The sequence below is a fragment of the Burkholderia pyrrocinia genome (assembly GCF_001028665.1).
In the GTDB taxonomy this organism is placed as follows: Bacteria; Pseudomonadota; Gammaproteobacteria; order Burkholderiales; family Burkholderiaceae; genus Burkholderia; species Burkholderia pyrrocinia.
This window is the reverse complement of sequence record NZ_CP011503.1, coordinates 793,344-849,942: the sequence shown is the minus strand read 5'-3', so window position 1 is coordinate 849,942 and position 56,599 is coordinate 793,344. Positions and strand designations below refer to the sequence as shown.

The following is a 56,599-nucleotide window of genomic DNA, read 5'->3' as shown; positions in this document are numbered from 1 at the left end:
TAAACGCAGAAGGGAAAACGAGGGGGCGGGCGGCGTACCGCCAACGGTCGCGCGCGGCCGGGCGGCCGCGCGCGGGAAGGGTAGCGCAAGCGCGGCGGGCGTCAGCCGGCCGCGACCTTGCGGGCCGAACGCTTGAGCAGCGGCGCGAGGTACTTGCCGGTGAAGCTCGCCTTCGTCTTCGCGACCTGCTCGGGCGTGCCCTGCGCGATGATCTGGCCGCCGCCGGCGCCGCCTTCGGGGCCGAGGTCGATCACCCAGTCGGCCGTCTTGATCACGTCGAGGTTGTGCTCGATGATCACGACCGTGTTGCCCTGGTCGCGCAGCCGGTGGATCACCTCGAGCAGCAGCGCGATGTCGTGGAAGTGCAGGCCGGTGGTCGGCTCGTCGAGGATGTACAGCGTGCGGCCCGTGTCGCGCTTCGACAGCTCCAGCGACAGCTTCACGCGCTGCGCCTCGCCGCCCGACAGCGTCGTGGCCGACTGGCCGAGGCGGATGTAGCCGAGGCCGACGTCGAGCAGCGTCTTCAGCTTGCGCGCGATGACCGGCACCGCGCTGAAGAACTCGTACGCATGCTCGACCGTCATGTCGAGCACTTCGCTGATGTTCTTGCCCTTGTACTGCACTTCGAGCGTTTCGCGGTTGTAGCGCTTGCCGTGGCACACGTCGCACGGCACGTAGACGTCCGGCAGGAAGTGCATCTCCACCTTCAGCACCCCGTCGCCCTGGCACGATTCGCAGCGGCCGCCCTTCACGTTGAACGAGAAGCGGCCCGGATCGTAGCCGCGCTCCTTCGAGGTCGGCACACCCGAGAACAGCTCGCGGATCGGCGTGAACAGGCCCGTGTACGTGGCCGGGTTCGAGCGCGGCGTGCGGCCGATCGGCGACTGGTCGACGTTGATCACCTTGTCGAAGTGCTCGAGGCCCTCGATCGCCTCGTGCGGCGCCGGCTCGGCCGACGAGCCGTACAGGTGGCGCGCGACCGCGTGATACAGCGTGTCGTTGATCAGCGTCGACTTGCCGGAGCCCGACACGCCGGTGATGCAGGTCAGCAGGCCGACCGGCAGTTCGAGATCGACGTGCTTCAGGTTGTTGCCGTGCGCGTCGACGATGCGCAGCATCCGCTCGGCGTCGGGTGAAATCCGCTCGTCCGGATACTCGATCGTGCGCTTGCCGAGCAGGTACTGGCCCGTCAGCGACTGCGGGTTCGACTGCACCTGCTTCGGCGTGCCTTCGGCCACCACCACGCCGCCGTGCTCGCCCGCGCCGGGGCCCATGTCGACGACGTAGTCGGCCGTGCGGATCATGTCCTCGTCGTGCTCGACGACGATCACCGAGTTGCCGAGGTCGCGCAGGTGCTTGAGCGTCCCGATCAGGCGGTCGTTGTCGCGCTGGTGCAGGCCGATCGACGGCTCGTCGAGCACGTACATCACGCCCGTGAGGCCCGAGCCGATCTGCGACGCGAGCCGGATCCGCTGCGCCTCGCCGCCCGACAGCGTTTCGGCGCTGCGCTCGAGCGACAGGTAGTCGAGGCCGACGTTGTTCAGGAACGTCAGGCGCGCGACGATTTCCTTGATCACCTTGTCGGCGATCTCGCGCTTCGCGCCTTCGAGCGTCAGCCCGTCGAAATAGCCGAGCGCGTCGCGCAGCGGCCAGCCGCTGATTTCATAGATGCCGCGTGCGTAGTCGCCGGTGCCGATGCGCACGTGGCGCGCCTCGCGGCGCAGGCGCGTGCCTTCGCACGACGGGCACGGCTGGTTGTTCTGGTATTTCGACAGTTCTTCGCGCACCGCGACCGAATCGGTCTCGCGGTAGCGGCGTTCGAGGTTCGGGATGATCCCTTCGAACACGTGCTCGCGGATCGTCGTGCGGCCGCGCTCGTTGATGTACGAGAACGGGATCGTCTGCTTGCCCGAGCCGAACAGCAGCACCTTCCTGATCTTTTCCGGCAGATCCTCGAACGCGGCGTCGATGTCGAACTCGTAGAACGCCGCGAGGCTCTGCAGCATCTGGAAGTAGAACTGGTTGCGGCGGTCCCAGCCCTTCACGGCGCCCGCGGCGAGCGACAGCGACGGGTGTGCGACGACCCGCTTCGGGTCGAAGAACGTGATCTGGCCGAGGCCGTCGCATTCCGGGCACGCGCCCATCGGGTTGTTGAACGAGAACAGGCGCGGCTCGAGCTCCTGCAGCGAGTACGAGCAGATCGGGCACGCGAACTTCGAGCTGAACAGGTGCTCGTGGTCGGTATCCATCTCGAGCGCGATCGCGCGGCCGTCGGCGAGGCGCAGCGCCGTCTCGAACGATTCGGCGAGGCGCTGCTTCATGTCCGGGCGCACCTTCAGGCGATCGACGACGACGTCGATCGTGTGCTTGTCGTTCTTCTTGAGCTTCGGCAGCGACTCGACCTCGTAGATCTTCGCGACGCCTTCGTTCGCGGTGCCGCCGCCCGAGCGCACGCGAAAGCGCACGAAGCCCTGCGCCTGCATCTCCTCGAACAGCTCGGCGTGCTCGCCCTTGCGGTTCGCGACGACGGGCGCGAGGATCATCAGCTTGGTTTCCTCGGGCAGCGCGAGCGCCGCGTCGACCATCTGCGACACGCTCTGCGCCTCGAGCGGGATGTCGTGGTCGGGGCAGTACGGCGTGCCGACCCGTGCGTACAAAAGTCGCAGGTAGTCGTGGATTTCCGTGACCGTGCCGACGGTCGAACGCGGGTTGTGGGACGTCGCCTTCTGCTCGATCGAGATCGCGGGCGACAGGCCCTCGATCAGGTCGACGTCCGGTTTCTCCATCAACTGCAGGAACTGGCGGGCATACGCGGAAAGGCTTTCGACGTAGCGGCGCTGGCCCTCGGCATAAAGGGTATCGAACGCGAGCGACGACTTGCCCGACCCTGACAACCCGGTAATCACGATCAGCTTGTGGCGCGGCAGGTCGAGATTGACGTTTTTCAGGTTGTGGGTACGTGCCCCACGGATGCGGATCTGTTCCATGAACCTGGCGAAAATGGAGGGAACCAAACCTGCTACTATAACGGCTTTTCGAGACCGTCGTTTGGGGTCCCCAGCCTTTACAGCAGGTGGCAGCAAGACGGCGCCTGCGCCGGGGAAAGCGGTCGCGCCGCGCGGTTCCGGGTGGCCTGCAGGCTGCCGAATCCTGCCCCGACGCGTCGCCTGCCAGGCCTGCCGGGCCGCCGGTCCTGATCTTCCGCCGCCCGCTGCCGGGCGGACATTCCGATCATTCGAAATTCATTCCCGATGTCCAATCCGTCCGCCACGTCTTCCCGCATGACTGCGCCCGAGTTGCGCGCGACCACGTCGCTCGCGGCGATCTTCGCGCTGCGCATGCTCGGCCTGTTCATGATCATGCCGGTGTTCTCGGTCTACGCGAAAACCATCCCGGGCGGCGACAACGTGCTGCTCGTCGGCATTGCGCTCGGGGCCTACGGCGTCACGCAGTCGCTGTTCTACATTTTCTACGGCTGGGCGTCCGACAAGTTCGGCCGCAAGCCGGTGATCGCCGCGGGCCTCGTGATCTTCGCGCTCGGCAGCTTCGTCGCCGCGTTCGCGCACGACATCACGTGGATCATCGTCGGCCGCGTGATCCAGGGAATGGGCGCCGTGTCGTCCGCGGTGCTTGCGTTCATCGCCGACCTGACTTCCGAGCAGAACCGCACGAAGGCGATGGCGATGGTCGGCGGCTCGATCGGCGTGTCGTTCGCGGTCGCGATCGTCGGTGCGCCGATCGTGTTCCACTGGGTCGGGATGAGCGGGCTGTTCACGATCGTCGGCGTGCTGTCGATCCTCGCGATCGGCGTCGTGGTGTGGATCGTGCCCGACGCGGCGAAGCCCGTGCACGTGCCCGCGCCGTTCGCCGAGGTGCTGCACAACGTCGAACTGCTGCGCCTGAACTTCGGCGTGCTGGTGCTGCACGCGACGCAGACGGCGCTGTTCCTCGTCGTGCCGCGCCTGCTCGTCGACGGCGGGCTGCCGGTCGCCGCGCACTGGAAGGTCTACCTGCCGGTGATGGGGCTCGCGTTCGTGATGATGGTCCCGGCGATCATCGTCGCGGAAAAACGGGGCAAGATGAAGCCGGTGCTGCTCGGCGGCATCCTGGCTATCCTGATCGGCCAATTGCTGCTGGGCAGCGCGCCGCATACCATCCTGATTGTGGCGGCGATCCTGTTCATCTACTTCCTCGGGTTCAACATCCTGGAAGCGTCGCAGCCGTCGCTGGTGTCGAAGCTCGCGCCGGGTTCGCGCAAGGGCGCGGCCACGGGCGTCTACAACACCACGCAGTCGATCGGGCTCGCGCTCGGCGGCATCGCGGGCGGCTGGCTGCTGAAGCACGGGGGCGCGAACACCGTGTTCTACGCGTGTTCAGGGCTCGTTGCCGCGTGGCTTATAATCGCGGCCAGCATGAAAGCGCCGCCGCGCAAGGCCTGAACCTAATTTTCGGGCAGGCACCGGCGGCGTTCGCCGGCTTGCCCGGCGAGCCGCTCCGACGCATGCGCGGGCGGCCCGGCATCGAATTTACTGGAGAAACACATGGCATCCGTCAACAAGGTCATCCTCGTCGGCAATCTCGGCGCCGATCCTGAAGTCCGTTACCTGCCGAGCGGCGACGCGGTTGCGAACATCCGTCTCGCGACGACCGACCGCTACAAGGACAAGGCAAGCGGCGATTTCAAGGAAATGACCGAGTGGCATCGCGTCGCGTTCTTCGGCCGTCTGGCGGAAATCGTCAGCGAATACCTGAAGAAGGGTTCGTCGGTCTATATCGAAGGCCGCATCCGCACGCGCAAGTGGCAAGGCCAGGACGGCCAGGATCGTTACTCGACCGAAATCGTCGCCGACCAGATGCAGATGCTCGGCGGCCGCGGCGGTGCGGGCGGCGGCGGTGGCGGTGACGAGGGCGGTTACGGCGGCGGCTACGGTGGTGGTGGCGGTGGCGGCCGAGGCGAGCAGGCGGAACGCGGCGGTGGCGGCGGCGGTCGTGCCGGCGGCGCGGCGCGTGGCGGTGCTGGCGGCGGCGCGCAGAGCCGCCCGAGTGCACCGGCAGGCGGCGGCTTCGACGAGATGGACGACGATATTCCGTTCTGACGGCCAAGTCGGCATCCCGCATCGCGATGGGCCCGAATGTCCGAGTCAAGCCGGTTGCTTGGCTCGGGTCTTCGGGCCTTGCTTCGTTTACGTCCTTGTCCCTCGCACTGCTGACGAACCGTGGCTGACGAACTCCCCGACCTCATCGCTGCGCATCTCGACGTGCTGTTCTGCGGGATCAACCCCGGCATGACCGCCGCCGCGACGGGGCATCACTTCGCGGGGCGAGGCAACCGCTTCTGGCGCGTGATTCATCTCGCGGGTTTCACGCCAACGGAAATTCGTCCGCAGGACGATCGCGCCATACTCCGGTACGGCTGCGGCCTGACGGCGGTGGTGAAGCGGCCGACCGCGAGTGCCGATCAGCTTTCGCGCGCGGAATTCATCGCCGCGGCGGCGGAGTTCGAGCAGAAGGTAGCGCGTTATGGGCCGCGCTTCGTCGCCTTTCTCGGCAAGGCGGCGTATTCGGCGCTTGCGGGGCAACGCGAAGTCGCGTGGGGATTGCAGCCGGCGCGCATGCAGCGCGCGAGCGTCTGGGTGCTGCCCAATCCCAGCGGGAGAAATCTTGCGTTCGGCCTCGACGATCTGGTCGACGCGTACCGTCAGCTTTATCTGCAGGCGAAGACCGTTGCCGGTCGTCAACCGGAGGGGCAGCCGGGTGCGGCGCGGTAAGACGGCATCCCCATGGCCGGGCACCGTGTTGCCGCGGGCGTTCTTCGATCGCATCGCCACCGACGTCGCACCGCAACTGCTCAACAAGATCCTCGCGGCAGCCGACGGCCGCGCCGGCCGCATCGTCGAAGTGGAGGCCTATGCCGGCGCGATCGACCCGGCCGCGCATACCTATCGCGGCAAGACACCGCGTAACGCGACGATGTTCGGGCCGCCCGGGCACCTGTACGTCTATTTCACGTACGGCATGCACTGGTGCTGCAATTGCGTGTGCGGCCCGGACGGCACGGGAACGGGCGTGCTGATCCGTGCGCTGGAACCGCTGCACGGGCTCGAACGGATGCGTGCGGCACGGCCGCCGCTGACGCGCGATCGCGACCTGTGCCGGGGGCCGGCGCGGCTGACCCAGGCGATGGGGATCGGCGGCGCCCAGGATGGTGTCGATCTGGTCGGCGCGCGCGAAGGGTTCGCGGTCGTGGACGACGGCATGGCGCCGCCCGCGAATCTGGCGGGCGGGCCGCGCATCGGCATTCGCGTCGGCAAGGATCTCCCGTGGCGATGGAGCGTGCCCGGCAACCGGTATGTGTCGGGGGCGCTGCCGCGCACCTGATGCGTGCCGCGCACAATCGCGCGTAAATCGATCTGCGTCACGCAGCCGCCATTATTGACCGGCTAAGCTGGTCCTTTCGACGTTTCGATCGAGGAGGACACAATGCGGCGGGTCGTATTCAACCAGAAGGGCGGCGTGGGCAAATCGACGATCGTCTGCAACCTGGCGGCGATCAGCGCGAGCGAAGGGCTGCGCACGCTCGTCATCGACCTCGATGCGCAGGCGAACTCCACGCGCTACCTGCTCGGCGACGCCGCAGCCGACGCGCAACCGGGCGTCGCCGGTTTCTTCGAAACCGCGCTCACCTTCAACTTCCGTCCGGTCGACGTCGCGTCGTTCATCCATCCGACCCCGTTCGAAGGGCTCGACGTGATGCCCGCGCATCCGGACCTCGACACGCTGCACGGCAAGCTCGAATCGCGCTACAAGATCTACAAGCTGCGCGACGCGCTGAACGAGCTCGACACCTACGACGCCGTGTACATCGACACGCCGCCCGCGCTGAATTTCTATACACGCTCGGCGCTGATCGCGGTCGAGCGATGCCTGATCCCGTTCGACTGCGACGATTTCTCGCGCCGCGCGCTGTACACGCTGCTCGAGAACGTGAAGGAAATCCAGCAGGACCACAACGCGGCGCTCGAGGTCGAAGGGATCGTCATCAACCAGTTCCAGCCGCGCGCGAGCCTGCCGCAACGGCTGGTCGACGAGCTCGTCGACGAAGGGCTGCCGGTGCTCGCATCGAAGCTGTCGGCGTCGGTGAAGATCCGCGAGTCGCATCAGCAGTCCAAGCCCGTGATCCATCTCGAACCCGGGCACAAGCTCGCGCAGGAATTCCTCGCACTGCATCGCGAACTGGCCGGCTGATCGCCCGCACGCCGGAACCGACCGTGGCCGCTTCACGCGGCCGCACCAGCATTTTCATTGCGACCCGCAATTCATCCGATCATTGATTCCCACATTAATAATCCCGGAAACGATTTCATAATCAATCCAGAAAAAACGATTGCATAAGCGGTCGCTCCATTTTCAATCGGCGCCGGTTTTCTAATAAACGGAATAATGAATTGGTAAATGTTGCGCAACGTCACGGTGCGCTATGCTGTAAAAAGGTAAAAAGACATTGCGGGACAGAGTGCTGCGGTATCTTTCTCTGCGATGTCGACGCGGCGCAGGTTCCAGCGGCCGCGCGAAGATAAATAAGGGTTTACACCTATCATTAATGCCATTTAATTGACAATTAATCGATCTAGAATGGCCTCCTTCACCTTCCCGTGCTTAAATAAGTGACGGGTTGTCAATAAGGAGGCCGGCTGTCGATCTGGCTTCCATTTTTCTTTACGTCGTCTCTCGCATTGCCAACAGGAGCGTGCCCGATGTCCGTATTTGCCCCCGAAAAACTTACCGCCGATTATCAATCCGGAATCGCCGCGTGGTTTGCGATCGCCCGTCCGGCGATCCAAGGTTTCGAGGCTGTCGTCGAACTCAACCTGCAAGCGGCCCGGACGGCGCTCGAGGAATACGAAGACAAGCTGAAGAACGCCTTCAACAGCAGCAATCCGGCCGCGGGTTTCGCGCAGCAGGTCGCCGCACCGCAGGAAGCGGCCGGCAAGGTCGTGTCGTACGGCCGCCATCTGTTCGACATCGCGGTGTCGACGCAATCCGAATGGGCGAAGGTTGCGCAGGCGCAATACGAACAGAACGACAAGCGCCTGAAGGACGCGCTCGGCGAACTGTCGAAGCATGCGCCGGCCGGCTCGGCGCCGGTGGTGGCCGCGCTGAATTCGGCGCTGTCCGCGGCGACGGCTGCGGCCGACTCCGTGCGCGCAGCGACGGGTCAGGCGATCGAAGCGGCCCAGAGCGGTTTCGATGCGGTCAGCGAAACGGCCACGCGTGGCGCCAAGCAGACGGCTGCCGGCCGCAAGGACGCAGCGGCTGCGCGCGAATCGGCCGCGTAACGATGTGAGCGTGTCGCGCGCAGGCGCGACACGATTGATCGGCGCCGGATGGCGCCGTACATCGCGTGTGCCGCGCGGTGCACGGCGACCCCCGGTTTGCCGCAAGGCGCCGGTGCATGTGCGGGCCGTGCCGGTGTGCCGCCGGTGCGACCGGGCGCTGCTCGCGGCGCGTCGGCGTGCGACCGTTGTCGCGCCGGATGGCCCGACGTGCGCCATCGCCAGTGACAGCCGGCGCGTGCCGGCATCAGAACGACGAACTGATTTCGATGCAGGAACTGAACATGACGGATGTAGTGATCGTATCGGCCGCGCGGACCGCGGTCGGCAAATTCGGCGGCTCGCTTGCGAAGATTGCGGCGCCGGAGCTGGGCGCGACGGTGATCCGCGCGGTGCTGGAGCGCGCCGGCGTGAAGCCGGAGCAGGTGAGCGAAGTGATCATGGGCCAGGTGCTGACGGCCGGCTCGGGGCAGAACCCGGCGCGGCAGTCGCTGATCAAGGCCGGGCTGCCGGCGGCAGTGCCGGGAATGACGATCAACAAGGTGTGCGGCTCGGGCCTGAAGGCCGTGATGCTGGCGGCGAATGCGATCGTCGCGGGCGACGCGGAGATCGTGATCGCGGGCGGCCAGGAGAACATGAGCGCGTCGCCGCACGTGCTGCCGGGCTCGCGCGACGGGTTCCGGATGGGCGACGCGAAGCTGGTCGACACGATGATCGTCGACGGCCTGTGGGACGTGTACAACCAGTACCACATGGGCATCACGGCTGAGAACGTCGCGAAGGAATACGGGATCACGCGCGAAGAGCAGGACGCGTTCGCGGCGCTGTCGCAGAACAAGGCGGAAGCCGCGCAGAAGGCCGGGCGCTTCGACGACGAGATCGTGCCGGTGTCGATTCCGCAACGCAAGGGCGAGCCGCTGCAGTTCGCGACCGATGAATTCGTGCGTCACGGCGTGACGGCGGAATCGCTGGCGGGGCTGAAGCCGGCGTTCTCGAAGGACGGTTCGGTGACGGCGGCGAACGCGTCGGGCCTGAACGACGGCGCGGCGGCGGTGCTGGTGATGTCGGCGCAGAAGGCGGCGGCGCTCGGCCTGACGCCGCTCGCGCGGATCAAGGCGTACGCGAACGCGGGCGTGGATCCGAGCGTGATGGGGATGGGCCCGGTGCCGGCCTCGCGCCGGTGCCTGGAGCGCGCGGGCTGGACGCCGGGCGACCTGGACCTGATGGAAATCAACGAGGCATTCGCGGCGCAGGCGCTGGCGGTGCACAAGCAAATGGGCTGGGACACGTCGAAGGTGAACGTGAACGGCGGCGCGATCGCGATCGGTCACCCGATCGGTGCGTCGGGTTGCCGGATCCTGGTGACGCTGCTGCACGAGATGGCCAAGCGCGATGCGAAGCGCGGGCTGGCGTCGCTGTGTATCGGCGGCGGGATGGGCGTCGCGCTCGCGGTCGAGCGCGTCTGAGCAGGGGCTGAAGACATCGCGCGGATGCGGCGCCGGCTAGCGCAGCATCCGCGCGAAGTGGCTTTCGCGCACGACAAGCAGCCAACAACAAGCGCGAAGTTCCGGTGCGTGCCGCACCCGCGACGCGGGTTTTGCGCATCGAAGCGGTGGGGCGGCAGCATGTGCGATGCCGTCGCCCCGCATTCATCGATTACTTTTTTGTCGGTAATTTATAGGATGACTAAGCGAATTGCAGTTGTGACAGGTGGAATGGGCGGTCTCGGCGAAGCGGTCAGCATCAGGTTGAACGACGCCGGACACCGGGTAGTCGTCACGTATTCGCCGAACAACACCGGCGCCGACCGCTGGCTGTCCGAGATGCACGCGGCCGGCCGCGAGTTCCAGGCGTACCCGGTGGACGTGGCCGATCACGATTCGTGCCAGCAATGCATCGAGACGATCGTGCGGGACGTCGGCCCGGTCGACATTCTCGTGAACAACGCGGGCATCACGCGCGACATGACGCTGCGCAAGCTCGACAAGGTGAACTGGGATGCCGTGATCCGCACGAACCTCGATTCCGTGTTCAACATGACGAAGCCCGTCTGCGAAGGCATGGTCGAGCGCGGCTGGGGCCGCATCGTCAACATCTCGTCGGTGAACGGCTCGAAGGGTTCGGTCGGCCAGACCAACTACGCGGCCGCGAAGGCCGGCATGCACGGCTTCACGAAATCGCTCGCGCTGGAAGTCGCGCGCAAGGGCGTGACGGTGAACACGGTGTCGCCGGGTTACCTCGCGACGAAGATGGTGACGGCGATCCCGCAGGACATCCTCGACACGAAGATCCTCCCGCAGATTCCTGCGGGCCGGCTCGGCAAGCCCGAGGAAGTCGCGGCGCTGGTCGCTTACCTGTGCTCGGACGAGGCCGGCTTCGTGACGGGCTCCAACATCGCGATCAACGGCGGCCAGCACATGCACTGACGCACGGCGGCCCGGGCGGCGTGCGCGCACGTTCGGGCCGCGTTCCGCTATATCCAGTGCCGGAGCGGCGGCAGGCACGCCGCGTCGGCCTCGCATTCCGGAGAAGGCATGGGCGACACCTGGATGGGACTCGCGATCGGCGGCTCGGCACTGGCCGTCGCGCTGACGATGGCGATCTCGCTCTACTGGCTCGAGCGGCGCCGCGCGCGGCTGCTGCGGAACTTCGATCATCGCGATTGCTGGCTTGTCGCGTACGGCAAGTGCTTCGCGCGCCGGCCGGCGAGGCGGGCGAGGTCGGCACGCCGCATGCGCGGCGCGCGTTGACGCCGGCGACGTCGTGCTAACGCGACGCCACGACTGACGAACGGTCACGCATCGCGCGCATGCAGTCGGTGATGCGCGCGATGCGCATCGTCAATTGCTCTTTTCGCTCTTTCCACCCGACTCGCCCGAGTCGTTCTTGTGGAAGATCCGCTTCGTCGTGCGCTTGGTGGCATCCCAGCCTTCGCGCGACGCGTGTGCGACCCCGTGCCCGACCGTCTTTGCGGCGCTCGCGGTCGCGTGGCCGAAGCTGCGCGCAGCCTCGCCGGTCTTGTGCGCGGCTTCCTTCGAATCGCGCTTGATGTCCTGCTTCACTTCCGACATGTCCGCATGCGCGATCGGGCTGATCAGCGCCAGAACGAGTGCGGTACCAATGAACTGACGAACTTTCACGACCTGGTTTCCTTGAGTAAGCCTCTTCATCGAGGATTCGAATTGCCGGCGGGCGGCGGGGCAAACGTGCCGGCTGCCGATGCGTCGAGCATCACCGCGGCGCGGCCGGACAGCAGCACGCGATCGCCGCAGCGAAGCGCGAAGCCGTACAGCACCGAACGGCCGTCGCCGCTCACGCGTTCCGCGTCGATGGTGAGCGGCAGGTCGAACGTGTCGAGCCGATCGACGAACGCGTCGACATTGCGCACGCTCGCCAGATAGCCGACGCGCGGACGTTCTTCGTGCGCACCGAGCAGCGCGCCGTGCACGGCCATCGCCTGCGCCGCGTATTCGATGCCGCAAACCGACGCGAGCCGGCCGTGCGAGCGCAGCGGGTTGTGCGGATCGCGGTGGCTCGTCGCCGTGCAGCGGATGCGTTCGGCGTCCCATGCATCGACCGTATCGAGCACGCACATCGTGCCGCCGTGCGGAATGTGCGCGGCGATCCACGCGTGGTCGAGCGGCGGTGTCAACGGAGGTGTCGCGGTCATCACGCGCGCTCCGCGAAGGCATCCGGCATTGCGATGTCGACCTGCACGCGAGAATCGGCGAGGTAGTCGAGCACGACGCGCGTCGAACGCCGCGCGGCGAGCGCATCGAGCAGCGGCAGCACGCGTGCGGCCGGATTGCCGGTGCGCAGTGCGTCGAGTTCGGCATTCGCGAGTGTCGTGGCGGGCGCGTCGGTGAGCTGCACGCCGATGCGGGCGAGCGAACGCTCGCTTGCTTCCGGCGCGAGCACGAGCGCGACGCCGAATGCGTCGTCGATCGGCCGCACCGTGCGCAGCGGTTCCGGATAGTCGGTGTCGTACGCAATCAGCAGGGTCGGCACGCGATCGACCGCGACCTGGCACAGGCTCTCGAGGAGGCCCGCGGCAAAGCTGCCGTCGTAAGCGCACAGTACGTTGGACGTTGCCATCGCGCGCGTCGCGATGCTCCAGTAACCGGCCGGCGCGTTGTGCACGGAGTTGTGGAAACGTGTCGGCGACAGCTGGCGATCGTCGCCGGCAAGGGTTTCGCAGATCGCGTGGCAGTTCTGGCCGTCGCCGCCGGACGCGCTGAACACGGTCGCGAGCGTGGCCGCGTCGCGTCCGCTCGCGGCGACCGCTTCGTGGCCGACCGCGAGCGCGACGCGCACGACGGGGCCCGTGCGGCGTCGTTCGGCCGACGGCAGGCCGGCCGGCGGCGGCAGCACGGTGCTGGCGCTCGCATAGGCCGCGCGGCCCGCGAGCACGTCGGCCGCATGCGGCCAGTCGTTCAATCCCGGCCCGACGAGGCCGATGCTTTCGATGAAGGCGGTGAGCGTCATGTCGGGCCTCAACGGCGTACGTGGTCGGCGCGGCCGAGGATCAGGCTGCAATTCGTGCCGCCGAAGCCGAACGAATTGGAGAGGACGGCGCGCACGCGCGTAGCGCGGCTCGCGAGCACGTAGTCGGCGGCGAGCGCCGGGTCGGGTTGCGTCGTGTTGACGCCGGCCGGCACGAACTGCTCGCGCAGCGCGAGCGCGGCGACGATCGCTTCGAGCGCGCCGGCCGCGCCGAGCGTGTGGCCGGTCGCGCCCTTCGTCGAGCTGCACGGCGTGCTCGCGAACAGCGCGCCGACCGCGCGGCTTTCGGCCGCGTCGTTGCTCGGCGTCGCGGTGCCGTGCAGGTTCACGTAGTCGATGTCGTTCGCGCCGAGGCCGGCGGACGCGAGCGCCTGTTCGATCGCGACGCGCGCGCCGAGCCCGTCCGGATGCGGCGACGACATGTGGTGCGCGTCGCTCGATTCGCCGATGCCAAGCAGCAGGATCGCGTTGCCGTCGAGCGCGGCGGGCGGGTCGGGCACGCGTTCGACGAGCGCGAACGCGGCCGCCTCGCCGATCGAGATGCCGTCGCGCGCAACGTCGAACGGCCGGCACGGCCGGCGCGACAGCAGTTCGAGCGAATTGAAGCCGTACAGCGTCGTCAGGCACAGCGAATCGACGCCGCCGACGACGGCCGCGTCGATCAACCCGGCTTCGATCATGCGTCGCGCGGAGCCGAACACTTTCGCGCCGGATGAACACGCGGACGAGATCGCCATCGCCGGCCCGCGCAGCGCGAAATACGCGCGCACGAACGCGGCCGGCGAATACGGGTTGTGTGTGTGTGCGTAGTGGAAGTCGGCGGGCAGCGCGCCGCTCGCCGGGTCGCGGCGCTGGTACGCGCGTTCGGTCTCGAGGATGCCGGCCGTGCTCGTGCCGACGAACACGCCGACGCGCGCCGCGCCGTAGCGCGCCACCGCCGCCGCGACGCGTGCGTCGAAGCCGTCCTGCGTGAGGGCGAGCTGTGCGAGGCGGTTGTTGCGGCATTCGAAGTCGGCGAGATCGGTGCGCACGGGTTGCGCATCGACGTCGTCCACCGCGCCGATCCACGTGTCGAGTTCCGCGCGCTCGAAGTCGCACGGCGCGAGCCCGCCGCGGGCATCGCGCAGCGCGTCGAGGGTCGCATCGAGGCCGCGGCCGATGCAGCTGGTGGCGGTGAAGTGCGAGAGCAGGAGAGGTTTCACGAGGGTCGCATCCGGTGGCCGGAACGGGCGCCGCAGCAGGGCTGTCAGGCGCGCCGTTCGAAGTCAGATTTTATCAAACGGGGGCGCCGGAACGCCCGGCTGGCCGGGTGGTTCAGGCGCGAGCGCCGCGCGCAACGTGGTCCAGTGCAGCTGCGCATCGGCGGCCGCGCGCAGCACCGCTTGCAGTACGTCGAGCACGACCGGTTCGCCGCGCGCGTCACGTGCCGCGTGACCGTCGTGCACGAGCAGGATGTCGCGCGCTTCGAGTCCGTGCAGCAGGCGGCGCGTGACGGTCGCGGCATCGTGCGTGCGCGTGTCGAAGCCGCGCCGCGTCCAGCTCGCAAGCTGCAGGCCGAGTTCGCACAACACCGGCTCGAGAAACGGATTGCGCAGGCCGGCCGGCGCGCGGAAGAACTGCGGGCGCGTGCCGGCGATCTCGGTCAGCGTCTGCTGCGCGGCCGCGATCTCGCGCCGCAGCGCGGCGGGCCCCGACAGCGAGAACGTATGCCGGTGCCGCTGGCTGTGGTTCTCGACCGCGTGACCGCGCGCGACGATCGCCTCGATCCACCGCGGATGACGGCGCGCGAGATCGCCGATGCAGAAGAACGTCGCGCGCGCGTCGTAACGGTCGAGCAGGTCGAGTACGCGCGGCGTGACATCCGGGTCCGGGCCGTCGTCGATCGTCAGCGCGATCCGGCGGCCGGCGCCGGCCGGCAGGCGTATCCAGTTCGGGCCGAGCAGCGTGCTGCGCGGCCACAGGCCGGCGGCCGTCAGCGCGAGATGCGATGCGACCACGCCGCCGACGGCCCACGGCCACGCGGCCGGCTGCGCGACGACGGCGGCGGCAGCGCCCGCGTGAAGCACGGCCGTGCCCGCGATCAGCGGCGTCGGCTTCCAGCGGCGCACGCCGGATTGGCCGGCCTGGCGCGGCGGAACGGACGACGGCGCGTTCATGACGGGCTCCGTTGACGACGATCGCCGGCCGCCGCGGCGCGCGGCGCGAGTATCGCTGCGAACGCGAGCGCGAGCATCGCGCCGGGGCCGACGGTCAGCCCGAAGGTTTCGAGCAGCGGCACGCGCGACAGCGCCAGCAGCCCGAAGCCGGCGACCGTCGCGAGGTTCGCGACCAGCAGCGACACGAGCGTGTACGGCGTGACGGGCTGCGCATCGTCGCGCTTGCAGAAGAACAGTGCGTAGTTCGAGCCGACCGCGACGATCAGCAGCATGCCGACGAGGTGCAGGATCGTCAGTTGCACGCCAGCGAGCGCGAAGCCGGCCGTCACGACCAGCACGGCTGCGACGAGCGGCGCGAGCGCGCGCACGGCACGGCGCGGCGAACGCAGCGCGATCAGCAGCAGCACGGCAATCGCCGCGAAACCCGCGAGCGACAGCCGGATGTCCTCGTGCACGTAGCTCACGTACAGGCGATCGGCTTCGGCCTTCATGTCGACGAACAGCGCATCGGGCACGCCCGCTTGCGCGACGGCCGCGCGTATCGGCGTTGCGTCGAGCCCTTGCGCCGATTGCGCCGCGCGTGCGGCGTCCGGCGCGCGCAGCGACAGCATCGCGCTCCAGCGGCCGTCGCGTTCGGTCAGCAGCGCGTTGACCGCGAGCGCCATCGACGTGTCGCGCAAGTCCGCGCGCGTCAGCAGCGGCGCGTGGCGTGCGGCTTCGACATTGGCGATGAATGGTGCGAACAGGTCGGGCTTCACCGCGATCGGCTGGTTCGCGACGGCGTCGCGCATCCGTGCGGCGAGCACATCCGCATCCGGCAGGCTCGCCTGGCGCGCGCGCTGCGTGGCGTCGCTCGGCAGGTAGCGCGCGGGGCTTTCGAAACCTGCGAGCGCGCCGCGGTCGACGAGCGGCTGCAACTGCGCGGCGACCTTTTCGGCGCCTTCGAGCGCGGCCTGCTCGGTCGGCGCGGAAATCACGACGAGGTAGCGCACGTCGGGCGCGCCGACATCGGCGCGCAGCCGCGCGTCGAGCGCCTGCGCGTGCGCCGGCACCGGGCTGAGCGCGGCGAGCTCGCGGCTCCACAGGCCGTCGCGATGCAGCGCGAGCGTCGCGCACGCGGCGACCACGAGCACCGCGAGCGGCCAGCGCAGCCGCGGCGCGGCGTCGGCCGCACGTGCGAGCACGGCGCCGACGCGCGACACGTCGCGGATCGCGACATGCTCGCCGCGCAGGTGCGGCAGCACGAAGCGCGTGACGAGCGCGGCGGCCGTCAGCCCGACGATCGAATACAGCCCGAGCTGCACGAGGCCCGGGAATCCGGAGAACAGCATCGACGCGAACCCGCACACGGACGTCAGCACGCCGAGCCGGATCGTCGGCCAGTACGCGGCGAGCCATGCGCGCGTCGCGTCGGCCGGGCGCGACGCGCCGCGCGTGCCGGCCTGCGCCGATTGCACGAACAGGTAGATCGAATAGTCGACGGCTTCGCCGATCAGCGTCGTGCCGAAGCCGAGCGTCAGCCCGTGGACCGTTCCGGAAACGACGCTGACCGCCGCGATCCCGGCCGCAACGCCGGTCAGCACCGGCAGCAACCCGAGCGCGAGCGTGCGCGGCGAGCGGTATAGCGTCAGCAGCAGCGCGACGATCAGCACGACGCTTGCCGTCGACAGCCGCTCGACGTCATGGCGAATCGTGTCGCGCATGTCGACCGAGAACACGCCGGGGCCCGTCATCGCGAGCGTGCTCGCGGCCGCGTTCGGCACGGCCTGCGTCGCGGCGGCGAATGCGCGGCGCACCGTGTCGATCGCGCGTGCCTGCGCGTCGGTATCGGAGCCGGCGGCGGCGGTCTGCACGACGAGCACCGCGCGCGTGCCGTCGCGCGACGCCCACACGCCGTCGCGGCTCGCCGGTTGCGCCGCGCTGTCGAGCTGGTCGACGAGCGCGGCGACTTCGCCGGTCGGGTCGCGCGGCAGCATCGCCTTGGCCATGAGGCCGGCCGACGAGCTCAGCAGGTCGAGGCTGTCGCCGAGCGCCTGGTGCAGGCCGTCGGCGCTGAAGCGCTGCGGCGTGACGGCCGGGCTCAGCAGGTAGCGGTGATCGAAGATGAACTGCCGGTCGCGCGCGTCGTTCGCCGCTTCGCCGTTGTGAACCGCCGCGAACTGCGGATCGGTGCGCAGCGTGCCGGCGATACGCCGCGACAGCGCGGCGCGCGTGCCTGCATCGCCGCCGTCGATCGCGACGAGGATCAGCCGCGACACGATGCCGTCGCGCAACTGGTCGACGAGCACGCGCTGCCCGGCGCTCGGCGAGCTTGGCAGGAACGCGGACAGGTCGGCCGTGAAGTGCGCGCGGCCGATCGCGATGCCGCACGCGACGAGCGCGAGCAGCCACACGAGCACCGCGCGCTGCCGCAACGCGTGCAGGCGGTGGCTGACGGGCGAGGGCCGGATGCGTTCGTCCATCAGTTCGGGGTCGCCGGAACGGGTTGCAGGCGCATCACCGAATGGTCGCCGTCGGCCTGCCGGATCGCGACGCTGCGCAACACGTCGCGCGTGCCGTCGAGCGTGATCGTGCTGACGACCTTCAGCATCCGCGAATCGAGCGGCGTGAGGGTCAGCGTCCAGTCGTCGCCGCGCCCGGCGAGTGCGACCTTGTAGATCTGCTCGAGCACGAAGCGGTTGCCGGCGAGCGTCGCGCGGATGCTGTCGATGAACGCGCCGAGTTCCGGATAGCGCGCGAGCGCGAGCGTGTACTTGCGGTTGTTGCGCTCGACGGTGAGCATGTCGCCGTCGACGACGAGGTGCTCGGGTTTCGGGCTCAGCGTGTGCTTTTCCAGGTGATCGGGCGCGACGAACACGAGTTCGCCGGACGATTCGACCGGCTGCGTGGCGATCGACAGGTACTTCGTCTCGGTGAACGTCGCACGCCCCGACTTGTGCTGCGCGAGCGTCGACATCAGCCGGTCGAGGTTCCAGGCGGAACCCGTGTCGGCCGCTTGCGCGGGCGCGGCCAGCGCGATCGCGGCGGCGGTTGCGGTTGCGGCGGCAGCGAGCGTACGGACGGTACGACCAAGCGCGGGCGCAAACGGGAGCAGGAAGCGGCGAACGGCGGTCATGCGTCGGAATCCCTCGTGGCGGGCAGGTCGGCAGCGGCATGTGCAGCGTCGCGGCGCGCGGTGGCCGCGGCGTCGCCGACTTGCCAGAAATCGAAATAGTTGAACCAGTTGTACGGCGCCGCGCGGCAGTACTTGTCGAGCAACGCGACGTAGCGCGCGAGTGCCGCGTCGACAGCCGCCGCGCGTGCGTCGCGCCGCACGTCGGAGAAATCGGCGAGCGTCTCGAAGTGCACGTCGTAGCGGTTGCCGTCGCGATAGAGGCCCGTCATGAAGATCACCGGGCGTCGCAGCATCGCGGCCATGTAGAGCGGTCCGAGCGGGAACGCGGCCGGTGCGCCGAGCAGCGGCAGCCGCCGCAGCGACGTAGCCGCATCGTCGAGCAGCGTGCGGTCGGCGAGCATGCCGATCATGCAGTTCGCGTCGAGGCGCTCGCGCACCTTCAGCATCGAGTCGACCTGCCCGAGCGGGATCACTTCCGGCTTCGCGGCCGGATTCACCGCGGCGAGCGTCGCGTTGATCTTGCGCGCGTTCTTTTCGTACATCGTGACGACGACGCGCAGGTCCGGGTGCGTGCGGCCGATCGCGCGCACGACCTCGAAGCTGCCGAGGTGCGCGCCCATCAGGAACGCGCCGCGTCCGCCCGCGAGCGCATCGTCGACGAGCGTTTCGCCGTGCAGCCGGATGTCGAACAGGTCGAAGCGCCCGTTCATCAGGTAGACGCGGTCGTGGATCGTCGCCGCGAACGTGAACACGTGCCGGTACACGTCGCGCCAGCGCGCGGGGCGGCCGAGCACGCGGTGCAGGTAGTCACGCGACGCCGCGCAGGCGGCCGGCGAGAACAGCACGAAATACGTCGCGATCAGGTGCAGCACGATGCGCGCACGCTGCCGGCCGAAGCGCAGCGAGATCCACGTCATCGTGCGCAGCAATCCCGCGTTGCTGCGCTCCTGGCGTTCGGCCCACGCGGTGCGCTTCATGGTTGTGCACCGTCCGGCGCGGCCGGCGGCGCGGACAGCACGCCGGTCGCGACATCGCGCGACCCGGCGCGCAGCGTGAAGCGGATCGCGCCGCTGGCTGCAGCGTCGAACGCGAGATCGAGCGGTTCGCCCGGTGCGACCGGGCTGAGGAATTTCGCGGAACCGAGCCGCCACGCGTGCAGCGGGCGGTTCAGCGCCGCGCCGATCGCATGGATCGCGTGATCGAGCAGCACGACGCCCGGCACGACCGGATGGCCGGGAAAGTGGCCGGGCAGCGCCGGATGGTCGGCGGGAATCGTGAACGCGAGCGCGGGTGTGCCGGCCGCGTCGCGGGTGGGCATCGGTGCAGTCGCGGCACGTGCGTGTCGTGCAACGAGCGCGGCCAGCACGTCGCGCGGCAGCTTGCCCGTTTCGTTGCGCGGCAGCGCATCGACGAACACGAGCGGGCGGGGCATGAATGCAGGATCGATCCGCTCGCGCAGCGCGCGCTGCAGGTCGGCGGCCGCGAGCGTCGGCGCGACGACGAGCGCGACGAGGCGCGTGACCGGTTCGAGGCTCGCGTCGCCGTGCGCCGGCGCGGTTTCGTCGGGCATGAAGAACACGCCGTCGACCACCTCCGGAATCGCGTTGAGCTGATGGTTCAGGTACGCGAGCGACGTGCGCTTGCCGGCGATGTTGACGAGGTCCGCCTTGCGGCCGTGCAGCAGGAAGCGGCCGTCGCCGAGCAGTTCGAGCGCATCGCCCATCGGCACGGGCGCCTCGACGTGCCCGCCCGATACCCACACGGTCGGCCCGCCGTCGTCGCCCGCGCCGTCGCTTGCCGGTTCGTCGCGCGCGTCGAGCCGGATGCCCGGGAACAGCGCCCACGCCGCGCCCTGCGACGTGCGGCGGGTCGCGATCTGGCCGGTCTCGGTGCTGCCGTAGATCTCGACGAGCGGTGCGTCGAGCGCGCCCTCGGCTTCGCATGCGAGCTTCTCCGACAGCGGCGCGGTGGCCGACAGCACGAGCGCCGCGCGCGGCAGCGCGTGGCCGGCCGACAGCAGCGCGCGCAGGTGGATCGGCGACGTGACGAGCACGCGCGGCTGCGGGATCGAATCGAGTTCGTCGCGAATGTCGACCGGGTAGAACGGCTGGCGGTTGCTGAACGCGAGGCCGCCGATCAGCGCGAGCAGCACCGTCGACTCGAAGCCGTACATGTGCTGCGCGGGCACCGTGCCGATCAGCGTGGCCGCGCGGCCGTCGAGCAGCCCGAGGCGGTCGGCCGCCGCGCGCACGCAGCCGACCAGGAAGCCCCAGGTCTTGCGGTGCGGCACCGGCGCGCCGGTCGAGCCGGACGTGAACACATACGCCATGATCCGCGCCGCATCGATCTGCGGCACCGCGAACGGCGCATCGTTCGCGAGGTCGCCGGGGGCGGCGTCGGGATACGCGAAGCGCGGCAGGTCGATCGCGCAGTCGGGCGCGTCGTGCAGGCAGAACGCGTCGGGCGCGAACGACGCGAGCTGGCGAACCATTTCCGGCGTGTGCGTCGACGGCAGCAGGCTGACCTTGCCGGCGACGAGCGCCGCGCACAGGCTGACCGCGAAGCGGTAGCGGTCGCGGCACACGTTGAACACGTGGCCGCCGGCGGGCAGTGCCGCCGCGACGCGCGCGACGTCGGCGACGAACGCGCGCACGGTGACGGGCGCACCGTCGCGCCAGGCGATCGTCTGGTCCGGCGAGGAATGGAATACCAGCGGGTAAGTCGGCATAAATCGGTAAAAACGGGAGCGAAGGCCGGCGCGGTCGCGCACCGGCCGTGATTTCATCGTGACGCCTGCGACGCGTGGGTTGTCGCACGATACGCGCGCACCGCGTCGACCATCCGCGACCGCGGCTCGTGCGGCAGCGCGAAGCGCCGGCACGCATGCTCGGCGGCGAACATCACGGCGACGAGCGGCAGCGACAGGTAGTTCGCGAACGTCGACCACGCGACGATCGGCGCGGTCGCGAACAGCAGCGTCGACACGGCGGCGATCGCGACGAAGAACAGTGTCCACGCGAGCGTGATCTGCCGCGTATAGCGTGCGACGGCCGGCGTGACGGTGCCGCGGATCATCGCCGCGAAGCGCGTGCACAGCGGCACCTCGCCGGCCGCGAGCGTGCGGCCGAACAGCAGCGCCATCGCGACGTTGAAGCTCGCGTGTTCCAGATACAGGCCCCATTCGAAGTGCTGCGCGAGCGGCGCGCGCGCGGCCCACAGCGCGGCGGCGGCCAGCAGCCATGCCGGCACGAACCATGCGCGATGCGGCGAGCGCAGGGCCACGCCGAGCGCGAGCAGCAGCGGCGGCACGAGCGCCATCGCGAGGCCGAAGCCGTGCGCGCCGGGCGTCGCGACCGCGTAGTGCGCGCCGGCCTGGTAGGCCGCCACGGCGCCGACCGCAGCGACGCCGCGCACGACGGGCAGCAGCCGGCTCATCGGCGGCCTCCGGGCGCACGGCGCGCGCATCCGCGTCCGGCCGCAGCTGCGGTGCAGCGACTGACGGGCGGACGAACCGGAACGGAGCGGAAGGACGGATGCGGCATGACTGGAGACATCGGGCGGAGCGTAGCCGGACGCGGTGGTCGGGCGGTCAAACATCATATGAATGGCGGCCGGGACGCGGGTCCGGGCCGGTGGTCGGGCACGCTCATTTTAGGGCCGCGGTACGGCGTGTTCGGGGCGGGCGCGTGCGGGTTTTGTAACCGATTGTATGGCACCGGACGAACGGTTTCGCGGGGTCGGCCCATTTCCATCCAAAGCGGCTCAAGCGTCTCGTGCGTTCGCGTCCCGAAACGGGCCGCGGCGCCGGCTCGCCAGTCTGTAACCATTCCCGGTATACGACCCGATACCCATCGTCTAGAATCCGCGTAACTTTTGCAAACGATCCCCAAATAACGCAGGCGGGGAAGCCGGCAGACGCCGGAGGGACGGAGATTTGCACGCACCGGGCGTGCACGACGGTTGCCGTTTCCGGGCGCCTCCCGCTGCCATGGGCCGCCTGCCCGCACGCATGATGAACGCACTGGAACAAGAGCTCGCCACGCTGATCATCGGCGAACTGAATCTCGAAGACGTCCCGCTCGAAACAGTGACGGACGAGACCCCGCTGTATGGCGAAGGTTTCGGGCTCGACTCCATCGACATCCTGGAAATCGCGCTGCTGATCTCGAAGAAATACGGCTTCGAACTGCGCTCGGACAATCCGGATAACCAGAAGATCTTTGCGACGCTCGGCGCGCTGGCCGCGTACGTCGCCGCGCATCGCACGAAGTGACGGCGTCGCGCACGGGCGCGGCGCGCAGGTGAAGACGGCACGCGGCGGCGATCGGCAGACGATGCGCCGCCGCGTCGATCAAGGTGGAACGCGATGAACGGAGCAATTCGATGCGGGCGCTCGTGACGGGCGGCAGCGGCGCACTCGGGCAGGCGATCTGCACGGCGCTCGCGCAGGCCGGCCATGAAGTGTGGGTCCATGCGAACCGCCATCTCGCGCAGGCGGAGGCCGTCGCGCAGCAGATCGTCGCGGCCGGCGGCACCGCGCGCGCGATCGCGTTCGACGTGACCGACGCCGATGCGACGCTCGCCGCGCTGGCGCCGCTCGCCGACGAGTCGCCGGTGCAGATTCTCGTCAACAACGCGGGCATCCACGACGACGCGCCGATGGCCGGCATGTCGCGCCAGCAGTGGCACAGCGTGATCGACGTGACGCTCAACGGTTTTTTCAACGTCACGCAGCCGCTGCTGCTGCCGATGATCCGCACGCGGCGCGGGCGGATCGTCAACATCGCGTCGGTGGCCGGCGTGACCGGCAATCGCGGACAGGTCAATTACGCGGCCGCGAAGGCGGGGCTGATCGGCGCGACGAAATCGTTGTCGCTGGAGCTCGCGTCGCGCGGCATCACCGTGAACGCGGTCGCGCCCGGCATCATCGAATCGCCGATGGCCGAACAGGCGTTTCCCGCCGAACGGATCAAGCAGCTCGTGCCCGCGCAGCGCGCGGGCCGGCCCGACGAAGTCGCGGCGATGGTCGCGTATCTGGTGTCCGACGCCGCGGCCTATGTGACGGGGCAGGTGATGTCCGTCAACGGCGGGCTCGCATGACGAAACGCGCGGCGTCGGCCTGACGTCGCGCAACGCAATGCTGGCCGCGATGTCGCGCGGCCTGCGCCGCATAGTGAGGAAATCGAAGTGTCCGTGCATCCAGTCGACGCCGAACGGCGTCCGTGTTCCCTGTCGTCAGCTCCCGCGCCCGTCGCGCGCGGGCAGGCGGCGGCCGGATCGGACGCATTGCGATCGGGCGCGCCGCTCGCGCACGGCGGCGACCGCGCTCTGCGGCTCGTCCAGATGAGTCATGCGCGGCTCGCCGCGTCGCTGCACGATGCGCGCATGCGTGGCGCAGGATTCGACCGTGCGTTTCCGGGCGCGTTGGGCGCGGTGTGTATCGGCGCGGCCGGGTTGCAGCGCGAATCGTATGCAGAATCGCAGGCTGAGTCGCACGCCGATGCGGCAGCGCGGATGCTGACCGATGCCGCGCCCGATCTGCCGGTTGCGCCGGTGCAGATGGCGCTGCTCGGTGCCGGCGTCGCAGCGGACGAGGCCGTCTGCGAAATCTGGCAATGCAATGCTCGCGACCTGCGCAGCGAACGGCGGGGCGGGCTGCACTATCGCTACAGCGAAGCGGCGGGGCTCGTGTTCGGCAGCATCGTCGTGCAGGAAAAGCCCGGCGCGCAGCGCGACGGCGGCACGCCGCTCGAGCGCGCGACGCACGATGCATACCGCGCGCTGTTCGACGTGCTCGATACGCTCGGCATGCCGCATCCGCTGCGCATCTGGAACACCGTGCCGGCGATCAATGCCGTGCAGTTCGGGATCGAACGCTATCGTCAGTTCAATATCGGCCGCCAGCACGCCTTCGACGCGTGCCGCCGCGCACTGACGGGCGGCGTGCCGGCCGCGTGCGCGCTCGGTTCGGTCGTGCCGGTCGCGGGCGACGCGTCGCCGGACGCGCCGCTCGCGATCCATTTCCTCGCGAGCCGCACGCCGGCCGATCCGGTCGAGAACCCGCGCCAGGTCAGCGCGTATCACTACCCGGCGCAGTACGGCCCGCGTGCGCCGACGTTCGCGCGCGCAGCCGCCTGGGCGGATCGCGACGCCGCGCCGGTGCTGTTCGTATCGGGCACCGCGAGCATCGTCGGGCACCGCACCGTGCATCACGGCGACGTCGTCGCGCAAACGCGCGAGACGGTCGCGAACCTCGCGGCCGTGCTCGAGCAGGCCGCGCGGCAGGGGCATGGCCCGTTCTCGCTCGCCGACCTGAGCTATCGCGTCTACGTGCGCGATGCCGGCGATGCCGCGGCGCTTGCCGGGATCGATCGTGTGCTGCGCGATGCGGCCGGCCCCGGCGTGCGGCCGCTGTTCGTCCATGCGGACGTATGCCGCGACGACCTGCTGGTCGAGATCGAAGCCAGCGCGGGGCACGCAGTGGAGTGGCTGTCATGAAGCGGGAGAACCTCACGATCCGGCAACCTGCGGGTGTCGACGAAGCCTGCCGCCAGTCGTCGGCAAGTCATAAACTTTTGTCAGGATCCCCGTCTTCGCATTCGGCCGTTCCCATGTCCAAGCTGCACGCCTCGTCCACCCATCTTGTGCTGATTCCGAGCTACAACCCGGGCGCCAAGGTCGACACGACCGTGCGCAATGCCCGCGCGCAGTGGAATCCGGTATGGGTCGTCGTCGACGGCAGCACCGACGGCAGCGCCGAGCGGCTGCAGGCGATGGCCGAGGACGATCCCGGGTTGCGCGTGATCGTGCTGCCGGAGAACCGCGGCAAGGGCGCCGCGGTGCTCGCGGGGCTCGACGCGGCTGCCGCGAGCGGCTTCACTCACGTGTTGACGATGGATTCCGACGGCCAGCATCCGGCCGACCTGATTCCTGCTTTCATGGCCGCGTCGCAGGCCGCGCCCGATGCGATGGTGCTCGGCGTGCCGAAGTTCGACGCGAGTGCGCCGCAGTTGCGCGTGCAGGGGCGCCGGCTGTCGAACGCATGGGCCGACCTCGAGACGTTGTGGGCCGGGATCGGCGATTCGCTGTACGGCTTTCGCGTGTATCCGGTCGCGCCGCTCGCCGCGATCATGCGGCGCCAGCCGTGGATGCGCGGCTTCGACTTCGATCCGGAAGCGGCCGTGCGGCTGTGCTGGGCCGGCGTGCGTCCGATCCGCATCGACGCGCCGGTGCGCTATTTCGGCCGGCACGAGGGCGGCGTGTCGCATTTCCACTACGGCCGCGACAACGCGCTGCTTGCATGGATGCACCTGCGGCTTTTCATCGGTTTCGCGGTGCGGCTGCCGATGCTGGTCGCGCGGCGGCTGACGCGCCGCCGCGACCAGACGGCCTGAGCGGCGCGCCCGTTTTCCATCCCGATCGTCGCCCGCTCGCGGGCGATTGCTCCTGTTTTGATCGTCAATTCCGCCGAAAATCGCCGCTTCGCACCAATCCTATGAGTAATTAAGGTGTCATAGGATGTAAACATCTGGTAATTTTCTGCCGGATTATGCAAAATCGCCGCTCCCAAATACAACTATCGAGGGATCCGGGATGCAACTCAAGAAAGCGGTGGCAGCGTGTGGCGTGGCGTTTCTGTTGAGCGCGTGCGGCGGGGTACAGAGCCTCGACGCGAACAGCCTGACGTCGGCGGGGACGAACCTGTTCAAGGCAGCGACGCTGTCGGATGCAGACATCGCCGCGCTGTCGAACGACTCGTGCAAGTCCAGCGACGCCGAATCGAAGATCGCGCCGGCGAACAGCGCGTATTCGAAGCGCCTGACGAAGGTGATGAAGGGCTTCGGCGACATGACGCTGAACGGCCAGAAGATCAACTACAAGGTCTACATGACCAAGGACGTCAACGCGTGGGCGATGGGCAACGGCTGCGTGCGCGTGTACAGCGGCCTGATGGACATGATGAACGACGACGAGCTGCGCGGCGTGATCGGCCATGAAATGGGCCACGTCGCACTGGGTCACTCGAAGAAGGCGATGCAGACGGCGTACGCGGTGAGCGCGGCGCGCAGCGCGGCCGGCGCGGCATCGCCGGGCGTGGCGGCGCTGTCGAGCTCGCAGCTCGGCGACATCACCGAGAAGTTCATCAACGCGCAGTTCTCGCAGACGCAGGAAAGCGCGGCGGACGACTACTCGTTCGACCTGATGAAGCAGAAGGGCATGACCCAGAAGGGCCTCGTCACCGGATTCCAGAAGCTCGCGAAGCTCGATGGCGGCCAGAGCTCGATGATGAGCTCGCACCCGTCGTCGGCGAGCCGTGCGCAGCACATCGAGGATCGCATCGCGAAGGGCAACTGATCGCGCAGCCGATCGCCGGCCAGCGCCGGCGATCGGCAGGCGAAAAGAAAAACCCCACGCTCTTCCGGGCGTGGGGTTTTGTTTTTTTGGGTGCGTGCCGCTTACGGCACCATCCCCGGCAGCACGTACGCCTGCACGAGCGTGATCAACCCGACGATCACCGCGAACAGCAGGCTGTGCCGCACCGTGAAGCGGAACAGCTCTGACTCCTTGCCGACGAGGCCTGTCGCCGCGCACGCGACCGCGATCGACTGCGGCGAGATCATCTTCGCGGTCACGCCGCCCGTCGTGTTCGCGGCGACCGCGAGCGTCTCGGGCACGCCGAGCTGATGGGCCGTGGCCTGCTGCAGCGAGCAGAACAGGGCGTTCGACGACGTGTCCGAGCCGGTCAGGAACACGCCGAGCCAGCCGAGGAACGGCGAGAAGAACGGGAACGCGGCGCCGGTCGCGGCCAGCATCAGCGCGAGCGTCGACGACATCCCCGAGTAGTTCGCGACGAACGCGAATGCAAGCACGAGGCCGATCGACAGGATCGGGCGCGTCAGCTCCTTCAGCGTCTCGCCGAACGTGACGAGCGCGTCGCGCGGCTTCATCCGCAACAGCGCCATCGAGATCAGCGCGGTCACGAGGATCGCGCTGCCCACCGCCGACACGAGATCGATCTTCAGCACGGCGTCGAGCGCCTTCGGCGTCGCGGCGATCGGCGCGGTCTTCACGACGAGCTGGTCGAGCCCGGCCACGTGAAACTTCAGCACGGTCGACGCGAGCGCACCGTGCGCGGCGAACAGCGCCTTGAACGGCGCGATGCTCCACACGGTGACGACGGCCGTCAGGATCAGGAACGGCGACCACGCGCGCACGGTCTGCACGAGTGTGTACGGCGACGCCTGCCGGCTCGTGCCCGTGCCGAAGCCGCCCGCGCCGAACCCGGCCAGCGCCGCGCCGCCGCCGGACGCGACGAGGCCGCCGGCCGGCTGCTGCGCGGTGCGCGGCTGCCACACTTTCAGGAACGCCGCGAGCGCGACGAGGCTGACGAGCGACGACGTGATGTCCGGCAGCTCGGGCCCGATGTGGTTCGACGTGAAGTACTGCGTGACCGCGAAGCTGCCGCCCGCGACGAGCGCGGCCGGCCAGGTCTGCCGCACGCCGCGCAGCCCGTCCATCATGAACACGAGCCAGAACGGCACCGCGAGCGACAGCAGCGGCAGCTGGCGGCCGGCCATCGCGCCGATGTGGAACGGGTCGATGCCCGTCACCTGCCCGGCGACGATGATCGGGATGCCCATCGCGCCGAACGCGACCGGCGCGGTGTTCGCGATCAGGCACAGCCCGGCCGCGTGAAGCGGCTTGAAACCGAGGCCGACGAGCAGCGCGGCCGTGATCGCGACGGGCGCGCCGAAGCCGGCCGCGCCTTCGAGGAACGCGCCGAACGAGAAGCCGATCAGCAGCATCTGCAGGCGCTGGTCGTCGGTGATCGACAGCACGGACGCGCGGATGACGTCGAACTGGCCGGTCTTCACGACGATCTTGTACAGGAACACGGCCGCGACGATGATCCACGCGATCGGCCACAGGCCGTATGCGAAGCCGAAGGCGGCCGCCGCGAGCGCCTGCGGCACGGGCATTCCGTACGCGAGGATCGCGACGCCGAGCGACAGCAGCAGCGTGACCGTGGCCGCGACATGGCCCTTCATCCGCAGCGCGGCCAGCGCGACGAAAAAGAAGATGATCGGGATCGCGGCGACGAACGCCGACAGCCCGAGGCTGCCGAGCGGGGTGTAGATCTGATGCCAAACCTGCATGGGTGTCTCCTCCATCTGTGTCTGTATCTCTATGGGTACTGGCGGGAAAGCCGGGGGTGCTATTCGGGCTGGCCGCGTGCGCGCAGCAGGTCGGACAGGCTGCGCGGCGCCGGTTCGAGCGGCGTGCGGTGTTGCGTCCAGCCCATCTGTTTCGCGGGCGTCAGCGCGCGCAGGCGCGTTGCGGTCCAGCGGAACGCGCGGTACGCGCGCGGATGCGCGAACGCGCCGGACCAGAAGCGCCACACGAGGTCTTCCGCGCGGTTGTAGTTCGCGCCCTGGCCGCGCAGCGGATGCGCGACGGGTTCGTCGGGTTTGCGGTTCGCCTCGGTGCGCAGCCGCACGAGCAGTTGCGGGATCGGGATCCGGACCGGGCACACCTCGCCGCATGCGCCGCACAGCGTCGACGCGGTCGGCAGGTCGGCCGTCGCGTCGAGGCCGAGCAGGTGCGGCGAGATGATCTTGCCGATCGGCCCCGGGTAGGTCGTCCCGTAGGCGTGGCCGCCGATGCGCGTATAGACGGGGCAGTGGTTCATGCACGCGCCGCAGCGGATGCACTGCAGCGTCGTTCGCAGTTGTTCGTCCGCGTAGGCCTGCGTGCGGCCGTTGTCGAGCAGCACGAGATGCAGTTCGCGCGGGCCGTCGCGTTCGCCGGCGCGGCGCGGGCCCGAGATCAGGTTGAAGTAGGTTGTGATCGCCTGGCCGGTGGCCGAGCGCGTGAGCAGGCTCGACAGCGGCACGATGTGCTCGAGCTTCTCGACGACCTTCTCGATCCCCATGATCGCGATGTGCGTGTCGGGCACGGTCGTCGACAGGCGGCCGTTGCCTTCGTTCTCGACGAGCCATAGCGTGCCCGTGTCGGCCGCCGCGAAGTTCACGCCCGACAGGCCGATCTCCGCGTCGGCGAACGCGCGGCGCAGCGCGCGCCGGCCGGTCTGGATCAGCTCGTCGACGTCCTCCGTGTAGCGCGTGCCTGGGATGTGTTTCTCGAACAACCCGGCGATGTCGCCGCGCGTCTTGTGGATCGCCGGCATCACGATATGCGACGGCTTCTCGCCCGCAAGCTGCACGATGAATTCGCCCATGTCGGACTCGATGCAGTCGACGCCGTGATCCGCGAGGTAATGGTTCAGCTCGATTTCCTCGCTCGCCATCGACTTGCCCTTGATCACGCGACGCGCCTTCTTCGCCTGCGCGATGCCGAGCACGATCGCGTTCGCGTCGGCGGCCGTTTCGGCCCAGTGCACGTGCACGCCGGCTTCGACGAGCTTCGCCTCGAGCCGTTCGAGCAGCGCGGGCAACTGCGCGAGCGCGTGCTGGCGCACGGCTTCGCCGAGATCGCGCAACTGCTGCAGCTCGGCATCGTCGGGGAATTGCGTCGCGCGCTTGCCCTGCAGGAAATCCATCGCGCCGCGAAAGCTCTGGCGCAGTGCGGGATCGTCGAGCGCGGCGCGCGCGCGGGCCTTGAAGTCGCCGGGGGCAACGAATTGCAGCGTGTGGTCGCTCATCGCGGCAGCTCCTCGCAAGCGGTTGCGGCCGGCCGGGTGGCCATGGCATTGGCAGCCGGATCGGTGACGATCACGACCCACAGGCGGCGCGGGCCATGCGCGCCATAGGCGAGTGTCTGCTGGATGTCGGACGTCTTCGACGGCCCCGACACCAGCACGAGATTGGTCGGCATGCCGGCGTGCCATCGCTCCGCATGCACGGCCGCGTGCAGGTCTATATGGAGCGTGTTCGCGTGGACGAGCGCGACATGCAGCGGCGGCACCAGCGACACCGTGCGCGGCGTACCGGCATCGGGTGCGAGCACGACGGTGCCGGTTGCCGCGATGCCCGAGCGTGCGACGGTGAAGCCCGCGTCGATCGTGTCGAACAGTTCGGTCTTCCACGCATCGATCGGCCGGTCGAACGGCACGGGTGCGACCGCGTCGGGCAGTGCGCGGGCGAGCGCCGCGGATTCGGCGCGGGCCGGGTCGAGCAGCAGGCGGCGCACGCCGGCGTCGGCGAGGCGCGCGGCAAGCTGAGCGGGCCATTCGTCGTCGGTCGCGCACCAGACCTCCGCGTGCGATGCGGCGAGCGCGGTCTGCATCGCCTGTGCGAGTGTGTGCGGATCGTGCGCGGCCGATGCGCGGCGCGTGTCGTAATGCGTGTCGATGCGCGCGTCGAGCGCGGGGGCGGCCGTCGCGGCGACGCCCGGGGCGGCGGCGCGCAGGCGCGCGAGAATCGCGGCGCGCACGCTCATCGCTTGTCTCCGCGCAGCGACGCGGCGCCGGCCGTGCGCCGCCACAGGAAGCTCGCGAGATGTTCGACGGGCAGCGGCGCGCCGGCCTTGGTCGCAGCGTGGCCGATGTTCAGCAGGCAGCCGCAGTCCGCGGACACGAGCCGGTCGCAGCCGGTCGCGCAGGCCGACGCGACCTTGTCGCGCACCATCGCGCCGGAGATGTCGGGATGCTTCAACGAGAACGTGCCGCCGAAGCCGCAGCATTCGGATTCGCGTTCGTGTTCGATCCGCGTCACGCCCGGCAGCGCGTCGACGAGCGCGACGCCGTGCACGCGCGTGCCCATCTCGCGGCGCGCCGCGCACGACGTGTGCAGCACGACGCGCTCGTCGGGCCCGGCATTTGCCGCGGCCGCGTCGAGTTGCACGTCGAGCACATGGACGAGGAATTCGGCGAGTTCGTAGGTTCGGTCCGCGATCGCGCGCGCCTTCGGGCCGTGGACGGGATCGTCGGCGAACAGCGCCGGCCAATGGTGCCGGATCATGCCCGCGCACGAGCCGGACGGCACGATCACGGGCCACGGTTCGGCGAACAGGTCGAGCTGCGCGGCCGCGACGCGGCGCGCTTCGTCGGGATTGCCGCTGCTGTAGGCCGGCTGCCCGCAGCAGCTCTGGCCACGCGGATAGTGGACGGTCAGGCCTTCGCGCTCCAGCAGGAGGACCGCGTCGAGCCCCGCTTCGGGGACGAACAGGTCGACCAGGCAGGTCGCGAACAGATAGACGTGCGCGGGGGCGGCGGCGGGGTACTGCCTTTCGTTCATGTCTCGCTCCAGTGGCGACGGCCCGGCATGCGGATGCGGGACGACGATTTCGCTGCATAATTCCCGCGACGGCGCCGCAGCTCAAATTGGTTGGGCCAATCGGCGCGATGGGCATTCCGGAGGGAGACGCGACGATGGCAGCGATGACGGCACGGGGCCGGACCGAAGTGGTGATGCGCAAGATCGAGACGGCGCTGCTCGACGGCACCTGGCCTGCCGGTGCGCGCCTGCCGGCCGAGCGTGTGCTCGCGCAGCAGTACGGCGTCGCGCGCAATACGGTGCGCGAGGCGACCCAGCGGCTCGTCGCGCGCGGGCTGCTGCAGAGCCGGCGCGGCGCGGGCGTCTACGTGACGGACCAGTTGCGCGCGGGCATCGCGTCGCCGTGGGGCCAGCTGGTGGCCGATCATCCGGCGCTGCGCGACGACATCCTCGAATTCCGCCGCGTGCTCGAAGGTGCGACCGCGTATTTCGCCGCGCTGCGGGCCGACGCGAACGACCGGCGCCGGATCCGCACGCTGCTGCGCGAACTCGAAACCGCGCATGCGAACGACGACGCGGCCGTCGAAGCCGCGACCGACGCGAAGCTGCACGAGGCGATCGCGCTCGCATCGCACAACACGATGTTCCTGCACTTGCATGCGAGCGTGATCGGGATGCTGCGCGAGCACATCACGATCAACGCCGCGGGCATGACGACGCACGACGAGCAGGCGTCCGAGCTGCTGTTGCTGCAGCACCGCGTCGTGTGCGACGCGATTTGCGCGCACCGGCCCGAAGAGGCGCGCACCGCGATGCAGACGCATATCGACTACGTGCGCAGCCACTTCGAGCGCAGCGGCGACGGGCAATGAGATTGGTCGGACCGCTTCGGTGCGCGGGCCGCCCGGCGGGCGGATCCGGGGTGATCGGACTTCGACGCCGGGCACGCGGTCGTGCTCCGGCCGCCCGCTGCCGCAGCGGGGCGCTGCCTGCGCCGCCCGCGCGATTGACCGGTTCATCGGGCGCCCACTAGAATCGGCCGGAACCGCCCGCCAGCCGCGCGCCGCGGCGAATGCGGACTTTTGTTCCGCCAGTCGAGGAAGTTTCCGTGCCCAGGTCTTTCATCCGGCGCGCGCCGGCCGCGCTGTCGTGGCGCGCCGCGTGCGGCCCGGCCCGCGCGCTGGCCGTCTGCGTGCTGCTGTCGCTCGTCGCCGCGTGCGCGACGCATCCGCCCGCCACCACGCTCGATCGCCCGATCTCCCATGCGTTGCCGTCCGATACCGCGACGCCGCTGCGCGACGCGCTGGCTGCCCCCGAGGCTGCGCATCCGGGCCAGTCGGGTTTCCGGCTGCTGGCGGACGGTGCCGAGGCGCTGCAGATGCGCATTGCGCTTGCGCGCGCCGCGACGAAGACGCTCGACATGCAGTACTACATCGCGACCGAGGACACGACCGGCAAGCTGCTGCTCGCCGCGGCGCTGTACGCGGCCGATCGCGGCGTGCGCGTACGGATGCTGGTCGACGACCTGAACTTCCGCGACATCGATCGCATCATGGCCGCGCTGAACACGCACCCGAACATCGAGATCCGCGTGTTCAACCCGTTCGGCGCGTCGCGGCAGCGCATGGTCGAGCGCACGACCGACTTCTTCACGCGCATCGACAGCTTCACGCGCCGGATGCACAACAAGGCGATGATCGCGGACAACCAGATCGCGATCGTCGGCGGCCGCAATCTCGGCGACGAATACTTCAGCGCGAGCCCGACGCTGCAGTTCCGCGATCTCGACGTGCTCGCCGCCGGCCCCGTGACGAACGACATCTCGGCGAGCTTCGACACTTACTGGGCGAGCGCGAGCAGCTATCCGCTGCGCGTGCTGAATCACCAGTCGTTCGATCCGAAGGATCTCGACGCGATGCGCGACGAGCTGCGCAACCACTGGCGCCAGAACGCCGATCCGTACAACGCGAAGCCGCTGAACGCGACGCCGCTCGCGCAGCAGATCGTGCGCGACGAACTCGCGCTCGTATGGGCGCCGGCCGAGTTCAAGGCCGACGCACCCGACAAGGTCGCGCAGCCGACCGACGCGTACGTGAGCCCGCCGATGCAGCGCCTCGTCGAGCTGATACGCGGCGCGCAGCAGGAATTCCTCGCGTTCTCGCCGTATTTCGTGCCGCACGACGCGGGTGTGAAGATCCTCGGCGACACGACCGCGCGCGGCGTGCGCGTCGCGATCCTGACGAATTCGCTCGCCGCGACCGACGCGGTTGCCGTGCAGGCCGGTTACGGGCCGTACCGCGTGCCGTTGCTGCAGCACGGCGTCGAGCTGTACGAGTTCAAGGCGCAGCCCGGCCGGCAGCGCGCGCGCGTGTTCGGGTCGCGCTCGCGTGCGAGCCTGCACGCGAAGGCGTACGTGATCGACCGGAAGATTCTGGTGATCGGCTCGATGAACCTCGATCCGCGTTCCGCGCACCTGAATACCGAACTCGCGCTCGTGATCCACAGCCCGGCGCTCGCGCAGCAGGTCGCGACGATCTTCGCGCGCGTGACGCAGCCGGACGAAAGCTATCGCGTGAGCCTCGCGACGCCGGCGGGCGGCGGCGCACCCGAACTCGAGTGGACGGGCACGGACGACGGCCGGCCGACCACCTATCACGTCGATCCGCACGCGGGGCTGCTGCGCAACCTGATGACCGGCATCTTCATGCTGCTGCCGGTCGACGACCAGCTTTAGGGCCTGTTATCAGCGGGAACAGTCCCTAAAGGACGGAAGCGCTCCGGCTAAACCCGCGTTACCGGTGCACCGGGAATGGTGATATGGTTGTGCACGCAACTATCGTGGCAGCGTAATGGTGCCGCCGGACGGCCCGCGCCATGCGCACCGCCCACACCTGCAACCGGAGTTCCCCATGCAACGTGTACCGAACCAGCCGTTCACGCGTCCCGCCCGCTTCTCCGAAGCCGAATGGCAGGCGCGCGTGCAGCTCGCGGCGGCCTACCGCATCTTCGATCATCTGGGCTGGACCGAGCTGATCTACAACCATATCTCGCTGCGCGTGCCTGGCGAGGACGGGCATTTCCTGATCAACCCGTTCGGGCTCCATTACCGCGAGGTGTGCGCGTCGAACCTCGTGAAGATCGACATCGACGGCAACGTGATCGGCCATTCCGACTGGCCGATCAATCCGGCCGGCTTCACGTTCCACAGCGCGATCCATGCGGCGCTGCCCGATGCGCACTGCGTGATGCACGTGCACACGACGCCCACGATGGCCGTGTGCTGTTCGCGCGACGGGCTGTCGTTCTCGAATTTCTATTCCGCGCAGTTGTACGGGAAGATCGCGTTTCACGACTTCGAGGGCATCACCGTGCATCTGGAGGAGGGGCGGCGCATCGTCGAGAGTGCCGGCGGGCGGCCCGTGCTGCTGCTGCGCAACCACGGACCGGTGACGATCGGCGCGACGCTCGCGCAGACGTTCTCGCTGATGTGGCTGCTCAACCGCGCATGCGAGGTGCAGGTCGCCACGCACGCGATCGGCGACGCGCTGCCGATCGCACCGCCGGTGCTCGAAGGGTGCGTGCGCGATTCGCTGAACTTCGATCCGAAGCATGGCGCGGGGCAGGACGCATTCGACGCGCTGCAGCGCATCGTCGATCGCATCGATCCCGGTTATCGGGCGTGACGCGACGTGCTGTTGTGCCGCGAGCGGCAGCACAATCGCTTCGTCATGCTTGAGACGGCGCGCACCGGATCCGGCCGCGCACGCAAAAAAAAACGCGGCCGGGTGGCCGCGTGAATACTCGCAGACTCCTTCGGACGAAGGAAACAAGCAACTGTGAGACGAAGTGTAGCGAAAGGCCGCGCGCGGATTCAGCCGTCAGGCTGCAAAGGTCCGTTCCAGCCTGAAGCAGATTGGCGCGATGTGCGTCGCGCGAGATGGCCGGCCATGCGCGGCGCACCGGCGGGCGGTGCGGCGATTCGCTGCATGGCCGTTCGGCGGGCTGCCGGATCGGCGGCGATCGACTACCATCACGTGTAGCGTCCCCGTTTGGGCGGCGTACCACGTCGTACAAGGAGAGTCCATGCTTAAGCTGCGTTTGCTCCGGGTCGCGTTACTCGCGGGTGTGCTGGCCGCCGGCAGCGCCGCCGCCGAAACGGTGCGCCTGTCCGCCAATCTGCAGCCGTCGAGCGAAGTGCCGCCGACGGCAACCAAGGGCTCGGGCGCCGTCGACGCCACCTACGACACGGCCACGCACATGCTGCAGTGGACGGTCACTTACGAACACCTCACGGGGCCGGCCACCGCCGCGCATTTCCACGGGCCCGCGCCGGTCGGCCAGAACGCGGGCGTGCAGGTGCCGATTCCGAAGGACGAGCTGGCAAGCCCGATCAAGGGCTCGAAGGAGCTCACCGACGCGCAGGTCACCGAGCTGATGGGCGGCAAGTGGTACTTCAACGTCCACACGAAGGAGCACCCGTCCGGCGAGATCCGCGGCCAGGTGATGCCGGCGAGCTGAGCGCCGGCGTTTGATCTAGAGGCTCCGTTCGAGCGGCGCGGGAACGATCGCACGTACCATCGTCACACTGCGATTACGGAGTGCGTCCGATGAGTTGGCAAAGCAAGTTCGCCTGCTGGCTGCTGCGCTGGCAGTTCCGTCCCGAGACCACGCGCGAGGTGCTCGATCCGGCCCGCGCACGGCGCTTTACCGACCTGCGGATGGTCGTGCCGCGCCGCGCGCCGTCGGGCTACCGGCTGCGCCAGTGCTACGGCGCGGGTGACGCGCCGCTGCGCGGCGAATGGCTCGAACGCACCGACGCGGGCGCGGGTCGCGGGCCGGGCCGCACGCTGCTGTATTTCCACGGCGGCGGCTATTACTTCTGTTCGACCAGAACCCACCGGCCGCTCGTGTTCGGCCTGACGAAGCGCGCAGGCGTGCGCTCGTTCTCGCTCGACTACCGGCTCGCACCGGAAAACCGCTTTCCGGCCGCGCTCGACGATGCGCTGGCCGCATACTGGCAACTGCTGGCGCTCGGCACGCCGCCCGAGTCGATCGTGCTCGGCGGCGATTCGGCGGGCGGCGGCCTCGCGCTCGCGACGCTCGTCGCGCTGCGCGACCGCGGCGAGCCGTTGCCGGCCGGCGCGATCCTGTTCTCGCCGTGGACCGATCTCGCGGCCACCGGCGACACGCTGCGCACGAACGACGGTGCCGATCCGATGTTCGCCGGCGCGGCGTTGCCGAAGGCCGCGAAGCTGTACCTCGGCGACGCGCCGGCGACGCATCCGTACGCATCGCCGCTCTATGCGGATTTCGCGGGCCTGCCGCCGCTGTACATCCAGGTCGGCAGCACCGAGGTGCTGCTCGACGATTCGCGCCGCGTCGCGGAGAAGGCGAAGGCAGCCGGCGTGCCGGTGGAGATCGAGGTGTGGCCGGACATGCCCCACGTGTGGCAGCTTTACGCGCCGATGGTGCCCGAGGCGCGCGATGCGCTCGACCGCGCGGCCGCGTTCCTGCGCCGCGTCGCGGTCGAACGTGCGGTTCAGCGCGTCGGCGAGGCGTCGATCGCCTGATACGCGGCCTTGACGGCCGCCGAGCCGTACTTGCGCTCGAGGCGGCGCACGGTGAAGTGGCCGTGCGCCATCTGCTGGAAGTGGTCGATGAACAGCGTGTTGACGGTCGCGCCGAGTACGGCGCCGATCGCCGGGATCGACTTCGCGGCCATCTGCTCGGTCACCTGCACCGAGAAGCGCGATGCCACCGTCTGCACAAGCTTGAACACGGCCGCCGAGCTGTGCGCGGCGATGCCTTTCGTCGTGATGTCCGACGACGCCTTCGAGATCGCCTGCGCGAGCGCGCCGCGCAGCACGAAATAGCCGAGATCGGCGTCCTCTTCCTGCTTGTCCGGGTTGCCGCCCATGCCGAGCACGGCCAGGCATTGCAGCTGCGTATCCACCGATGCCAGGTCCTCACCCTCGCTGCGTGCGATGTCGCACACCGAGCGGAAGATCAGCGTGGTCGTCACCGGCAGTTCGACCGGCAGCGCAAGAAAACCGAACGCGCCTCCCGCCGCGCCGGTCGTCGCGACCGCGAGCTTGTGCAGCAGGTTGCTGGGTTTCTCGGGCTCGGCGTCCGGCGTCTGCGGCTTGCCGAGCGTGCGCAGCGCGATGTTCAGGCACTTGCGCAGCGCGAGCTGCGTCGCATCGTTGATCTTGCCGGTCGCGAAATCCGGCAGCCGGGCGATCATCTTCTCGACCGGCGCGCCGAGCATGCCCGTCAGCTTCATCGTCAGCGACGGGCTTTCCAGCACCTGCTTCGCGCGCCACAGCGCGTCCCGGTCCTCCTGCGACAGCGTTGTCGCGGGGGTGATTGAAATCGGTTCCATCATTCTCCTTGGCGGCCGGGGTCGGGGTGACCGTCGCCGGCCTAGATTACTCCGGCATGCTAGAATTTTGAGATTGTTTGACTCGTCAAAAGTTGCATCAACAAAAAATGGCCGTCCATACTGCCGCCCACCATTCGAGCGGGCAAGTCTTGCCGTTCCGCGAATCGCTGCTGGCGATGATCGGGATCTCGTTCGTCACCATGCTCGTCGCGCTCGACCAGACCGTCGTCGGCACCGCGCTGCCGACCATCGTCGCCGAGTTGAGGGGCTTCGACCTGTACGCGTGGGTCGCGACCTCGTACCTGCTCAGTTCCGTGATCACGGTGCCGATCTTCGGCCGCCTCGGCGACTATTACGGCCGCAAGCCGTTCGTGATCGTGTCGATCGTCGTGTTTACCGGCGCGTCCGTGCTGTGCGGGATGGCCAACGACATGCTGACCCTCGTGCTCGCGCGCGGGCTGCAGGGGATCGGCGGCGGGATGCTGGTCGGCACCGCGTTCGCGTGCATTCCCGACCTGTTTCCCGATTCCGTCGTGCGGCTGCGCTGGCAGGTGCTGATGAGCTCCGCGTTCGGCATCGCGAACGCGGTCGGCCCGTCGCTCGGCGGCGTGCTGACCCAGTCGTTCGGCTGGCGCTCGGTGTTCTACGTGAACCTGCCGGTCGGCCTGCTGTCGCTGCTGTTCGTGTGGCGCTACCTGCCGCACCTGCGCCATGTCGAGCACGATCGCAAGATGCGGCTCGACTGGCCGGGCGCACTGCTGATCGCGCTGTCGCTCGGCGCGCTGCAACTGTTCGTCGAATGGCTGCCGAAGTACGGCGTCGCGAGCTGGGCGTCGCTGCTGCTCGTCGTCGCGGTCGGGGCCGGCGTTGCCCTGTGGCACTGGGAGAAGCGCTGTGCGCAGCCGATTCTGCCGTTCGACATGTTCGGCAACCGCGCGCTGTCGGCGCTGTTCGTGCTTGCGATCCTCGCCGGTTTCTCGATGTTCTCGCTGCTGTTCTACGCGCCGCTGCTGTTCCAGGGCGGCTTCGGGATGTCGCCGAAGGAAGCAGGGCTCGTGATCACGCCGCTCGTCGTGTTCATCACGATCGGCAGCATCATGAACGGCCGCGTCGTCACGCGCATCCGCAATCCGAACGCGATGCTGCACGTCGGCTTCGTGCTGTTCGCGATCGCATGCGCGGGCATCGTCGTGTCGACGCACACGACGCCGACCTGGATGCTGATGGCGCTGATGGTCGCGGGCGGCATCGGTCTCGGTTTCGTGCTGCCGAACCTCACCGTGTTCGCGCAGCAGGCGGCCGGCCGCGAGCATCTCGGCATCGCGACGGCGCTGCTGCAGTCGCTGCGGATGGTCGGCGGGATGATCGGCACCGCGCTGACGGGCACGCTCGTCAACCAGATGTATTCGGGCGGCGTGCGCAATGCGCTGTCGGCCGACCATGCGATGCAGTGGCATGCGCAGCTCGCCGATCCGCAGATCCTGATCGACCGCGCAGCGCAAAGCGGTCTCGTCGCCGAGCTGACGCGTGCCGGGCATAATGGCGCGCTGCTGCTGGAAGCCGCCCGTGAATCGCTCGTCAGTGCGATTCACCTGGGCGTCGCGATGGCGGCCGTCGTCGCCGTGGTGTCGGTGTGGCAGTGCCGCCGCGTGCCGCCGATCACGCTGCGGCACAAGATCGAGCCGCACGTCGCGGCCGATTGAACGATTCAACGATTCACCGGAAACGAAATCAGCGCATGGAAGAACAGGACCGCGTCGCGATCTTGCAGCAATTCGGACGCACGTATCGCGCGTTCATGACCGCGTTCGAAGCGCATGTCGGGCAGCCGATGCCGCGCTGGCGCATCATGGTCGCGTTGCACACGATGGGCGGGCATTCGTCGCAGAAGAAGCTCGTCGAAGTGCTGCGCATCGATCCGGGCGCGCTCACGCGCCAGTTGAAGTCGCTCGACGCGCTCGGCTGGATCGAGCGCGAATCCGATGCACGCGACAACCGCGTGACCAACGTGACGCTGACGGACGACGGCCGCGCCGCGTTCGACGCATGCCTGCCGCGCCGCAAGGCGTTTCTCGAACAGACGATGGCGCAGTTGCCGGACGACGTGCTGAATTCGCTGTCGGGCGCGCTGGCGATGCTGGAATCGCGGATCGCGGACGTCGGTTCGACGCCGGTCGCGCGCTGACGCGCGGCGCGGGCAGGCGCGTGCGCCTCACCCGCGACCGATCGCGGCCGGCAAGCGGGCGCGACATCCCGCCGCCGGCCGGCGCTTCATCTCATCTCATTTCAATTCACTTGGGGTTCACAGCTCGATGCGCGTTCCCAGCAGCGCGAGGAACTGCGCGAGCCATGCCGGATGCGCGGGCCATGCGGGCGCGGTGACGAACGGCGCGTCGGTCACGGCCGCATCGACCGGAATGTCCGCGTATTCGCCGCCCGCGAGCTTCACTTCAGGCGCGCACGCCGGGTAGGCCGAGATGCGCTTGCCGCGGATCACGTCGGCGGCCGCGAGCAGCTGCGCCGCGTGGCAGATCGCGGCGATCGGCTTGCCGGCCGCGGCGAACTCGCGCACGAGCGAAATCACCTTCGGGTCGAGTCGCAGGTATTCGGGGGCGCGGCCGCCCGCGATCGCGAGCGCGTCGTAGCGCGATGCGTCGACGTCGTCGAACGCCGCGTTCAGCGTGAACTGGTGGCCGGGCTTCTCGGTGTAGGTCTGGTCGCCTTCGAAATCGTGGATCGCGGTCTTGATCTTGTCGCCCGCGCGCTTGCCCGGGCAGACTGCGTCGACGTGGTGGCCGACGGCCTGCAGCGCCTGGAACGGCACCATCGTTTCGTAGTCTTCGGCGAAATCGCCGGTCAGGAACAGGATCTTCTTCGCGGCCATGGCTTTCTCCAGTGAAGCAGCGTTGAGGGCCCGCTCGCGCCGCGTGCGGCACACGGGCGCAACGGCCTCGAGGGGCCCCGAGGACGAAAGCGCAGTGTACTCCGGCAGATTGAAGCGCGCGTGACGGCCGCCCCGCGCGAGCGGCGGGGGCGGCGCGCGCAGCATGCGTCAGAAGAACGTTTCGACCACTTCCGTCACGCGGAACTGCGGATCGAGCACGAGCACCTGGCGCCACTTGTCGAACGTCAGGCACGGGTGCGAGATGTCGAACGCGACCATGTCGCCGACCTTCACGTCGGCGCCCGGCGGGATCTGCAGGTACGCGTGCTGGTCCATCATCCCGGTCACGGCCCAGCCTTCGGTGGCGGCGACGTCGCGCGGCGCGGTGTCGCGGCCCGGGCGGAAGTGGCGCGCCGGCTCGGGCAGGCCCGCGTCGAATGCCGCGTCGCGCTTGCCGAGCGCGACGATCGCGCGATTTTGCTCCGGCACCGACTGCACGTACGCCCACAGCTGCAGCGCGGGCAGCAGCCCTTCGCCCATCGTGCGTGCGATCGGGTTGCGCGCGAACACGTCGGTCTGCGCCTTCTTGTAGATGCCGACGTCGTGCGTCAGGTAGCAGCCCGGGCGCAGCACGACTTCCGCGAAGCCCGCGTCGGACGCCTTCGCGAATTCTTCCGCGACCACGTCGTACCACGCCGAACCGGCGCCGGACAGGATCGCCGGCGTGCGCGCGAAGCGGCCCGCGTCGGCCAGCTCGCGCGTGAGCGCGACCGCGCCTTGCAGGAATGTGCGGATCTCGCCTTCCTCCTTCAGCACGCCTTCATAGAGTTCGATGCCGGCCAGCTTCAGCGTGTCCGGATAGCGCGCGAGCGCGGCGAGCACGGCCTCACGCTGCGCGGCGTCGCGCACACCCGCGCGGCCGCCCGGCACGCCGAGCTCGAGCAGCACGTTCAGCGATTTTTTCGCGTCGCCGAAGAAGCGGCCGAGCTGGTCGACGCTCTCGGCGGAATCGACGAGACAGAAGAATTCGAAATCGGGATCGGACAGCAGCCCGGCGATGATCGTCATGTTCTGGCGGCCGACGAGCTGGTTCGCGAGCAGCACGCGCCGCACGCCGCCGTGATACGCGGCCTGCGTCTGGTGCGCGGTCGCGAGCGTGATGCCCCATGCGCCGGCGTCGAGCTGGCGGCGGAACAGTTGCGGCGCCATCGTCGTCTTGCCGTGCGGCGCGAACTTGACGCCATACTGCTGGACGAACGCCTGCATCCAGTTCAGGTTGTGTTCGATGCGGTCCTCGTAAAGCACGGCAGCCGGCAGGCTGACGTCTTCCGCGAGCAGGTTCCACTCGAGCCGGCCCGCGTCGCCGAGCGGCACGCTGGCGCTCGGCAGGTTGCCGAGGCCCTTGCCAAAAGGATCGATCGTCGCTTCCTGATAGTTTGTAACTTTCATGTCATCCCGCTCCATCATCACTATGCATTGCACTGAAGTTGACATGGCGATGGTACAGAAAGTAGCATCGGCGCGGTGATGTTATTTAGTAACATAAAGCTTCGCATCCTTTTCCGCAGATGAATACGCCCGTCACCCCGTCCGCTCCGCTCGCGGCCGAGCCCCATTCGGCTCCGGCCGCCCCGCCGGTCCTCGACATCGTCGCGCGGATCGCCGAATGCGCGCCCGAGCTGCGCGATGCCGAGCGCAAGGTCGCCGCGTTCATCCTCGCCGATCTCGCGCGCGCCGCGCATGCGAGCATCGGCGCGCTCGCGCGCGACGCGGAGGTCAGCGTCGCGACGGTCACGCGTTTCGCGAAGGCCGTCGGTTGCCGCGACGTGCGCGAGCTGAAGGTGCTCGTCGCGCAGGCGGCGGCCGTCGGCCAGCGCTTTCTGGTGCCGTCCGACGGTGCGCCGGCCGCCGACGCGAGCCCCGCGTCGGTCGTCTACGACGAGATCCGCGTGGCGCTCGCGCACAACCACCAGCTGCTGGGCAACACGTCGTTCGACGCGGCGGCCGACCTGCTCGCCGGCGCGAAGATGATCTACGTGTACGGGCAGGGCGGCGGCTCGACCGCGCTCGCCGACGAACTGCGCTTCCGGCTCGTGCGCTTCGGCCGGCCGGTCGCGAGCTACCAGGACAGCCTGCTGCAGCGGATGGTGTCCGCGACGCTGTCGCGCGACGCGGTCGTCGTCGCGTTGTCGGTGAGCGGGCGCGTGCCCGAGCTGCTCGACAGCTGCCGGCTCGCGAAGCGCTACGGCGCGAAGCTGATCGCGATCACCGCACCGGCTTCGCCGCTCGCGAAGCTCGCCGACCACCTGATCCCGGTCGTCGCGTTCGAAACCGATTTCATTTACAAGCCGTCGACGTCGCGCTACGCGATGATGATGGCGATCGACGTGCTCGTCACCGGAGTCGCGCTGCGGCTCGGCGATGCGGGCCGAGAATCGCTGCGCCGCATCAAGCATGCGCTCGATGCGCATCGCGGCGGCGGAGACCGTCAACCGGTAGGAGACTGACCATGCACTCGCATCCCGAAGCCGCCGATACGCTGATCGTCGGCGCGCAGTTGTACGACGGCACCGGCGCACCGCCCGTCACGCGCGACGTCGCGATCCGCAACGGCGTGATCGCGGCGATCGGCAACCTGTCGAACTGGCTCGCCGAGACCGTCGTCGATGCGAACGGCCGCGCGCTCGCGCCGGGCTTCGTCGACGTGCACACGCACGACGACACGCACGTGATCCGCGCGCCGCAGATGCTGCCGAAGATCTCGCAGGGCGTGACGACCGTGATCGTCGGCAACTGCGGGATCAGCGCGTCGCCGGTGACGCTCGCGGGCGATCCGCCCGACCCGATGAACCTGCTCGGCGAGCGCGGCGCGTTCCAGTACCCGACCTTCGCCGCCTACGTTGCAGCCGTGAACGATGCGCGTCCGGCCGTGAACGTTGCGGCGCTCGTCGGTCACACGGCGCTGCGCAACAACCAGATGGACCGCCTCGACCGCGCGGCGACCGACGGCGAGATCGCCGCGATGCGCGCGCAGCTCGAGGAGGCGCTCGCGAACGGCGCGCTCGGCTTGTCGTCGGGCCTCGCGTACGGCTCCGCGTTCGCGGCGCCGGCCGAGGAAGTGATGGCGCTCGCCGAGCCGCTCGCGAACGCGGGCGCGCTGTACACGACGCACATGCGCACCGAGTTCGACGCGATCCTCGACGCGATGGACGAGGCGTATCGCGTCGGCCGCCATGCCCAGGTGCCGGTCGTGATCTCGCACCTGAAGTGTGCGGGGCCGTCGAACTGGGGGCGCAGCACCGAGGTGCTCGCGTCGCTCGAAGGCGCGCGCCGCTACCAGCCGGTCGGCTGCGACTGTTATCCGTACAGCCGCAGCTCGTCGACGCTCGACCTGAAGCAGGTGACGGGCGACATCGACATCACGATCACGTGGTCGGAGCCGCATCCGGAAGTCGCGGGCAAGCTGCTGAAGGCGATCGCGGCCGACTGGGGCGTGACCGAGCAGGAAGCCGCGCAGCGTATCCGCCCGGCTGGCGCCGTGTATCACAACATGTCCGAAGACGACGTGCGGCGAATCCTGTCGCACCCCGCGACGATGGTTGGTTCCGACGGCCTGCCGAACGATCCGCTGCCGCACCCGCGGCTGTGGGGCGCATTCCCGCGCGTGCTCGGCCATTACGTGCGCGACACGAACCTGCTGCCGCTCGAGGAAGCGATCCGCAAGATGACGTCGCTGTCCGCGCGCCGCTACGGGATCGCGCGGCGCGGCGAGGTGCATGTCGGCTACCACGCGGATCTCGTGCTGTTCGATCCGGCGCGCGTGATCGACGCCGCGACGTTCGAGAAGCCGCAGCAGCCCGCGCACGGGATCGATGCCGTGTGGGTGAACGGCGTGCTGACCTACGAGAACGGCCAGCCGACCGGCGAGCGTGCCGGCGGTTTCGTCGCGCGCGGCGAGCGCGTGCCGGCGAGCGCAGAGGCTGCGTTCTGAGTCCGGACGCGGCGGTTGTTCCGATCTTCCCGCGTGTGCCGCTGCCGGCGCGCGCATCCGCAACCGTGTGTTGCATGGGATCCGGGGCGGTGCTGAAGTGCGTGCCCGGGTCGACGAAACAAGGAGTGAAACGATGAAGCGATATGGCGTAGGCGAAGCGAAGGGTACCGGCGGCCAGGTGATGCCGTTTGCACGCGCGGTCGAGGCCGACGGCTGGCTGTACGTGTCGGGCCAGACGCCGATGGTGAACGGCGAGGTCGTCGAAGGCGGGATCGTCACGCAGTCGAAGCAGACGATCGAGAACGTGATCGCGATCCTGAAGGAAGCCGGTTACGGCCTCGAGCACGTCGTGCGCTGCGGCGTGTGGCTCGACGACGCGCGCGATTTCGCGTCGTTCAACAAGGTGTTCGTCTCGTACTTCGGCGAGCATCCGCCGGCGCGCGCGTGCGTGCAGTCGAGCATGGTCATCGACTGCAAGGTCGAGGTCGACTGCATCGCGTACAAGGCGCCGGCGAAGTAACCTGCCACGGCGAGCCGATACGCAACGGGCCCGGCGCATTCGTGTGCGCCGGGCCCGTTTTGCCATGTGTCGGGCACCGGTCGACGGGTGGGCGGCGCTTCCGCGGCGGTAACCGCCGCAACGCCACCCGCCCGTTCATGTAATGTGCCGCATGATCGTACTGAGGGGAAATGCATGGAATGGGCTGCGCTGGTGCCGGAGCTGATCTGCTCGGACCTTGCCGGAAGCGTTCGCTTCTATCGTGACGTGCTGGGATTCCGGATCCGCTTCGAGCGTCCGGAAGACGGCTTCGCGTACCTCGAAATCGGGGGAGCTCAGCTCATGCTTGAACAGCGCAGCCCGGGGAGTTGGCTGACGGGCCCGCTGGAGCCGCCGTTCGGCCGAGGGATCAATTTGCAGATTGAGGTCGATTCGCTCGGCCCCATCCTTGACCGAATTCACGCCGCAGGCGTGGCGCTGTTCGTCGAACCGCGCACTTCCTGGTATCGGCAGGACGAGATCGAGCACGGCCAGATCGAAATGCTGGTGCAGGATCCCGACGGTTACCTGTTGCGCCTGGTGGAGATCCTGCCGGAGCGGCCGGTGAGCGGGTGACCGCGGACCGTCTGCGCTCCCCCGCGCGATGAAAAACGGCCCGGCCGTGAACTGACCCCACGAAGTTGGACAGTTGAAGGCTAGGCGCCCAAGGACTGAGTTCTGTATTGCACGGGACTCAGTCCTTTTAGTTTGAGCTTGATGCGTTTGTGGTTGTAGTAATGGATGTAGCGCTCCAGCGTCTCGCGTAATTGCTCCACGCAAGTGAAGTGCTGCCGCTTGAAGCACTCGGACTTGAGCGTGCCGAAGAAGCTTTCCATCGCGGCGTTGTCGAGGCAGTTGCCCTTGCGCGACATGCTCTGGATCAGCTTGCGTCGCTCCAACTCCCGGCGGAACTCCGGCATCCGGTAGTGCCAGCCCTGATCCGAATGCAGTAACGGCTTGTCCTTGCGTCGGAGTTTGGTCAGCGCCTGCTTCAACATGCCGCTGACCAACTCGAAGCTTGGGCGTCGCTCCATCTGGTAGGCCACGATCTCGCCGTTGTACAGGTCCATCACCGGCGACAGATACAGCTTCTGCCCGTTGACCTTGAATTCGGTCACATCTGTCACCCACTTCTGGTTGGGGCCTGCAGCCTCGAATTGGCGTTGCAGCAGGTTCGGCGCGGCCTTGCCAAGTTCCCCTCGCCACGAGCGGTATTTCTTCGGGCGCACCCAGGACTTCAGTTGCAATTGCTGCATCAGCCTTTGCACCGCCTTGTGGTTGACGAGATGACCGGCCTGCCGGATCGCAGCCGTGACGCGTCGATAGCCGTAGCGTCCCTGGTGGCGTTCGAACACCGCCCGGATCTGCGCTTTCAGATCGGCGTGACGGTCGTCAGCGTCCAACGACCTGAGCTGGTAATAGAACGTGCTGCGCGCCAATCCAGCCGCCTTCAGGAGTGCCGTCATCGGATAGCGCTGCCGAAGCTCTCGCACTATTTGCGTTTTTTCTTTTGCGCTGCCTGCTTCTTCGCTTGCAGCAGCGCATCGAGCTTTTTTAGGTACGCCACCTCCGCGCGCAGATACTCGTTTTCCTTGAGCAATTCCTCGCGCGTGCGCTCGTCCGGTGCACCGGCTTCAGTGGGTTTCGGGGGAAGTGAAGTAGCCATCTTTCGGGGGCGCCCTCGTCGGCGCGGGGACAGTGCATCGATACCGCCCTCATGATACAGGCGCTCCCAGATTGCCACGTGCCCCGCGCTTCGAATGTCGAACAACGCGGCCGCCTGACCATATGACAGTCCGTCACGCTGGATGCGGTGTAGCACTGATAACTTGAATTGGGCCTCGTAATGACCGACTTTCCTGCGCAGTCCGGCTACGCCATGCTCCCGGTAGCTCGCCACCCAGCGCCGGATGACCGTGCGCCCAACCCCGTAACGCGCCGCGAGTGTGCGCGTGCTCGCGTCTCCATTCAGATATTCCTGAACGACCTGTAGCCGAAACGGCTCGTCATACTTCGCCATGAAAAACACCCCAAAGGTTGGATCCGTGTCCAACTTTTGGGGTGCAGTTCACCGGTTGAATCCGGTCGGGCCGTTTTGTCTGGAGTGGCTGCCGCGCGTCGCCAGTTGCGAACTGCGGCGGCCACCCGCCGCCGTCACTGCCGCGCCGTCCGCGCGTTGTCCGGCATCGGCTGGTTGTAGTTCGTGCGGAACGGGTTGATGTCGAGCCCGCCGCGGCGCGTGTAACGCGCATACACCGCGAGCTTCACCGGTTTGCACGCCTGCAGGATGTCGAGGAAGATCCGCTCGACGCACTGCTCGTGAAAGCCCGTGTGATTTCGGAACGAGATGATGTAGCGCAGCAGGCCGGCATGATCGATCTGCGGCCCGACGTAATGGATCTGCACGCTGCCCCAGTCGGGCTGGCCCGTGACCGGGCAGTTCGAGCGCAGCAGGTCGGACACGAGCGTCTCCTCGACCGGCGCTTCACCCTCGGCGTCGGCGGCCGACAGCAGCGACGGATCGGGTTCGTACACGTCGGCGTCGAGGTCGAGCCGGTCGAGCGACAGCCCGTCGAGCTCTTCCATCTCCAGCTTGCCGAAATCGTGCGCCGACACGAGCTGCACCGCGACGCTCGCGCCGCATGCGGCCGACACGTCGCGCTTCAGCGTGTCGCGCACCGCGTCGATCGAGTCGAACTTCGACTGCGCGAACGAGCCGAGATACAGCTTGAACGACTTCGATTCGACGATGTTCGGCGATTCGGCCGGCACGTAGAAGGTCGCGACCGCGACCTGCGGCTTGCCGCGCGCATTGAGCCACGACAGTTCGTACGCGTTCCAGATGTCGGTGCCGAAGAACGGCAGCGCCGACGCGATGCCGAGTTGCTCACGCGCGCCGGCGCGCGGGATCGGGAACAGCAGCGACGCGTCGTACTGGGCTGCGTAGACGGTGGCCTTGCCGAGCGGGGAATGTTCGGGATTCATTGCGTGACGCCTTTACGACAGGAAGAGGCGATAAGCCGGGTTGGCGCTCTCTTCGACATACGGATAACCGAGTGCCGCGAGGAAGCCCTCGAACTCGGCGCGATCGGCCTGCGGCACCTGCAGCCCGACGAGGATCGAGCTGTAGTCCGCGCCCTGGTTGCGGTAGTGGAACAGGCTGATGTTCCAGTCCGGCGCCATCGACGACAGGAACTTCATCAGCGCGCCCGGCCGCTCCGGGAATTCGAAGCGGAACAGGCGCTCGTCGAGCGCGAGCGGCGAGCGGCCGCCGACCATGTAGCGGATATGTTCCTTCGACAGCTCGTCGTGCGTCAGGTCGACGCTCTTGAAGCCGTGCGACTCGAAGTTCGCGGCGATCTCCGCCGATTCGCCGCGGCGGCGGATCTGCACGCCGACGAAGATGTGCGCGGATTGCGCATCGGCGATCCGGTAGTTGAACTCGGTGACGTTGCGGTCGCCGACGAGCGAGCAGAAGCGCTTGAAGCTGCCGCGCTCCTCGGGGATCGTGACCGCGAACACCGCTTCGCGCGCCTCGCCGACTTCCGCGCGCTCGGCGACGAAGCGCATCCGGTCGAAGTTCATGTTCGCGCCGGACGTGACCGCGACGAGCGTCTGGTTCTCGATCCCTTCGCGTTCCGCGTACAGCTTTGCGCCCGCGACCGCGAGCGCGCCGGACGGCTCGAGCACGCTGCGGGTATCCTGGAACACGTCCTTGATCGCCGCGCACAATGCGTCGGTATCGACGGTCACGACGTCGTCCAGGTATTCGCGGCACAGCCGGAAGGTTTCCTCGCCGACGAGCTTTACCGCGGTGCCGTCCGCGAACAGGCCGACCTCGGTCAGCTCGACGCGTTCACCGGCCTTCAGCGACTGCGCCATCGCGCACGAATCCTCGGCCTGCACGCCGATCACCTTGATCTCCGGGCGCACGGCCTTCACGTACGCGGCGACGCCGGACGCGAGACCGCCGCCGCCGATCGGCACGAAGATCGCGTGAATCGGGCCCTGGTGCTGGCGCAGGATCTCCATCGCGATGGTGCCCTGGCCGGCGATCACGTAAGGATCGTCGAACGGGTGGACGAACGTGAGGCCACGCTCTTCCTGCACCTTGACCGCATGCGCGTACGCGTCGCTGTACGACTCGCCGGCCTGGATCACCTCGACGCTCGGGCCGCCGTGCGTGCGCACCGCGTCCACTTTCACCTGCGGCGTCGTGATCGGCACGACGATCACCGCCTTGACGCCCATCCGGGCCGCCGAGAACGCGACGCCCTGCGCGTGGTTGCCGGCCGACGCGGTAATCACGCCGCGCGCGAGCGCGTCCGCCGGAATGTGCGCCATCTTGTTGTACGCGCCGCGCAGCTTGAACGAGAACACCGGCTGGTTGTCCTCGCGCTTCAGGTACACGGGGTTGTGCAGCCGGGCCGACAGGTTGCGGGCGGGTTCGAGTTCCGTCTCGATCGCGACGTCGTAGACGCGCGCGGTGAGGATTTTCTTCAGGTAATCGTGGGGTGCCATGGGCGCTCGCGTGCAGTGCGGAAGCAGACGGTAAAGGATCAATGATAGCGCCAAGGGTCCGCCCGCACGCAAGCGGCATGCCGGGCGCGCGGTCGCGGGGCCGCGCGGACGGCGCGTTCGCGACGCCGGGTGCCCCGGTTTTACCGGTTTAACCGCGCGGTTACCGACCGGACGGACGGCGAATGATCGCACGAAACCGCGCCGAGCCAGGCCTGGCGCGGCTTGCGGCGATAGCCCCACGACCTGTCCGGCGTGTCACGCATGGCCCGATCATGGGTTAGAATTCCGTTTTGAATCAAGGATCGGAAGATGCAGAGGCACCCTCGGATCGCCCCGTTGAAGCCGACGCCGCGCGCAGCCAGCCCCGCGGCGGAACGGCATGCGCGCCGCGCGCGATCGTGCTGATGGTTCCGAGTGCCGCCAGGCCCTGTCGCCGGCCAGGAGGGGCGAGTCAACGCCCGCTCCGGCCCCATGAAGGACAGCCGCGCGCCTGGTAACAGAACAGATTTCCCCAAGATTGCGCCCACGCGCTTGCCGACGCCCGTGCACGGGGTATCGGCCCTCCGAGTCGTCCGAACATGAACGCACCACAAGTTTTCGATCCGAATGGCGCGGCCGCCGCCGTCGCCGCCGACCCCGCGCCCCGGTTGCGCGAGATTCCCTACAACTACACGTCCTTCTCGGATCGCGAGATCGTGATCCGCCTGCTCGGCGAAGAGGCGTGGTCGGTGCTCGACGAACTGCGCGCCGAACGCCGTACGGGTCGTTCGGCACGGATGCTGTACGAAGTGCTCGGCGACATCTGGGTCGTGCGCCGCAATCCGTACCTGCAGGACGACCTGCTCGACAACCCGAAGCGCCGCGCGCTGCTGATCGAGGCGCTGAACCACCGCCTGACCGAGATCGGCAAGCGCCGCAGCGCGGATCTCACCGCGCACCGCGACGACGCCGGCCGCGAGCGCGCGTTGCGCGTCGAGATGCTCGAAGCCGCCGCGCAGCGTGCGGTGAACGAGTTCGCCGACGAATTCGAAAAATTGGCCGACCTGCGCCGCCGAGCGACCAAGGCGCTCGGCCGCTGCACGCAGAAGGACAACATCCGCTTCGACGGGCTGTCGCGCGTGTCGCACGTGACCGACGCGACCGACTGGCGCGTCGAATACCCGTTCGTCGTGCTGACGCCCGATAGCGAAGCCGAGATCGCGGCACTGATCAAGGCCTGCTTCGAGCTCGGCCTGACCGTGATCCCGCGCGGCGGCGGCACCGGCTACACGGGCGGCGCGGTGCCGCTCACGCCGTTCTCCGCGGTGATCAACACCGAGAAGCTCGAGCAACTCGGCGCGGTCGAGCTGACCGAGCTGCCGGGCGTCGCGCACAAGGTGCCGACGATCTTCTCCGGCGCGGGCGTCGTCACGCGCCGCGTGACCGAGGCGGCCGAGGCGGCCGGCTACGTGTTCGCGGTCGACCCGACGTCGCTCGACGCATCGTGCATCGGCGGCAACGTCGCGATGAACGCGGGCGGCAAGAAGGCCGTGCTGTGGGGCACCGCGCTCGACAACCTGGCCTGGTGGCGGATGGTCGACCCGGACGGCAACTGGCTCGAGGTCACGCGCCACGAGCACAACCAGGGCAAGATCCACGACATCGCGGTCGCGCGTTTCGAGCTGAAGTGGTTCGACGGCGCATACGCGCCGGGCGAGAAGCTGCTGCGCACCGAGATGCTCGAGATCGAAGGCCGCCGGTTCCGCAAGGAAGGGCTCGGCAAGGACGTGACCGACAAGTTCCTCGCCGGCCTGCCGGGCGTGCAGAAGGAAGGCTGCGACGGGCTCATCACGTCCGCGCGCTGGGTGCTGCACAAGATGCCCGCGCACACGCGCACCGTCTGCCTCGAATTCTTCGGCCAGGCGCGCGAGGCGATCCCGAGCATCGTCGAGATCAAGGACTACCTGTTCGAGACGTCGAAGCAGGGCGGCGCGATCCTCGCGGGCCTCGAGCACCTCGACGAGCGCTACCTGCGCGCGGTCGGCTACGCGACCAAGAGCAAGCGCAATTCGTTCCCGAAGATGGTGCTGATCGGCGACATCGTCGGCGACGATGCCGACGCCGTGGCGCACGCGACGTCCGAAGTGATCCGGATGGCGAACGGCAAGAGCGGCGAGGGCTTCGTCGCGGTGAGCGCGGAGGCGCGCAAGCGCTTCTGGCTCGACCGCAGCCGCACGGCCGCGATCGCGAAGCACACGAACGCGTTCAAGATCAACGAGGACGTCGTCATCCCGCTGAACCGGATGGGCGAGTACACCGACGGCATCGAGCGGATCAACATCGAGCTGTCGCTGAAGAACAAGCTGCAGCTCGTCGACGCGCTCGAAGCGTTCTTCCGCGCCGGCAACCTGCCGCTCGGCAAGACCGACGACGCGAACGAGATCCCGAGCGCCGAGCTGCTCGAAGACCGTGTCCAGCAGGCGCTGGAACTGCTCAAGCGCGTGCGGGCGCGCTGGGAATTCGTGCGCGACCGGCTCGACCAGCCGCTGCGCGAGGCGCAGCACTACCTCGTGCAGCTCGGCTACGAGGCGCTGGCCGAGAAGTTCGCGGATCGCGCGGACGAGCAGCCGGGCGCGACCGTGTTCCACATCACGCAGGACCGCACGGTGCGCATCTCGTGGAAGCAGGAGATCCGCGCGGAACTGCGCGCGATCTTCAACGGCGGCGCGTTCAAGCAGATCCTCGACGAGGCGCAGGCGATCCACAAGCAGGTGCTGCGCGGCCGCGTGTTCGTCGCGCTGCACATGCACGCGGGCGACGGCAACGTCCACACGAACATCCCGGTCAACTCCGACAACTACGAGATGCTGCAGGACGCGCACGCGTCGGTTGCACGCATCATGAAGCTCGCGCGCTCGCTCGACGGCGTGATCTCCGGCGAGCACGGGATCGGCATCACGAAGCTCGAGTTCCTGACCGACGACGAGATCGCCGAATTCCGCGCGTACAAGCAGCGCGTCGACCCGAACGGCCGCTTCAACAAGGGCAAGCTGCTCGACGGCGCCGATCTTCGCAACGCGTACACGCCGAGCTTCGGGCTGATGGGCTACGAGTCGCTGATCATGCAGCAGTCCGACATCGGCGCGATCGCCGATTCGGTGAAGGACTGCCTGCGCTGCGGCAAGTGCAAGCCGGTGTGCGCGACGCACGTGCCGCGCGCGAACCTGCTGTACAGCCCGCGCAACAAGATCCTGGCGACGTCGCTGCTGGTCGAGGCATTCCTGTACGAGGAACAGACGCGCCGCGGCGTGTCGATCAAGCACTGGGACGAGTTCAACGACGTGGCCGACCACTGCACGGTGTGCCACAAGTGCGCGACGCCGTGCCCGGTGAAGATCGACTTCGGCGACGTCACGATGAACATGCGCAACCTGTTGCGCAAGATGGGCAAGAAGAAGTTCAACGCCGGCAATGCGGCGGGCATGTTCTTCCTGAACGCGACCAACCCGCAGACGATCAACCTCGCACGCGGCATGATGATGGGCGTTGGCTACAAGGTGCAGCGCTTCGCGAACGACATGCTGAAGAACGTCGTGAAGAAGCAGACGCAGCACCCGCCGGCGACGGTCGGCAAGCCGCCCGTGGTCGAGCAGGTGATCCACTTCGTCAACAAGAAGATGCCGGGCAACCTGCCGAAGAAGACGGCGCGCGCATTGCTCGACATCGAGGACAACAAGATCGTGCCGATCATCCGCAACCCGAAGTCGACCACTGTCGATTCGGAAGCGGTGTTCTACTTCCCCGGCTGCGGCTCCGAGCGCCTGTTCTCGCAGGTCGGTCTCGCAACGCAGGCGATGCTGTGGGAAGCCGGCGTGCAGACGGTGTTGCCGCCGGGGTACCTGTGCTGCGGCTATCCGCAGCGCGGCTCGGGCCAGTACGACAAGGCCGAGAAGATCGTCACCGACAACCGCGTGCTGTTCCACCGGGTCGCGAACACGCTGAACTACCTCGACATCAAGACGGTGGTCGTGTCGTGCGGCACCTGCTACGACCAGCTCGCCGGCTACGAATTCGACAAGATCTTCCCCGGCTGCCGGATCATCGACATCCACGAGTTCCTGCTCGAGAAGGGGATGAAGCTCGACGGCGTGACGGGCACGCGCTACATGTATCACGACCCGTGCCACACGCCGATCAAGACGATGGACCCGGTCAAGCTCGTCAACGAGCTGATGGGCACGGAGAAGGACGGCTACAGGATCGAGAAGAACGACCGGTGCTGCGGCGAATCGGGCACGCTCGCGGTCACGCGCCCGGACGTGTCGACGCAGGTCCGCTTCCGCAAGGAAGAGGAGATCCGCAAGGGGGCGGCGAAGCTGCGCGGCATCCCGGTCGTGGCCGGCGATGCGAGCGCACCGGCGCCGGCCGCAGCGGCTGCAAACGGCCCGGACGTGAAGATCCTGACGAGCTGCCCGTCGTGCCTGCAGGGCCTGTCGCGCTACAACGAGGATGCGAACATCGAGGCCGACTACATCGTGGTCGAGATCGCGCGCCAGGTGCTCGGCGAGAACTGGATGGCCGATTATGTCGCACGTGCGAACCATGGCGGGATCGAGCGCGTGCTGGTCTAATGCGGGCATGACGACCGCCCGACCGGGCTAGGGATGAGCGGGCGCCGGCGCTGATGCGCGGGCGCCCGTCCACATGGGAGCGACGATGGAATGCGTGTTTTGCCGTGAAGACGGCGGCGAGCTGCTCTGGCGGGACGACGCGCTGCGCGTCGTGCTGGCGACGGGCGAGCACGACTACCCGGGCTTCTGCCGGGTGATCTGGGGCGCGCACGTGGCCGAGTTCTCCGATCTCGGCGAGCCCGAGCGGGCCCACCTGATGCGCGTGGTCTACGCGGTCGAACGGGCGGTGCGCCGCGTGATGCAGCCGAACAAGGTGAATCTCGCGAGCCTCGGCAACATGGTGCCGCACGTGCACTGGCACGTGATCCCGCGCTTCTCGAACGACGCCCATTTCCCGCAGCCCGTGTGGGCGCCGCGCCAGCGCGGCGTGTCCGAGGCGCTGCTGCGCACGCGCGCCGCGCAGGCCTCGCTGCTGCACAATGCGGTGCGCGAGGAAATTCAACGAACGACCGATTCGAGGCAGCCATGAGCGGTTTGACTTCCACGACGCCGATTCCGTCCGGCGTCGTCGTGCATGCGGTGTCGCGCGTGCTCGAATTGCAGTACCCGAACGGCGACAGCTACCGGATTCCGTTCGAGCTGATGCGCGTCTATTCGCCGTCGGCCGAGGTGCGCGGCCACGGGCCCGGCCAGGAGACGCTGCAGACGGGCAAGCGCGAGGTGACGATCACCGCGCTCGAAGGCGTCGGCAACTATGCGCTGCAGCCGACGTTCTCCGACGGCCATTCGACCGGCATCTACTCGTGGGACCTGCTGTACGAACTGGCGACGCAGCAGGACGCGCTGTGGCGCGACTATTTCGACAAACTGAAGGCGGCGGGCGTCGAGCGCGACGCCCCGATGCAGGCGGCCGCGGCGCCGCACGGCCACTGCCACTGAAATCGACGGCGCCCGCTCGGCGCCGTCTTGCCATTTACTGAGGATCAACGCGATGAGCAAAACCCACTTCGGCTTCGAAAGCGTCGAGGAAAACGAAAAAGCGAAGAAAGTGGCGGGTGTGTTCCATTCGGTCGCGAGCAACTACGATCTGATGAACGACCTGATGTCGGCGGGCATGCACCGCGCGTGGAAGGCGTTCACGATCGCGCAGGCGAACGTGCGCCCCGGCTTCAAGGTGCTCGATATCGCGGCCGGCACCGGCGACCTGACCAAGTCGTTCGCGAAGGCGGCCGGGTCGACCGGCGAAGTCTGGCACACGGACATCAACGAATCGATGCTGCGCGTCGGCCGCGATCGGCTGCTCGACAAGGGCATCGTGACGCCGTCGCTGCTGTGCGACGCGGAGAAAACCCCCTTTCCGGACAACTACTTCGATGTCGTCACGGTCGCGTTCGGCCTGCGCAACATGACGCACAAGGACGCCGCACTGGCCGAGATGCGCCGCGTGACGAAGCCCGGCGGCCGAGTGATGGTGCTGGAATTCTCGAAAGTCTGGGATCCGCTGAAAAAGGCGTACGACTTGTATTCTTTCAAAGTATTACCGTGGCTTGGCGACAAGTTCGCGAAAGATGCTGAAAGTTACCGGTATCTTGCTGAATCTATCCGGATGCACCCCGACCAGGACACGCTGAAGACGATGATGGAACAAGCGGGCCTCGATGCCGTCAAATATTACAATTTGTCAGGTGGCGTGGTAGCTTTACATATGGGAACCAAGTACTAAGGGGTTCTTCCCATACATTTGTCTTACATCTGGAGAAAGTGATGTCCGAATCGCGTTCGTTGTTCAACCGTAGCAAGCCGTCGAAGCCGTGGGCTCGACGGGTCGGCACGCTGCTGATGGTCGGCCTGCTCACGGCCGGCACGTTCGCATCGCTCGACGCCGAAGCCAAGCGCATGGGCGGCGGGCGCAGCATCGGCCGCCAGAACTCCACCGTCACGCAGCGCCAGGCCACGCCGCCCGCGCAGCAGCCGATGCAGCAGGCCGCGCCGTCGCAGGCGCAGCGTGCGAATCCGGCCGCGCCCGCACCGGCCGCGCAGCCCAACCGCTCGCGCTGGCTCGGGCCGATCGCCGGCCTCGCGGCCGGTCTCGGCATCGCGGCGCTGCTGTCGCACTTCGGCCTCGGCGAGGCGTTCGCCGGCATGATGTCGAACATCATCGTGATCGCGCTGCTCGCGATGGTCGGTATCTGGCTGGTGCGCAAGTTCATGAACCGCCGTCGCCCGCAGGAGCCGTCGTATTCGGTCGGCGGTTCGGCATCGTCGTCGGGCGGCTACTCGCAAAGCCCGTCGTTCCAGCAGGGCAACACCGGCAGCAACTATGCGGGCAGCGGCAGCAGCTACGCGAACGAAGCGCAAGGCGTGTTCGGCGGCGGTGCCGCGGCTGCCGGC

51 protein-coding genes (1 of these 51 running past the window's edge) are annotated in these 56,599 nt (G+C 68.3%); 30 read left to right on the top strand and 21 right to left on the bottom strand.

Annotated features, from left to right (window positions below; translation table 11 throughout):
- Positions 1-101: 101 nt before the first annotated feature.
- Positions 102-2,987 (bottom strand): excinuclease ABC subunit UvrA, encoded by a 2,886-nt coding sequence (gene uvrA / locus ABD05_RS03930; protein WP_047899041.1) that lies wholly within the window; start codon positions 2,985-2,987, stop codon positions 102-104.
- Positions 2,988-3,251: 264 nt separating this feature from the next.
- Here uvrA and ABD05_RS03925 point away from each other — a divergent pair, with 264 nt between their 5' ends.
- The 9 genes from ABD05_RS03925 to ABD05_RS03885 all read left to right on the top strand — a co-directional run bounded on the left by ABD05_RS03925 (position 3,252) and on the right by ABD05_RS03885 (position 11,083).
- Entirely contained in the window at positions 3,252-4,439 is a 1,188-nt protein-coding gene (locus ABD05_RS03925; RefSeq protein ID WP_047899040.1) for an MFS transporter, read from the top strand.
- Positions 4,440-4,541: 102 nt separating this feature from the next.
- Complete coding sequence (locus ABD05_RS03920; RefSeq protein ID WP_047899039.1) at positions 4,542-5,096, top strand: single-stranded DNA-binding protein; 555 nt, start codon at positions 4,542-4,544, stop codon at positions 5,094-5,096.
- A 120-nt stretch (positions 5,097-5,216) separates the two neighbouring features.
- The gene (gene mug / locus ABD05_RS03915; RefSeq protein ID WP_047899038.1) at positions 5,217-5,768 is read left to right on the top strand and encodes a G/U mismatch-specific DNA glycosylase; all 552 of its coding nucleotides are present in this window, start codon (positions 5,217-5,219) and stop codon (positions 5,766-5,768) included.
- Positions 5,755-6,378 (top strand): DNA-3-methyladenine glycosylase, encoded by a 624-nt coding sequence (locus ABD05_RS03910; RefSeq protein WP_047899037.1) that lies wholly within the window; start codon positions 5,755-5,757, stop codon positions 6,376-6,378. The genes mug and ABD05_RS03910 overlap by 14 nt, the downstream gene beginning before the upstream one ends.
- Before the next feature lie 102 nt (positions 6,379-6,480).
- Positions 6,481-7,245: a ParA family protein gene (locus ABD05_RS03905; RefSeq protein WP_047899036.1), complete on the top strand. Its 765-nt coding sequence runs from the start codon at positions 6,481-6,483 to the stop codon at positions 7,243-7,245.
- Positions 7,246-7,754: 509 nt separating this feature from the next.
- On the top strand, positions 7,755-8,336 hold the full coding sequence (gene phaP, locus ABD05_RS03900) for a TIGR01841 family phasin (protein ID WP_047899035.1): 582 nt from the start codon (positions 7,755-7,757) through the stop codon (positions 8,334-8,336).
- Between the two features lie 281 nt (positions 8,337-8,617).
- Positions 8,618-9,799, top strand: a complete 1,182-nt coding sequence (locus ABD05_RS03895; RefSeq protein ID WP_047901068.1) for an acetyl-CoA C-acetyltransferase — start codon at positions 8,618-8,620, stop codon at positions 9,797-9,799.
- A gap of 216 nt (positions 9,800-10,015) precedes the next feature.
- A complete protein-coding gene (gene phbB / locus ABD05_RS03890) occupies positions 10,016-10,759 on the top strand; it encodes an acetoacetyl-CoA reductase (RefSeq protein WP_047899034.1) in 744 nt (247 codons plus the stop codon).
- A 108-nt stretch (positions 10,760-10,867) separates the two neighbouring features.
- A complete protein-coding gene (locus ABD05_RS03885) occupies positions 10,868-11,083 on the top strand; it encodes a hypothetical protein (protein WP_047899033.1) in 216 nt (71 codons plus the stop codon).
- 90 nt (positions 11,084-11,173) lie between these two features.
- Here the strand turns inward: ABD05_RS03885 and ABD05_RS03880 are convergent, their stop codons facing one another.
- From ABD05_RS03880 to ABD05_RS03835, 10 genes are all read right to left on the bottom strand, one after another.
- On the bottom strand, positions 11,174-11,503 hold the full coding sequence (locus ABD05_RS03880; RefSeq protein ID WP_047899032.1) for a hypothetical protein: 330 nt from the start codon (positions 11,501-11,503) through the stop codon (positions 11,174-11,176).
- Positions 11,500-12,003 carry a hotdog family protein gene (locus tag ABD05_RS03875; protein ID WP_047899031.1) on the bottom strand — a complete coding sequence of 168 codons (504 nt, stop codon included), beginning with the start codon at positions 12,001-12,003 and terminating at the stop codon, positions 11,500-11,502. The genes ABD05_RS03880 and ABD05_RS03875 overlap by 4 nt, the downstream gene beginning before the upstream one ends.
- Positions 12,003-12,818: a beta-ketoacyl synthase chain length factor gene (locus ABD05_RS03870; RefSeq protein ID WP_047899030.1), complete on the bottom strand. Its 816-nt coding sequence runs from the start codon at positions 12,816-12,818 to the stop codon at positions 12,003-12,005. The genes ABD05_RS03875 and ABD05_RS03870 overlap by 1 nt, the downstream gene beginning before the upstream one ends.
- Positions 12,819-12,826: 8 nt before the next feature.
- Positions 12,827-14,038, bottom strand: coding sequence for a beta-ketoacyl-[acyl-carrier-protein] synthase family protein (locus ABD05_RS03865; RefSeq protein ID WP_047899029.1), 1,212 nt, complete (start codon positions 14,036-14,038; stop codon positions 12,827-12,829).
- A gap of 63 nt (positions 14,039-14,101) precedes the next feature.
- Positions 14,102-14,992, bottom strand: coding sequence for a polysaccharide deacetylase family protein (locus tag ABD05_RS03860; protein WP_047899028.1), 891 nt, complete (start codon positions 14,990-14,992; stop codon positions 14,102-14,104).
- The gene (locus ABD05_RS03855; RefSeq protein ID WP_047899027.1) at positions 14,989-17,454 is read right to left on the bottom strand and encodes an MMPL family transporter; all 2,466 of its coding nucleotides are present in this window, start codon (positions 17,452-17,454) and stop codon (positions 14,989-14,991) included. Before ABD05_RS03855 ends, ABD05_RS03860 begins: the two co-directional genes overlap by 4 nt.
- Entirely contained in the window at positions 17,454-18,107 is a 654-nt protein-coding gene (locus tag ABD05_RS03850; RefSeq protein ID WP_047899026.1) for an outer membrane lipoprotein carrier protein LolA, read from the bottom strand. Before ABD05_RS03850 ends, ABD05_RS03855 begins: the two co-directional genes overlap by 1 nt.
- Complete coding sequence (locus ABD05_RS03845) at positions 18,104-19,084, bottom strand: LpxL/LpxP family acyltransferase (protein WP_047899025.1); 981 nt, start codon at positions 19,082-19,084, stop codon at positions 18,104-18,106. Before ABD05_RS03845 ends, ABD05_RS03850 begins: the two co-directional genes overlap by 4 nt.
- Positions 19,081-20,835: an acyl-CoA synthetase family protein gene (locus tag ABD05_RS03840; RefSeq protein ID WP_047899024.1), complete on the bottom strand. Its 1,755-nt coding sequence runs from the start codon at positions 20,833-20,835 to the stop codon at positions 19,081-19,083. The genes ABD05_RS03845 and ABD05_RS03840 overlap by 4 nt, the downstream gene beginning before the upstream one ends.
- A gap of 53 nt (positions 20,836-20,888) precedes the next feature.
- Positions 20,889-21,542, bottom strand: coding sequence for a COG4648 family protein (locus ABD05_RS03835; protein WP_047899023.1), 654 nt, complete (start codon positions 21,540-21,542; stop codon positions 20,889-20,891).
- Positions 21,543-22,095: 553 nt separating this feature from the next.
- Here ABD05_RS03835 and ABD05_RS03830 point away from each other — a divergent pair.
- The 5 genes from ABD05_RS03830 (at position 22,096) to loiP (ending at position 26,462) form a co-directional block, all read left to right on the top strand.
- Positions 22,096-22,380 (top strand): phosphopantetheine-binding protein, encoded by a 285-nt coding sequence (locus ABD05_RS03830; protein WP_082146036.1) that lies wholly within the window; start codon positions 22,096-22,098, stop codon positions 22,378-22,380.
- 110 nt (positions 22,381-22,490) lie between these two features.
- A complete protein-coding gene (gene fabG / locus ABD05_RS03825; protein ID WP_047901066.1) occupies positions 22,491-23,207 on the top strand; it encodes a 3-oxoacyl-ACP reductase FabG in 717 nt (238 codons plus the stop codon).
- An 87-nt stretch (positions 23,208-23,294) separates the two neighbouring features.
- Complete coding sequence (locus ABD05_RS03820; protein WP_047899022.1) at positions 23,295-24,605, top strand: chorismate transformation FkbO/Hyg5 family protein; 1,311 nt, start codon at positions 23,295-23,297, stop codon at positions 24,603-24,605.
- Positions 24,606-24,718: 113 nt separating this feature from the next.
- Entirely contained in the window at positions 24,719-25,501 is a 783-nt protein-coding gene (locus ABD05_RS03815; RefSeq protein WP_047899021.1) for a glycosyltransferase family 2 protein, read from the top strand.
- Between the two features lie 199 nt (positions 25,502-25,700).
- On the top strand, positions 25,701-26,462 hold the full coding sequence (loiP, locus tag ABD05_RS03810; RefSeq protein ID WP_047899020.1) for a metalloprotease LoiP: 762 nt from the start codon (positions 25,701-25,703) through the stop codon (positions 26,460-26,462).
- A gap of 101 nt (positions 26,463-26,563) precedes the next feature.
- Here loiP and ABD05_RS03805 read toward each other — a convergent pair whose 3' ends face one another.
- The 4 genes from ABD05_RS03805 to ABD05_RS03790 are packed head-to-tail and all read right to left on the bottom strand — an operon-like array spanning position 26,564 to position 31,303.
- A complete protein-coding gene (locus ABD05_RS03805; RefSeq protein WP_047901065.1) occupies positions 26,564-28,264 on the bottom strand; it encodes a lactate permease LctP family transporter in 1,701 nt (566 codons plus the stop codon).
- 59 nt (positions 28,265-28,323) lie between these two features.
- Complete coding sequence (locus ABD05_RS03800; protein ID WP_047899019.1) at positions 28,324-29,769, bottom strand: LutB/LldF family L-lactate oxidation iron-sulfur protein; 1,446 nt, start codon at positions 29,767-29,769, stop codon at positions 28,324-28,326.
- Positions 29,766-30,506: a LutC/YkgG family protein gene (locus ABD05_RS03795; protein WP_047901064.1), complete on the bottom strand. Its 741-nt coding sequence runs from the start codon at positions 30,504-30,506 to the stop codon at positions 29,766-29,768. Before ABD05_RS03795 ends, ABD05_RS03800 begins: the two co-directional genes overlap by 4 nt.
- Positions 30,503-31,303: a (Fe-S)-binding protein gene (locus tag ABD05_RS03790; protein WP_047899018.1), complete on the bottom strand. Its 801-nt coding sequence runs from the start codon at positions 31,301-31,303 to the stop codon at positions 30,503-30,505. Before ABD05_RS03790 ends, ABD05_RS03795 begins: the two co-directional genes overlap by 4 nt.
- Positions 31,304-31,437: 134 nt before the next feature.
- On the opposite strand from ABD05_RS03790, the gene ABD05_RS03785 reads away from it, so the two are divergent.
- The 5 genes from ABD05_RS03785 (at position 31,438) to ABD05_RS03765 (ending at position 36,852) form a co-directional block, all read left to right on the top strand.
- Positions 31,438-32,154, top strand: coding sequence for a FadR/GntR family transcriptional regulator (locus ABD05_RS03785; protein WP_047899017.1), 717 nt, complete (start codon positions 31,438-31,440; stop codon positions 32,152-32,154).
- A 236-nt stretch (positions 32,155-32,390) separates the two neighbouring features.
- Positions 32,391-34,016 (top strand): phospholipase D family protein, encoded by a 1,626-nt coding sequence (locus ABD05_RS03780; RefSeq protein WP_141684906.1) that lies wholly within the window; start codon positions 32,391-32,393, stop codon positions 34,014-34,016.
- A 175-nt stretch (positions 34,017-34,191) separates the two neighbouring features.
- Positions 34,192-34,965, top strand: a complete 774-nt coding sequence (locus tag ABD05_RS03775) for a class II aldolase/adducin family protein (RefSeq protein WP_047901063.1) — start codon at positions 34,192-34,194, stop codon at positions 34,963-34,965.
- A 400-nt stretch (positions 34,966-35,365) separates the two neighbouring features.
- A complete protein-coding gene (locus ABD05_RS03770) occupies positions 35,366-35,800 on the top strand; it encodes a CHRD domain-containing protein (RefSeq protein ID WP_047899015.1) in 435 nt (144 codons plus the stop codon).
- 89 nt (positions 35,801-35,889) lie between these two features.
- The gene (locus ABD05_RS03765) at positions 35,890-36,852 is read left to right on the top strand and encodes an alpha/beta hydrolase (RefSeq protein WP_047899014.1); all 963 of its coding nucleotides are present in this window, start codon (positions 35,890-35,892) and stop codon (positions 36,850-36,852) included.
- Here ABD05_RS03765 and ABD05_RS03760 read toward each other — a convergent pair.
- Entirely contained in the window at positions 36,822-37,664 is an 843-nt protein-coding gene (locus ABD05_RS03760) for an EcsC family protein (protein ID WP_047899013.1), read from the bottom strand. The two genes, ABD05_RS03765 and ABD05_RS03760, sit on opposite strands and share 31 nt — an antisense overlap.
- Positions 37,665-37,771: 107 nt before the next feature.
- On the opposite strand from ABD05_RS03760, the gene ABD05_RS03755 reads away from it, so the two are divergent.
- Together ABD05_RS03755 and ABD05_RS03750 are read left to right on the top strand one after the other, a co-directional pair.
- A complete protein-coding gene (locus ABD05_RS03755) occupies positions 37,772-39,367 on the top strand; it encodes an MDR family MFS transporter (RefSeq protein ID WP_047899012.1) in 1,596 nt (531 codons plus the stop codon).
- 35 nt (positions 39,368-39,402) lie between these two features.
- A complete protein-coding gene (locus ABD05_RS03750; RefSeq protein WP_047899011.1) occupies positions 39,403-39,849 on the top strand; it encodes a MarR family winged helix-turn-helix transcriptional regulator in 447 nt (148 codons plus the stop codon).
- Positions 39,850-39,966: 117 nt separating this feature from the next.
- On the opposite strand, the gene ABD05_RS03745 is transcribed toward ABD05_RS03750, so the two are convergent.
- A complete protein-coding gene (locus ABD05_RS03745; protein WP_034179017.1) occupies positions 39,967-40,548 on the bottom strand; it encodes a DJ-1/PfpI family protein in 582 nt (193 codons plus the stop codon).
- 168 nt (positions 40,549-40,716) lie between these two features.
- Complete coding sequence (locus ABD05_RS03740; protein WP_047901062.1) at positions 40,717-41,997, bottom strand: amino acid deaminase; 1,281 nt, start codon at positions 41,995-41,997, stop codon at positions 40,717-40,719.
- A 119-nt stretch (positions 41,998-42,116) separates the two neighbouring features.
- On the opposite strand from ABD05_RS03740, the gene ABD05_RS03735 reads away from it, so the two are divergent.
- From ABD05_RS03735 to ABD05_RS03720, 4 genes are all read left to right on the top strand, one after another.
- Positions 42,117-43,055, top strand: a complete 939-nt coding sequence (locus ABD05_RS03735) for a MurR/RpiR family transcriptional regulator (protein WP_047899010.1) — start codon at positions 42,117-42,119, stop codon at positions 43,053-43,055.
- Between the two features lie 2 nt (positions 43,056-43,057).
- Positions 43,058-44,539, top strand: coding sequence for an N-acyl-D-amino-acid deacylase family protein (locus tag ABD05_RS03730; RefSeq protein WP_047899009.1), 1,482 nt, complete (start codon positions 43,058-43,060; stop codon positions 44,537-44,539).
- Between the two features lie 133 nt (positions 44,540-44,672).
- The gene (locus ABD05_RS03725; RefSeq protein ID WP_006751946.1) at positions 44,673-45,059 is read left to right on the top strand and encodes a RidA family protein; all 387 of its coding nucleotides are present in this window, start codon (positions 44,673-44,675) and stop codon (positions 45,057-45,059) included.
- A gap of 174 nt (positions 45,060-45,233) precedes the next feature.
- Complete coding sequence (locus tag ABD05_RS03720) at positions 45,234-45,653, top strand: bleomycin resistance protein (RefSeq protein ID WP_047899008.1); 420 nt, start codon at positions 45,234-45,236, stop codon at positions 45,651-45,653.
- 80 nt (positions 45,654-45,733) lie between these two features.
- Here the strand turns inward: ABD05_RS03720 and ABD05_RS37300 are convergent.
- The 3 genes from ABD05_RS37300 to ilvA all read right to left on the bottom strand — a co-directional run bounded on the left by ABD05_RS37300 (position 45,734) and on the right by ilvA (position 49,598).
- Positions 45,734-47,097, bottom strand: a protein-coding gene (locus tag ABD05_RS37300) for an IS3 family transposase (RefSeq protein ID WP_148669050.1) whose coding sequence is annotated in 2 segments (ribosomal slippage) — positions 45,734-46,635 and positions 46,635-47,097 — 1,365 coding nt in all. Because the reading frame shifts where the segments join, the coding sequence is not laid out codon by codon here.
- Between the two features lie 134 nt (positions 47,098-47,231).
- A complete protein-coding gene (gene queF, locus ABD05_RS03705) occupies positions 47,232-48,062 on the bottom strand; it encodes an NADPH-dependent 7-cyano-7-deazaguanine reductase QueF (protein ID WP_047899007.1) in 831 nt (276 codons plus the stop codon).
- Positions 48,063-48,074: 12 nt separating this feature from the next.
- Entirely contained in the window at positions 48,075-49,598 is a 1,524-nt protein-coding gene (gene ilvA / locus ABD05_RS03700) for a threonine ammonia-lyase, biosynthetic (protein ID WP_047899006.1), read from the bottom strand.
- Positions 49,599-50,176: 578 nt separating this feature from the next.
- On the opposite strand from ilvA, the gene ABD05_RS03695 reads away from it, so the two are divergent.
- The 5 genes from ABD05_RS03695 to ABD05_RS03675 all read left to right on the top strand — a co-directional run.
- Positions 50,177-54,208, top strand: a complete 4,032-nt coding sequence (locus ABD05_RS03695; protein WP_047899005.1) for a DUF3683 domain-containing protein — start codon at positions 50,177-50,179, stop codon at positions 54,206-54,208.
- Between the two features lie 85 nt (positions 54,209-54,293).
- Positions 54,294-54,737, top strand: a complete 444-nt coding sequence (locus ABD05_RS03690) for an HIT family protein (protein WP_034179010.1) — start codon at positions 54,294-54,296, stop codon at positions 54,735-54,737.
- Positions 54,734-55,147 (top strand): gamma-butyrobetaine hydroxylase family protein, encoded by a 414-nt coding sequence (locus ABD05_RS03685; RefSeq protein ID WP_047899004.1) that lies wholly within the window; start codon positions 54,734-54,736, stop codon positions 55,145-55,147. Before ABD05_RS03690 ends, ABD05_RS03685 begins: the two co-directional genes overlap by 4 nt.
- Positions 55,148-55,199: 52 nt before the next feature.
- Complete coding sequence (ubiE, locus tag ABD05_RS03680) at positions 55,200-55,931, top strand: bifunctional demethylmenaquinone methyltransferase/2-methoxy-6-polyprenyl-1,4-benzoquinol methylase UbiE (RefSeq protein WP_047899003.1); 732 nt, start codon at positions 55,200-55,202, stop codon at positions 55,929-55,931.
- Positions 55,932-55,972: 41 nt separating this feature from the next.
- Positions 55,973-56,599, top strand: partial view of a Tim44 domain-containing protein gene (locus ABD05_RS03675; RefSeq protein ID WP_047899002.1) — the 5' portion only. 405 nt of this gene lie beyond the right edge of the window; 627 of the gene's 1,032 nt are visible here — the first part of the coding sequence; its start codon is at positions 55,973-55,975; the stop codon falls past the right edge of the window.

What these genes read in the sequence shown, in the direction of transcription:
- ABD05_RS03685 (WP_047899004.1), top strand. Translation starts at nt 54,734, where the DNA reads ATGAGCGGTTTGACTTCCACGACGCCGATTCCGTCCGGCGTCGTCGTG.
- ABD05_RS03855 (WP_047899027.1), bottom strand. Translation starts at nt 17,454, where the DNA reads ATGGACGAACGCATCCGGCCCTCGCCCGTCAGCCACCGCCTGCACGCG.
- ABD05_RS03775 (WP_047901063.1), top strand. Translation starts at nt 34,192, where the DNA reads ATGCAACGTGTACCGAACCAGCCGTTCACGCGTCCCGCCCGCTTCTCC.
- ABD05_RS03925 (WP_047899040.1), top strand. Translation starts at nt 3,252, where the DNA reads ATGTCCAATCCGTCCGCCACGTCTTCCCGCATGACTGCGCCCGAGTTG.
- ABD05_RS03920 (WP_047899039.1), top strand. Translation starts at nt 4,542, where the DNA reads ATGGCATCCGTCAACAAGGTCATCCTCGTCGGCAATCTCGGCGCCGAT.
- ABD05_RS03795 (WP_047901064.1), bottom strand. Translation starts at nt 30,506, where the DNA reads ATGAGCGTGCGCGCCGCGATTCTCGCGCGCCTGCGCGCCGCCGCCCCG.
- ABD05_RS03840 (WP_047899024.1), bottom strand. Translation starts at nt 20,835, where the DNA reads ATGCCGACTTACCCGCTGGTATTCCATTCCTCGCCGGACCAGACGATC.
- ABD05_RS03765 (WP_047899014.1), top strand. Translation starts at nt 35,890, where the DNA reads ATGAGTTGGCAAAGCAAGTTCGCCTGCTGGCTGCTGCGCTGGCAGTTC.
- ABD05_RS03695 (WP_047899005.1), top strand. Translation starts at nt 50,177, where the DNA reads ATGAACGCACCACAAGTTTTCGATCCGAATGGCGCGGCCGCCGCCGTC.
- ABD05_RS03690 (WP_034179010.1), top strand. Translation starts at nt 54,294, where the DNA reads ATGGAATGCGTGTTTTGCCGTGAAGACGGCGGCGAGCTGCTCTGGCGG.
- ABD05_RS03720 (WP_047899008.1), top strand. Translation starts at nt 45,234, where the DNA reads ATGGAATGGGCTGCGCTGGTGCCGGAGCTGATCTGCTCGGACCTTGCC.
- ABD05_RS03760 (WP_047899013.1), bottom strand. Translation starts at nt 37,664, where the DNA reads ATGGAACCGATTTCAATCACCCCCGCGACAACGCTGTCGCAGGAGGAC.
- ABD05_RS03805 (WP_047901065.1), bottom strand. Translation starts at nt 28,264, where the DNA reads ATGCAGGTTTGGCATCAGATCTACACCCCGCTCGGCAGCCTCGGGCTG.
- ABD05_RS03815 (WP_047899021.1), top strand. Translation starts at nt 24,719, where the DNA reads ATGTCCAAGCTGCACGCCTCGTCCACCCATCTTGTGCTGATTCCGAGC.
- ABD05_RS03895 (WP_047901068.1), top strand. Translation starts at nt 8,618, where the DNA reads ATGACGGATGTAGTGATCGTATCGGCCGCGCGGACCGCGGTCGGCAAA.
- ABD05_RS03860 (WP_047899028.1), bottom strand. Translation starts at nt 14,992, where the DNA reads ATGAACGCGCCGTCGTCCGTTCCGCCGCGCCAGGCCGGCCAATCCGGC.
- fabG (WP_047901066.1), top strand. Translation starts at nt 22,491, where the DNA reads ATGCGGGCGCTCGTGACGGGCGGCAGCGGCGCACTCGGGCAGGCGATC.
- ubiE (WP_047899003.1), top strand. Translation starts at nt 55,200, where the DNA reads ATGAGCAAAACCCACTTCGGCTTCGAAAGCGTCGAGGAAAACGAAAAA.
- phbB (WP_047899034.1), top strand. Translation starts at nt 10,016, where the DNA reads ATGACTAAGCGAATTGCAGTTGTGACAGGTGGAATGGGCGGTCTCGGC.
- ABD05_RS03830 (WP_082146036.1), top strand. Translation starts at nt 22,096, where the DNA reads ATGGGCCGCCTGCCCGCACGCATGATGAACGCACTGGAACAAGAGCTC.
- ABD05_RS03790 (WP_047899018.1), bottom strand. Translation starts at nt 31,303, where the DNA reads ATGAACGAAAGGCAGTACCCCGCCGCCGCCCCCGCGCACGTCTATCTG.
- ABD05_RS03885 (WP_047899033.1), top strand. Translation starts at nt 10,868, where the DNA reads ATGGGCGACACCTGGATGGGACTCGCGATCGGCGGCTCGGCACTGGCC.
- ABD05_RS03785 (WP_047899017.1), top strand. Translation starts at nt 31,438, where the DNA reads ATGGCAGCGATGACGGCACGGGGCCGGACCGAAGTGGTGATGCGCAAG.
- phaP (WP_047899035.1), top strand. Translation starts at nt 7,755, where the DNA reads ATGTCCGTATTTGCCCCCGAAAAACTTACCGCCGATTATCAATCCGGA.
- ABD05_RS03880 (WP_047899032.1), bottom strand. Translation starts at nt 11,503, where the DNA reads ATGAAGAGGCTTACTCAAGGAAACCAGGTCGTGAAAGTTCGTCAGTTC.
- queF (WP_047899007.1), bottom strand. Translation starts at nt 48,062, where the DNA reads ATGAATCCCGAACATTCCCCGCTCGGCAAGGCCACCGTCTACGCAGCC.
- ABD05_RS03725 (WP_006751946.1), top strand. Translation starts at nt 44,673, where the DNA reads ATGAAGCGATATGGCGTAGGCGAAGCGAAGGGTACCGGCGGCCAGGTG.
- ABD05_RS03750 (WP_047899011.1), top strand. Translation starts at nt 39,403, where the DNA reads ATGGAAGAACAGGACCGCGTCGCGATCTTGCAGCAATTCGGACGCACG.
- ABD05_RS03835 (WP_047899023.1), bottom strand. Translation starts at nt 21,542, where the DNA reads ATGAGCCGGCTGCTGCCCGTCGTGCGCGGCGTCGCTGCGGTCGGCGCC.
- ABD05_RS03740 (WP_047901062.1), bottom strand. Translation starts at nt 41,997, where the DNA reads ATGAAAGTTACAAACTATCAGGAAGCGACGATCGATCCTTTTGGCAAG.
- ABD05_RS03875 (WP_047899031.1), bottom strand. Translation starts at nt 12,003, where the DNA reads ATGACCGCGACACCTCCGTTGACACCGCCGCTCGACCACGCGTGGATC.
- ABD05_RS03905 (WP_047899036.1), top strand. Translation starts at nt 6,481, where the DNA reads ATGCGGCGGGTCGTATTCAACCAGAAGGGCGGCGTGGGCAAATCGACG.
- ABD05_RS03800 (WP_047899019.1), bottom strand. Translation starts at nt 29,769, where the DNA reads ATGAGCGACCACACGCTGCAATTCGTTGCCCCCGGCGACTTCAAGGCC.
- ABD05_RS03730 (WP_047899009.1), top strand. Translation starts at nt 43,058, where the DNA reads ATGCACTCGCATCCCGAAGCCGCCGATACGCTGATCGTCGGCGCGCAG.
- loiP (WP_047899020.1), top strand. Translation starts at nt 25,701, where the DNA reads ATGCAACTCAAGAAAGCGGTGGCAGCGTGTGGCGTGGCGTTTCTGTTG.
- ABD05_RS03870 (WP_047899030.1), bottom strand. Translation starts at nt 12,818, where the DNA reads ATGACGCTCACCGCCTTCATCGAAAGCATCGGCCTCGTCGGGCCGGGA.
- uvrA (WP_047899041.1), bottom strand. Translation starts at nt 2,987, where the DNA reads ATGGAACAGATCCGCATCCGTGGGGCACGTACCCACAACCTGAAAAAC.
- ilvA (WP_047899006.1), bottom strand. Translation starts at nt 49,598, where the DNA reads ATGGCACCCCACGATTACCTGAAGAAAATCCTCACCGCGCGCGTCTAC.
- ABD05_RS03735 (WP_047899010.1), top strand. Translation starts at nt 42,117, where the DNA reads ATGAATACGCCCGTCACCCCGTCCGCTCCGCTCGCGGCCGAGCCCCAT.
- ABD05_RS03850 (WP_047899026.1), bottom strand. Translation starts at nt 18,107, where the DNA reads ATGACCGCCGTTCGCCGCTTCCTGCTCCCGTTTGCGCCCGCGCTTGGT.
- ABD05_RS03745 (WP_034179017.1), bottom strand. Translation starts at nt 40,548, where the DNA reads ATGGCCGCGAAGAAGATCCTGTTCCTGACCGGCGATTTCGCCGAAGAC.
- ABD05_RS03845 (WP_047899025.1), bottom strand. Translation starts at nt 19,084, where the DNA reads ATGAAGCGCACCGCGTGGGCCGAACGCCAGGAGCGCAGCAACGCGGGA.
- ABD05_RS03755 (WP_047899012.1), top strand. Translation starts at nt 37,772, where the DNA reads ATGGCCGTCCATACTGCCGCCCACCATTCGAGCGGGCAAGTCTTGCCG.
- ABD05_RS03770 (WP_047899015.1), top strand. Translation starts at nt 35,366, where the DNA reads ATGCTTAAGCTGCGTTTGCTCCGGGTCGCGTTACTCGCGGGTGTGCTG.